The following is a 54,473-nucleotide window of genomic DNA, read 5'->3' as shown; positions in this document are numbered from 1 at the left end:
ACATGACAGCGGGCGCCGACTCCTTCGCCTCGGGGCTGTTCACCCGGTTCGACCTGACGTTCCTCGTCGCGGAGCCGACCAGGCAGGGCGTGAGCGTCTACCGCCAGTACCGCGAGTACGCCGCCGCGTACGACGTCGCGCTGGCCGTCGTCGGCAACAAGGTCCACGGCCCGTCCGACGTCGACTTCCTGCGCGAGCACGTGGGCGACGACCTGCTCACCTGGATGGAGCACTCCGCCGCCGTCCGCGCCATGGAGCAGGGCCGCCACTTCACGCTCGACGACCTGGAGCCGGTCAACGCCGACGCGCTGGCCGTGCTCCGCAAGACCCTCGACGAGCAGGAGAAGGACTGGGCGCGCTTCGGCCGCCAGACCGTGGACTTCCACCTGCGCAACGCCCACGCGTGGGGCAACGACCGGACCGGGTCCGACCTGGCCTCACAGATAGACCCGGATTTCGTGTTCGGCCCCTGAGTGCCCCCCTCCAGGCATCTGGAGCGATCACGAATCCCCACCTAGCGTCAGATTGATCCCATTCGAGAGGAGACAGCATGTCGCTGACCGTTCCGAACGAACTGCTCGACCAGGCCAGAGCCGGTGAGGTGGACGACGCGGCCTTCATCGCGTGCGTCCGCGACTCGCTGCCGTACGCGTGGTCGCTGATCAGCGGGCTGGCCGAACAGCGCGAGCAGACCGGAGCCGAGTTCGCCGACAACCAGGTGCCACCGCCGTCCGAGGAAGCCCGCGGCCAGCTCCTGCGCTGCCTGGCGAGCGACGCGATGCGCGGAGCGCTGGAGCGCCACTTCGGAGTACGGCTGGCCTTCCAGAACTGCCACCGGGTCGCCGTCTTCGACCCGACGGCGACCAAGGCCCTGCACGAGTTCGTCACCCCGAGGGCCCAGATCCTCAACCAGAAGCCGGAGCTGGTCGACTGCTGACCGGCCGGCCCGGTGACCCGGCGCAGTGACCCGGCCCAGTGATCCGGCCCGGTGACCCGGCACTGCCCGGGTCACCGGGCCCGCAGCAGCGGCAGCACCTCCGCCCCGAACCGCCGCACGTTCTCCACCGTCCGCCGATGCTCGCCGAGCCCCTCGACCAGCAGGATGAACCGCTCGATCCCGGTGTTCTCGGCGGTACGCAGGATCGTCGCGGCACAATGCTCGGCCGACCCGACCGGATGAATCCGGGCCAACAAATCCACATATGCCGGGATGTTTCGCATGGGTCGGGGGCGATCGTCCACCGGCACGTACCCCGCCAGCCCCGGCTCCAGCCACCGGGGCAGCGACTCCTTGATCTCCCGCACCGCCTCCGCCGTGGAGTCGGCCACGTAGGCCACCCCCGCCGCCACATGATCGGTGGCGGTCCCGCCCCGGGCGACGTAGTCCTCGACCAGGGCGGCCTTCTCGGCGTCCCCGATGTGCATCCCGAGCAGCATCGGCAGCCCCCGCTCCGCCGCCACCCCCACGGTCGCCTCGGAGGTGCACGCGACCACCGGCCGCATGCTCGCGCCCGGCACCACCCGGACCTCCCTGAACCGGAAGAACTCCCCGTCACCGGCGACGGGACCGCCGGAGAGCCCGTTGAGCAGGAGGTCGAGCGACTCCCCGAACCCCCGCTCGAACCGCTCGGCCCCCGTCCCGAACACCTCCAGATCCACCCACGGCCCGCCCCTGCCGACCCCCAGCGTGAACCGCCCGCCGGACAGGTGGTGCAGCATGGCCGCCTGCTCGGCCAGCGCCACGGGATGCTGCGTGGACAGCACGCTGACGGCCGTGCCGAGCCCGATCCGCGAGGTCCTGCCGAGCGCGACCGCGGCCAGGGTGGTCGCGGAGGGGCACACGCCGTAGGACATGAAGTGATGCTCGGCGACCCACGCGTCGTCGAACCCCGCCTGCTCGGCGGCCACGATCACTTCGACGGCATCGGCCAGCACCTGCCCGGCCTCCTGGCCGGGGAACTGCGCCGCGATGACGAAGACGCCGATCCGCATCCATCCGATGATGCCCGATGGCCCCCGTTCAGCCGAACAGGCTGGCCTGGCCCTCTCCCACGAGCGGGTCCCGGTGGTGCTTGAGGTGCCGCCATCGAGGGAGGTCGTCCAGGTAGGACCACGAGAGCCGGTGGTGGGGTGTGGGGCCGAGCCGGGCCAGGGTCTCCTGGTGGAGGGGTGAGGGGTAGCCGGCGTTGTCGGCGAAGCCGTACTCCTCGCAGCCGATCGTCCCCATGTACGCGTCGCGCCGGACCTTGGCCAGGACGGACGCCGCCGCGACCGAGATGCTGGCCGCGTCGCCCTTGACCTCCAGGCGTACCGGCCAGGGCGGGCCGATGTAGTCGTGCTTGCCGTCGAGGATCACCGCGTCCGGGCGCACCGGCAGCGCCTCCAGCGCCCGCCTGGCGGCCCGGCGCAGGGCCTCGGTCATGCCCAGCTCGTCGATCTCCGTGTGGGTGGCCTCGCCAAAGCCGATGCCGGCCGCCCACGCGGTCAGCTCCTCGGCGAGCGGGGTGCGCCTGGCCGCCGAAACCTGCTTGGAGTCCGTGAGGCCGGACGGCGGCTCGGACAGGTCGGTGACGACGGCGCAGACCGTTACCGGCCCCGCCCACGCGCCACGGCCCACCTCGTCGATGCCCGCGACCGTGCGGGTGCTCGGCTGGGAGAGCAGGAGGTGCTCGATGTCGTACGTCGGCGCCATAACGGCAGACGCTATCGCCTCACCGAGCCGTTCACCGAGCCGTTCACCGAGCCGCTCACTGGGCCGCCTCGTCATCTTCCAGCGGATCGCCGGGCGGGCGGCGGTCCGCCGGGCGTACCGGATCCAGGTCGGCGGCGAGGTAGCGGGCGGCCACGTGGATCGCGCGGAGCGTCACCGACACCGACGGCCGGTTGACGCTCGAGTTGCGGGCGACCGCGTGCACGTCGCGCCCCACCGGGTTTCCCGGGAACTGGCGCACCGCCAGCCCCCGCACCCCTGCCGCCAGCGCGAGCGCGGGCACGGCGGCGATGCCGATCCCCTTCGCCACCAGAGAAAGGATCGTTCCCAGCCCCTCGAACTCCCACGGCGTGGGCCGGGTCCCGCCCACGTCCACCAGGAGCCGATCCACCGCCAGCCGGGACGGCTCCCCGTCGGGCGTCGCCATCCACGGCTCGTCGCGCAGCTCCCGCAGGTCCACCGGCACGTCGGGGTCGGCCAGACGGTGCTTGCGCGGCACCACCAGCACCAGGGGGTCGCGCAGCAGCGGGAACACCCGCAGGCTCTCGTTGTCGCGCACCCGCCCATACCAGTCGTCCACGAGCGCGATGTCCACCTCCCCCGACTGCACCTCGCGCATGCCCCGGCCCGACCTGCTCTGCCCCAGCCGGAGCGTCAGCTCGGTGTGGCGGCGCAGCGAGCGGGCGAGCGCCGGGGCGAACGCGACCGCGGCCGTCGGGAAGGCGGTGACCACGACCCGCCCCGCGGGTGTCCCCGCATGGGCGGACAGGTCCGACTCCGCCTCCTCGACCATGGACAGGATGCGCTCCGCGTGCGCCACCAGCCGCCGCCCCGCGTCGGTCAGCTCGGCGCTGCGCGCGGTCCTGTCGATGAGGACCGTTCCGGTCTCACGTTCGAGCGCGACGAGTTGCTGCGACACGGCCGAAGGACTGTACCCCAGCGATGCCGCTGTCGCAGCGATACTTCCGCGACGAGCGAACTCGCAGATCAGGACCAAACGTCGCAATTCAAGCATCAGTCTTCCTTATGCCTACCCACGAAAAGCCTCGCTTGTGCTGATGCCTTCATCAAACCACCCTGGGAACGTGACAAACATGACGGTGACGTTGTCCGCCACATTGGCGGCAAACGAGGACATCGACCGAAGACGGCTCGCCGGGGAGCGAGTGCTTCACCTGGCCTTCGGCGAGGCAGGGCTGCCCGTCCACCCGGCACTGCGCGACAGGCTGGCCGGCGCGGCCGAACGCAACGGCTACGGGCCGGTCGCGGGAGCGTCCGAGCTCAGGACGGCGGCGGCGGGCTACTGGACACGACGCGGGCTCCCCACCGACCCCGGGCTCGTCGTCTGCGGACCTGGCAGCAAGTCCCTGCTGTACGGCCTCCTCCTGGCGATCGGCGGGGACATCGTCCTGCCCATGCCCAGCTGGGTCAGCTACGCCGCCCAGGCGGAGCTGGTCGGCTCCCGCCCCATCCTGGTGCCCGCACCGCCAGGAGGGGGCGGAGTGCCCGACCCCGACCTCGTGACCGGCGCGGTGCTCCGGGCCAGGGCCCAGGGTCGGACGGTCAACTCGCTGCTGGTGACGCTGCCCGACAACCCGACGGGCCGCCTGGCCGGTCGGGAGACCATCGCGCGGCTGGTGGAGATCGCCCGCGAGCTCGATCTGATGATCATCTCGGACGAGATCTACCGCGACGTCGTGCACGACCCTGCCCTGCCGTTCACCTCCCCCGCCGACCTCGCCCCCGAGCGCACGATCATCACCACCGGGCTGAGCAAGAGCCTGGCGCTGGGCGGCTGGCGGATCGGCGTGGCCAGGCTGCCCGCGGGCAGCCACGCGCTGCACAGGAGCCTGCTCGCGGTGGCCAGCGAGATCTGGTCGGCGCCCGCGGCCCCGGTTCAGGAGGCGGCGGCGTACGCCTTCGACGAGCCCCAGGAGTTGCTGGCCCGCATCGAGCTCGCCCGGCGGCTGCACGGCACGGTCGCCAGGGCCGTGCACGAGAGGTTCACCGAGATCGGGGCCGACGTGCCCGCCCCGCAGGGCGGCTTCTACCTCTATCCCGATCTGAGCCACCTCCGGCTCGGCGGCTCCGCCGAGATCACCAAGATCCTGCTGGAGGAACACGGCATTGGTGTCCTGCCCGGACACGCCTTCGGCGACGACCCGGCGGCGGCGAGGGTGCGGGTCGCGGTGAGCCTCCTCTACGGCGAGACCGCCGAAGAGCGACTGACCGCTCTGAACAGCCCGAACCCCCTCCAACTCCCCTGGATCGCCGACAATCTGGACTATCTTTCGAAGGGTCTGAACGAGCTGGCCTCGGTGTCGCACGAAGCGGTGCGTGAACGGCGTCCCGCGCTCGTCCCGACGCCATGTCACAGTTAGGCGAATCTTTCCCCAAGAGCGGGTTTACCATCGCTCAAAAGGGGCCGCTGACCTGCAGGAACACCCTGTCTGCAGAAAGCTGCAAAAGATCTTCCTAACTGCATGGTTACGTGCGCCCCCGCTTCCCCTCATCATGTGCTCATGCCCGCTCTTGTCACCTTGTCCGGGCGCTCCGTGCGCCTGGAACCTCTCGGCCTCGCGGCGATCGACGACCTCGTCGCCGCGGCGAGTGAAGACCGTTGCACTTACGCCTTCACTCGCGTCCCGGAAAGCCGGGACGAGATGGTCTCCTATGTGGAGGCCGCCATGGCTGAGCAGGCGGAGGGCCGCTCCATGCCCTTCGCCATCCGGTGGCTGAACACCGACCGCGTGGTCGGTGCCACCCGTCTCATGCACCTGGAGTACTGGCAGGGCCCCATGCCCTGGCCTCCGGGTACACGGGGTGCGGTGGGCGAGATCCCGTCCGTGGCGGACATCGGTTACACCTGGCTGGCCGCCAGTGCCCAGGGCACGGGTGTCAACCGTGAGAGCAAGTTCCTGATGCTCTCGCTCGCCTTCGAGACATGGAACGTCCACCGCATCACCCTCAAAGCAGATGTACGTAACACCAAGTCCCGGGCCGCCATCGAGGCCCTCGGCGCACACTTCGACGGGGTGCGGCGAGCGGATAGCCGAGGCGCCGACAACACGGTCCGAGATACCGCGTTCTACTCGATCCTGAGCTCCGAATGGCCGCTCGTACGCGAGCGGCTCGCCATGCGGCTCGGACTGGTCGAGGCGGCCTGAGAACCTGTCCACCACGGCCCCGCCCCAAGAAAGTTCGGGCGGGGCCGTATTTTTTCCTGCCTACGAGTGCTCTACATGACACGCCCCCGCGGTGTGAGTCATGCCTAGCCGACCATCAGCATCCAGGGGCACGCTCAACACCGGATCAAAGACGGATCAACGGCACATTTAACGATCAGTCCGGAGTCTAGGTGACAAAGGACGTTGGATCTATCATTTGGTAACAAAACGATCCATTGGCTGGGAGACATTCGGCATGGCTGGTCAGAGCGTCGAGGGCGGGCTGAGGTTCGCCGTGCTCGGTCCTGTCCGCGCCTGGCGTGACGGCCAGGAGCTCGATCTGGGCACTCCGCTGCAGCGTTCCATCCTGGGCATGCTGCTGCTGCGTGAAGGCCATGCGGTCACCCCCAACGAGATGATCGACGCGGTCTGGGGAGAGGACGCGCCCCCGCGGGCCCTGGGCGCCCTGCGCACCTACGTCTCCCGCCTGCGTACGGTGCTGGAGCCGGACCGGCCCGCCCGTTCCCGCCCGGAGCTGCTGACGTCCATCGGGAGGGGTTACGCGCTGCGGCTGCCCGACGGCTCGCTCGACCTGGTCCGCTTCGAACGCGGCGTCCAGGACTCCGAGAGCGCGCGCAAGAGCGGCCGGCTGCGCGAGGCCGCCGAGGGGCTGCGCGAGGCGCTGTCGCTCTTCGAGGGCGAGCCGCTGGCCGGGACCGTCGGCCCCTACTCCGAGCACCAGCGCGACCGGCTGGTCGAGCGCCGCATCAGCGTCGTCGAGACGCTCATGGACGTGGACCTGGAGCTGGGCGACCACGCGAAGGTCGTCTCCGAGCTGATCGCGCTGACCGCCGACCACCCGCTGCGCGAGAAACTGCGCGCCCAGCTCATGCTGGCCTACTACCGGTGCGGGCGGCAGGGCGACGCCCTCAACGTGTTCACCGAGACGCGCGAGGCCCTCGTCGAGGAGCTCGGCATCGAGCCGGGCCCCGAGCTGGCCGCGCTGCACCAGCGCATCCTGGCCGCCGACCCCACGCTGGCGGCCGCCGAGGTGCCCGCCGAGGATCCGGTGGAGGAGCCGGAGCAGCGCCAGGCCCCGCAGTTGCCGCGCCCCGCGCAGCTCCCCGCCGCCGTCAACGACTTCACCGGCCGCAAGGAGGTCGCCGTACGGCTCCGCACGCTGCTGTCGGCCCAGTCGTCGGCGCAGTCGTCGGCCGAGGGCGTGCCTGTGATCGCGGTCTCCGGCATCGGCGGCGTGGGCAAGACCGCGCTGGCCGTGCACGTCGCGCACCTGGCCGAGGACCTGTTCCCCGACGGCCAGCTCTATGCCGACCTGCGCGGCTACACCGACGAGGCGACCGTGCCCGAGTCGGCGCTCGGCGGGTTCCTGCGGGCGCTCGGCATCCCGCCGGACATCGTCCCGGACGGGCTGCCGGAACGCGCCGCGCTCTACCGGTCGATCCTCGCCGACCGCCGCATCCTCGTGCTGCTCGACAACGCCCGCGACGCCGAGCAGGTCAGCCAGCTGCTGCCGGGTTCGCCCGGGTGCGCGGCCATCGTGACGAGCCGCGGCAAGCTGGCCGACCTGCCCTCCGCACGGCTCATCGACCTCGACGTGATGGAGCCGGGCGAGGCGCTGTCGCTGTTCGCGTCGGTGGCCGGGGCCGAGCGCGTGTCGGCCGAGCACGGCGCGGCCATGGACGTGGTGGCCGCCTGCGGGTTCCTGCCGCTCGCGGTGCGCATCGTGGCCGCCAGGCTGGCCGCACGCCCCTCCTGGACGGTCGCCTCGCTCGTGCCCAGGCTGGCCGACGAGCAGCGCCGCCTCGACGAGCTGCGCGTGGGCAACCTGGCCGTCGAGGCCACGTTCGCGCTCGGGTACGGCCAGCTCGCACCGGCCCAGGCGCGTGCCTTCCGCCTGCTCTCGCTGTCCAAGGGGCCCGACATCTCCACGGGGGCGGCGGCCGCCGTGCTGTCGGTGAGCCAGTTCGAGGCGGAGTCCGTACTGGAGTCCCTTGTGGACGCGAGCCTGCTCGAGGCGCCCGCGCCCGGCCGCTACCGCTTCCACGACCTGCTCAAGCTGTTCGCCAGGCGCCAGCTGGACAAGACCGAGCCGCCCGAGGCCAAGGCGCGGGCGCTGCACCGGCTGCTCGGCTTCTACCTGGCCTCGGCCCAGTCCGCGCACAGCCTGGCCTACGAGGGCAGCATGATCCCGGCCAACATCGTGACGATCAGCGAGGGGCTGTCGTTCACCAGCGTGGACGAGGCCGTGGCCTGGCTGATCGCCGAGGGCGACTCGCTGTTCGCGGCCATCAACCAGGCCGCCGCGTCGGCCGTCGCCGGCGAGCAGTTGCTGCCCGCCGGCGACCTGCTGGTGGCGATGGAGCCGCTGCTGGAGGCAGGCACGCACACGCGGGAGTTCGCCCAGGGCACGCGCGCCGTGCTGAGCGCCGCACAGCGGCTCGGCGACCAGGGCAGCGAGCTGCGCAGCCGGTACGTGCTCGGCCGGGTGCTGTTCGCCGACAACCAGCTGAAGGCGGCCGAGGGCCACTTCAGGGTCGTCCACGAGCTGTCCACGGCCCGCGGCGAGAAGATCGTCACCGGCGAGGTGCTGAACGCCCTGGCCGTCGTCGTCGGCAGGCAGCGCCGCCACATCGAGGCGCTGGAGCTGTTCGACGCGGCGATGCGGTTCTACCGGGCGAACGACGTGCCGGCCGGCGAGGCGCTGGTGCTCAGCTACTCGGCCCGCGACCACCTGGGGCTCGGCCGGCCCGCGGACGCGATCGCGGCGGCGGAGAAGGGCCTGGCCCTGTTCACCGAGATCGGCAGCGGCGCCGGGACCGCCCGCGCCCGCTACCACCTCGGCATCGTGCTGTCCCGGGTCGGCCGGCTCACCGAGGCCGTCCACCACCACGCCGAGTGCCTGGCCTTCTTCCGGGCCAGCAAGCAGCGCGTCTGGGAGCAGCGGGTCTGCTCCAGGCTGGCCGAGACGTTCATAGCCGCCGGACGCCACCCCGAGGCCGTGCGCCACGCGGAGCAGGCGCTGGTGGTCTCCCGCGAGATCGGCCACCCGTACGGCGAGGCGCTGTCGCTCACGGTGCTCGGCAAGGCGCTGCGCGGTCTGGGCAGCACGACCAGGAGCCTGGAATGCCTACGGCAGGCGTTCGAGATCTTCTCCCGGCTCGGCGCCCCCGAGGCCGGGGACCTCAAGGCCCTGATCGAGGCCATCCCCGCCGAAGGGGCCGTCGTCGAGTCCTGAGTACAGCTCATCGTCCAGACGTGTCATCCACACATGGTTGATCAAGGCTGTCCTTAGGCCGTCACGAATATGTCGTGATGCAGCCCGGCCGGTCATCTGTCGCCACCACGCGTCGCTAGGGGGCCCGGTTATCCGGATGCTCCGCGTAGTGGCTAGCCGCCTCACCTTAGACGACCGGCCGGACCTGACACGGCCCTCGAACCCCCCGGGGTCCGTGTCTTGGCCATGAGCCTCCACCTCAGCGCTCAACGTCCAATTGACGGGCGATTAAAGCAGGAAGTAACCCTCCGCGATCAGCGGCCTGACCGCGTCGGAGTCGAGGATCTCGCCGTCGCCGACCAGCTCGGCGATCACGTTGAGCAGAGGACCGAGCGCCAGCTCGCCGTCGCAGACCCCGGCCAGCGCGGCCTCCACCGTGCCGACCTCCCTGCTGCGGCGCAGGCCCTGCGTCTGGCGCAGCACGATGCGGATGGGGTCCTCCGCGCCCGGCAGGCCGATGCGCTCGTCGAGCAGGCCGTCCGCGGTGCGCAGGAGCGCGGTGTCCAGCTCCTTGACACGGTGCGCGGTGGCGATGGCGTCGAGCACGGAGTCCACGTAGTCGCCGACCGGGAGCGAGACCAGGTGGTCCAGGTGCTCGACGCGGACGACCGGGTCGAGCGTGCCGGAGTTGCGCATGGTGATCCAGCCGAACCCGATGCCCTCGACCTTCCGCTCGTCGAACCAGGCCAGCCAGCGGTCGTAGTGCTCGGCGTACGCCTTCGTGCCCTGCTCGGCGGCGTCCCTGAGCCAGAGCTCGACGTACTCGGCCGGGTCCTGAACGTCGCGCTGGACCACCCAGGCGTCGCAGCCGGTCTCGCGCAACCAGCCGCCCACGCGCTCGTGCCAGTCCTCGCCCTCGACGTGCAGCCAGTTGGCCAGGAAGTGGGCCTGGCCGCCGGGGTTGAGGTGGCCGGGCGTGCGGCGTACGAGGTCGCGGCAGAAGCCGTCGCCGCCGGCCTCCCGGTAGGTCAGGCCGCCCCCCGGGCCGATGACGAACGGGGGGTTGCTCACGATCAGGTCGAACAGCTCGTCCTCGACCGGCTCGAACATCGACCCCGTACGTGCCTCCACGCCGGAGATGCCGGACAGCTCCCAGCTCAGCCTGGCCAGCTCGGCGGCCCGCGGGTTCACGTCGGTGGCCACGATGTGCTCGGCCCGCCCGGCCAGGTGCAGCACCTGCACGCCGCAGCCGGTGCCGAGGTCGAGCGCGCGCCCCACCGGGCGGCGGGTGGCGAGCTGGGCCAGGTTGGCCGAGGCGCCGCCGGCCCCGACCACGTGGTCAGGACGCAGCGCCGGGTCGCCGGGGCGCACCTTGCGGTCGGAGACGAGGTAGCCGCCGGTCTCCCAGGGCTGCAGGTGCACGGTCGCGCTCACCTGGTCGCCGTCGGCCCTGACCAGCCCCGAGTCGAGGACCTCCGGGGCGAGGGACGCGGCGGGGACGGGAACGCCCAGCCACCACAGCCTGATCGACGCCGCCAGCGGATCGAGGTCGGCGGTGGCGCGCAGGGCCGGCACCAGCTCCTCCCTCGCCAGGGCCGAGGCCGCCATGCTGCCCAGCCGCTCACGTACGCCGTCGATCGTGTAGTCGGTTTCCAGGAGGTGATGGCGCAGTCGTTCCACAAGTCCATCCTTTCACCACGGACACTCCCGCATGGCCCGATACCATCGGCGCTCGCACTGTTTCCGGATAGCGCGTCGATGGTCGCACTCGCGAGGGCTCCCCACCCCGGGCTCGCAATCGTCGCTCCCTGTGCTCATACTGTTACTTAAGCACCCAAGCGTTCTGCAAGCGGCGGACAAGTAGTGAGCGGTATCTCTAGGGAAGTCGCCACGTCGCCCCGAGGAGCGGACCCATGCTGATCCCTTGCTTGGCCTGCGAGTCCCGGTTCGGACCTGACGAATACTTCCGCGCCTGCTCCGACTACAACCGCGGCATGGACCTGGTGTCCTGGACGTGCCCGCGCTGCGGCAACCGCGACGACCTGCGGGTGCTGCCCGGCGAGCTGGGGTTCGGCTATCCGCATCGGGGCAGGTTCGACGTGCACGACCGGGTCCGCGTGCCCGGCCTGCGCAGGCACCGCGGAGACCTGCGGCTGGACATCTCGCTCGACCGGGCGAGCTGGCGCGTCCACACCCGCCTCCGCCAGCCCGCATAACGGCCCAGGCGGATCAGGCGAACGGCAGGGCGGGCACGCAGGCGTGGGCGGGCCGCTCGCCGCGCAGCAGCCGGGCGATGTCCTCCACCAGCATCCCGGCCAGCTCCTCCCGGCTCTCCCCCGTGGCCTCGCCCAGGCGGGGTGTCAGCACCACGTTCGGCAGGCGCGTCAGGGGGTGGGCCGGATCGAGCCACTCGCCCTCGAAGTGGTCGAGCCCCGCGCCGCCCACCTGGCCCTGGCGCAGCGCGTCGACCAGCGCCGTCAGGTCGTGCAGCGCGCCGCGCGAGGTGTTGAGGTAGATGGAGCCCGGCCGCATCGCGCCGAACTCGGGGTAGCCGAAGAAGCCCCGCGTCTCCCCGGTCAGCGGCACGTGCAGCGACACCACGTCCGCCTCCGCCAGCAGGGCGGGCAGGGTGTGGGTGGCCTCGGGGACGAACGGATCGCAGGTGATCACCCGCATGCCCAGGCCCTCGCAGCGCCAGCGCACGGCCCTGCCGACGCGGCCCAGGCCCACGACGCCGAGCGTCCTGCCGCTCAGCCGCCTGCCGCGGTGGCGCTGGGCGGGCGGCACCTTGCCGACGCGCCCCTGGCGCACCTCCCGGTCCGCGGCCACGATGTTGCGGCTGACGGCGAACATCAGCGCGAGCGTGAGCTCGGCCACCGACTCGGGATCGCGGTCGGCGGCGTGCAGGACGGTCACCCCGTACTCGGCTGCCAGCGCCAGGTCCACGCTGGTGGTCGGGCCCATGACGGCCACCACGTCGAGAGGCAGGGCGAGCACCGACGTGCGAACCTGGTCGCCGTCGGTGATGAGCACGGTCGCGCCGGTCTCGATGACCAGGTCGGCGAGCTGCTCGTCGGTGAAGCCGAGGCTGGGACGCGCGGGAACCTCGGCCAGGTCGGCTACCTCACCCAAGCGGGCGAGCGCGCTCTCCGGCATAGCGGGCAGTGCCAGCGCCCGAGGTCGAGTCACAAATGGACAATAACACCACAGACGGTGCCCGAGTCATCGCTCCCCGCGCTGGTCAGGCCCCTTGCGGGGGCCCGTCATTGCTGGCGGAGGCTCTGCCAGGCGGCGGCGCCCAGCCCCTTGATCTCCTCTTCCGTGGGCGTGTGGGCGCCCGCGAACCACAGGCGGCACATCTCCTGCGCGGGCCCCAGCCACAGCACGTAGCACATGGTCGGGTGGACGGTCTGGAGCAGGCCGTTCTTCATGTGCGGCCGCCACCAGTCGGAGACCTGGCGGAAGAACCCGCGCCGGGCCTCGGCCACCTCCGCGCCGCCCGGCTCGTGCTTGCGCGGCGGTCGCTCGCTGACCAGCAGCCTGGCCCTCTCCGGGTGCTCGCCGGCCCACCGCATGTGGAAGGCCACGACGGCCTCGATGCCGTCGCGGGCCTCCTCGTGGCTGACCAGCTCGGCGAGGAAGGCGGCCTGGTAGGCGGTCAGGATCTCCGCGTACAGCACGCCGAAGACATGCTCTTTGCTGGCGAAGTGGTGGTAGAAGCTGCCGACGCTGACGCCGCTCTCCTCGCGGAGGCTGGCCAGCGTGGTGGCCGAGACCCCGTCCTGACTGAAGCGGCGGAGGGCACCCTCGATGATGCGGGTACGGCCGTCGCGTCCGTTCTTGGCACTCTTCACGCTGTCAATGGTGTGCCAACAGAACCTTGTTCCGCAAATAGGCTGAGTGGATCGATCATAGCGGTCACCTCCACCGATCCGGAAGTCACCTTCATCTCGGCGTCCGGCCAGAGCCGGCGGACGAGTCTCAGGACGCGCCGGTTCTCCCCCAGCACGTCCATGCCCACGGTCCGCGCACCCCGTACGGAGGCCCTGAGCAGCAGCACGTCGATCAGCCTGGGCCCGATCCCCCGGCCCTGCCACTGGTCGGCCACGACCACGGCGACCTCCACGTCGGCGCAGTCGCCCCTGAAGCTCATGGCGTGGCCGACGATCTCGCCGCCCTCGGTGATCGCGACGAGCGCGTCGCGGCGCTCGTCCAGCGCTAGCAGCGTGCGCACCAGCCCCGCGGCAGGGGCGCTGACGCCGGTGAAGAAGCGGAGCGTCTGCGTGTGGAGCGACAGCCCCGCCAGGAAGCGTCTGATCCGTTCCTCGTCGTCCGGGCGCGCGGGGCGGATCTGGGTTCCCTGCATAGACTCAGCCTGCCCGCGAGCGCTGAGTCTGTCAAATGAACTCAGATATAATGTGGCAATGAACGTTCCCTTCCGGGTGGACAACTGCTCGATCGAGCGCACCCTGGACATCGTCGGGGAGAAGTGGACCTTCCTGGTGCTGCGCGAGGCGTTCAACGGCGTGCGGAGGTTCGCCGACATGCAGGCGATCACCGGCGCCCCCCGCCAGGTGCTCAGCGCCCGGCTCGCCCGGCTGGTCGACGAGGGCCTGCTGCGCAAGGAGCCCTACCGCGAGCCTGGCCAGCGGCAGCGCGACGAATACCGGCTCACGGACAAGGGCCGCGACCTCTATCCCCTCCTGGTCGCGCTCATGCACTGGGGTGACAAATACCTGGCGGACGAGGACGGGCCGGCGGTGCTGCTGACCCACCGCGACTGCGGGGCCCCCATCGAGCAGCATTTCCGGTGCGCGGACGGCCACGAGGTGAGCGGGCCGCGCGAGGTGACCGCGGTGCCCGGGTCGGGGGCCCAGCTCAGAAGCGCCTAGGCGCGTGAGGGGGCACCCCCTCCGGTGCCTACCCTTGAAGCGTGTACCGGTTCCTGCTGACGCCCCGATGGCTCGCGCTCCACGTGGTGGTGCTGCTGGTCATCCCCGCCTTCGTGTTCCTCGGGCGGTGGCAGTTCGGGCGCTTCGAGGAGCGCTCGGCCAACAGCGAGCGGGTCACGGCCAACATCGAGGCCGCGCCGGTGCCGCTGGAGCGGCTGGCGGTCCCTGGGCGGCAGGTCCGCGCGGACGACCGGTTCAGGAAGGTCACGGTCTCGGGCACGTACGACCCGTCCCACGCCCTCCTCGTACGCAGGCGCCCCCAGGAGGGGCAGAACGGCTTCTACGTCCTGACGCCCCTCGTCACCGGCAACGGCACCGCGGTGATCGTCAACAGGGGCTGGGTCAAGGCGGGCGCCACCGCCGACGCCACGCCCGAGGTGCCCGCTCCGCCCACAGGACAGGTAAATGTCACCGGGCGGCTACGGCTCAGCGAGACCGAGGACTCCAGCGGCATTCGGGAGCGCTCCGGGCTGCCGGCCGGGCAGGTCCTGCTGATCAACGCCGACAAGATCGGTAAGGGGCTGCCGTACCGGCTGGTGGGCGGCTACGTGGAGCTGACCGAGCAGACGCCCCCGCCCGCCACGGCGCCGGCCCCGGTGCCCGCGCCTGACGTGGGCGCGGGAGGCGGCCTCAACCTGGCCTACGGCGTCCAGTGGTGGCTGTTCATCGGCATCGCCCTGGCCGGCTGGGTCCTGCTGATCCGCCGCGAGGTGGCCGAGCGGAAGGCCGGCGATTCATCCAAGGAGTCCGTCACCACCGCCAATTAAGGTGTTGAGGGTGATCCGCCACATTGAGTTCGCCAACATCTTCAACTTCCGCGACGTAGGTGGATATGCCGCCCATGACGGGCGCACGATCCAATGGCAGCGGCTCTACCGGGCCGACGCGCTCGGCTGGCTGGCCGGAGACGATCTCAGGACCTTCCGCGAGCTGCGCGTGCGTACGGTCATCGACCTGCGGCATGCGTACGAGATCGAGAAGGGGGGCCGCGTCCCGGACGCCGAGGGGCAGTACTACCAGAACCTGCCCATCGAGGGGCGCCGCTGGGACATCACGGCCTACAGCGAGGAGAGCGGGGTCGGGCGATACCTCGCCGACCGCTACCTGGAGACGACCGAGGACGGCGTCGAGAACCTCAGGACCGCCTTGGAGACGATCGCGCGGGCCGACAACGCCCCCGTGGTGATCCACTGCGCGGCCGGCAAGGACCGCACCGGGGTGCTCGCCGCGCTCGTCCTGTCACTGGTGGGCGTGGGCGAGGACGACATCGTGGCGGACTACGCGCTCACCGGGCTGGCCACCGAGCGGTTCGTCGCCAGCTGGCGCAGCAGGCACCCCGACGCGCCCATGTGGCCGGGGTTCGGCCTGGCGCCCGCGGAGGCCATGCGCCTCTTCCTCGGCGACCTGACGGCGCGGCACGGCTCGATCGAGACGTATGTCACACAAGTCCTGAACATTTCCCCGGCCACCATTTCCGAATTACGCGGCCACCTGCTGACTGAACCGGACTCCGAGGGGTAGTGGCAGGCCGGGTCACACCTGCTGCGTCCAGGTGAGCGGCCCATCCCTGGCCTGGGACCGCCCGTCGGCCCCCCTCCTGGCGGTCCCGGGTCGAAGATCTCGGATACCCAACGGATACGTCGCAGCTTGTTCGACGTTATCCCGCCGTCGTACGGTTACCTGCGTGACTACGCCGCTGCTCCCCGACCCTGACCCGAGGCGGCGCGACTACGTGATCATCTCCGCCGACGATCACCTGATCGAGCCTCCCGACCTGTTCGAAGGGCGGCTGCCGGAGAAATATGCCGATGTCGCGCCCAAGGTCGTGGATACGGAGGCGGGCCACCAGGTCTGGCGCTACGGCGGGGCGACATACCCGTGCGCCGGCATCGACGTGGGCGCCGGGCTCCCCCGCGAGCAGCGCACGCTCGACCCCATCAGGTTCGAGAACATGCGCCCCGGCTGCCACGACATCGAGGCCCGCGTCGAGGACATGGACCTGGCGGGCATCTGGGCCGCGCTGTGCTTCCCCGGCATGCTGGCCGGGCAGTCCGGCATGCCGTTCGCCAGGACCCGTGACCAGGAGCTCGGTCTGGCCCTGGTCAAGGCGTGGAACGACTGGCACATCGACGTCTGGGCCGGCACCTACCCCGAGCGCATCATCGGCCTGCAGCTCCCGTGGCTGCCCGATCCCGACGTGGCCGCCAAGGAGATCCGCGCCAACGCCGCCCGCGGCTTCAAGGCCGTGGTCTTCCCCGAGTTCCCGACCCGGCTGCGGCTGCCGTCGATCCACTCCGGCCACTGGGACCCGTTCTTCGCCGCCTGCGAGGAGACCGGCACGGTGGTCGCCCTGCACACGGGCGACTCGTCCTGGTCCCCGGTGCCCTCGCCCGACACGCCCATCGAGGCCATCACCACGCTGATGCCGACCAGCGCGATGTTCGCCTGCGCCGACTGGCTCTGGTCGGGCGTGCCGCTGCGCTTCCCCTCGCTGCGCCTCCTCATCGTCGAGGGCGGCGTGGGCTGGCTGCCCATGCTGGCCGAGCGCGCCGACTACGCCCTCGACCACCCGGTCGCGAGCGAGGCGTCGTGGGAGGGCGGGCTCAAGCCCAGCGAGGTGCTGCGCCGCAACTTCTTCTTCGGCACGCTCGACGACCACGCGCTGTCCGGCGTGCGGCTCGCGGTCGGGCTCGACCACGTGCTGCAGGAGAGCGGCTACCCGCACTCCGACTCGACCTGGCCCGACACGCAGAAGTCCGTGGCGCGCAATCTCGGAACGCTCCCGCCCGCCGACATCGCCAGGGTCGCCTACGGCAACGCCGCCCGCCTCTTCGGCCACCCGCTGCCCTCGCGCGCCTGGCTGCGGATGGAGGAGATCTAACCCTCTTCCTCGACCAGCCTGGCCTGGATGACGTTGCGCTCGTGCTCGACGTAGCGGCCGCTCTCGCCGAGCAGCGTCGCGGCGAGCCACAGGAACACGCCGAAGTCGTCGACCACGCCGACCATCACCAGGAAGTCGGGCACCACGTCGACGGGTGACAGGATGTAGACCACGCCGAGTCCGAGCATGGCGAGCTTGCTCTTGCCCATGCCCGCGTACTGTCCGCGCATGACCGCGCCGACCATCCGTGGGATCGCCCGGACCCTGGTCATCAGGCCGGGCGAACCCGGCTTGGTCACGTCGCGGTAAGTCCGCCAGGCCGCCGCTGCCCGTGCTGCCTTCGCCATCATGAGGAACCCCCTACCCCCGGCTTCTCACGACATAACGCGTCGGGACCGCCACGAGTTCCTGGCCTGCTCCCAGAAGGGGTCAACGCAGCGCCGCGTGCTCGAACGGCCTGGCCCGCTCGATCTGCGCGGCCACCCGGACGAGCAGGTCCTCCCTCCCGGCCGCCGCCACGAGCTGCACGCCCACCGGCAGGCCGGCCGCGTTCGTGTGCAGCGGCAGCGAGATGGCGGGCTGGCCGGTCGCGTTGGTCGGCGAGGTGTAGGCCACGGCATGCGCCGTGCGGCCGAACGCGACGCTGAGGTCCTCCGGCGGGATCCAGCCCAGCGGGAACGGCGCGACGCCCAGCGAGGGCATCAGCAGCAGGTCGTGGCCCGCGCTCCACCAGGCGGCCATACGGCGGCGGTAGCCGTCGATCCACTGGGTGGCCAGGATGTGGTCGGCCGCGCTGTGCGTGCGCGCCGCGCCGAGCATGGCGGCGTTGCGCGGCTCCAGCTCCTCCGGCCGCACGGGCGCGCCGCGCAGCTCGCCCAGGCTCTCCACGTGCGCGGCGAGGTTGTTGGCCACGATGGCGCCGAAGTGCTGGGCGAAGCCGGGCTCGGCGAGCGCCCCGGGACCGCCGGGCACGACGTCGTGACCGAGCGACTCCAGCAGCACGGCGGCCCTGGTCACGGCCTCCGTCAACGCGGGCACCTCGGGCACGGACCCGTTGGGATGCCTCGTGACGAACCCGACCCGCAGCCGCCCCGGCTCCCTGCCGACCTCGTCGGCCAGCGGACCGGGCAGCGCGGGGGCGTCGTACGGGTCACCGGGCCGCAGGCCGGACACGACGTCGAGGGCCGCCGCCGTGTCGCGCACGGTCCTGGTGACGAATCCCGGGCACGAGAACCCGCTCCACCCCTCCCCCATGACCGGACCCAGGCTCACGCGCCCGCGCGTCGGCTTGAGCCCCACCAGGCCGCACAGGGACGCGGGGATGCGGATCGAGCCGCCGCCGTCGCTGGCGGTGGCCAGCGCCACCATCCGGCCGCCACCGCCACCGCGGACCCCCCGCTGGAGCCGCCCGCCGAGTACGCCGGGTCGTACGGGTTGCGCGTGGGCCCGAACGCCACCGGCTCAGTGGTGATCGTGCTGCCGAACTCCGGGGTGTTCGTCCGCCCGAGCAGGACGAACCCGGCCTCGCGCAGGCTCACCACGCCGTAGCCGTCGACGCCGGGCTCGACGCCGTCGCGTACGTTCGAGCCCCCGCTGTACGGCTCGTCCGACTCGCGCCACCCGAGGTCCTTCAGCAGGATCGGCACGCCCCGGAAGGGCGCTTCCTCGGGGATGGAGTCGATCTCCGCCAGCGCCCGCTCGAACCGGCGGTGGATGACCGCGTTCAGCTCGCCGTCGTGGGCCTCGATGCGAGCGATGGCGGCCTCGGCCAGCTCCCTCGCCGTCACCTGCCCGTCCCTGACCGCCTGCGCCTGACCGACCGCGTCCAGCCTGAGTACGTCGTCCATGCACCCTCCTACGCTCGGGGAGCTATCTCTTGGGGGCCAGCTCGCGTACGGCCTGCTCTATGGAGATCTCACCGCCCGGGACGGGCGCGAGGACAGGGGTGTCGAGGCCGTTGTCCACGTACTCCTGGATCCTGGCCCGGCAGGTGGCCGCGTCGCCGTGCACGATCAGGGCGTCGACCACCTCGTCGGGGATCGCCTTGAGCGCCGCCTGGCGGTCGCCGGCCTGCCACGCCTCGTGCATGGGCCGCAGCACCTCGCCCCGGCCCAGCCAGTCGTGGAAGGCGGCGTACACCGGGACGGTCAGGTAGGTGGCCAGCATCCACCTGGCCATCTCGCGCACGCGGTCGACGTCCTCGCTGACGCAGACGAACAGGCGGGCGATCAGCTCGGTGCCCTCGCCGATCTCGGCACGCACCTTGCGCACGTCGTCGGGCGAGAGCCAGTTGGTGATCGCGCCGTCGGCCTCCGCCGCGGCCAGGTGGAGCATCCTGGGCCGCAGCGCGGCCAGCACGATCTTCGGCGGGAGCTCGGGGGCCCGCTCCAGCTTGAACCCCTTGATCTCGAACGTCTCGTACGTCTCCGAGACCTTCTCCCCGGCCAGCGCCTTCTTCAGGAAGCGCAGCGTGTCGCGCGTGCGCGCGTAGGGCTTGTCGAACCGTCCGGCGTTCCACCGCTCGACGATCGCCGGCGACGAGGCGCCGATGCCCAGCACGAACCGCTCAGGCGCCAGGTCGGCCAGCGTGGCCGCGGACATGGCCAGCAGCCCCGGGCCGCGCGTCGAGACGGGCACGATGGCGCTGCCCAACCTGATCCCCGGCGCCCACTGCGCGGCCATCGCCAGCGGCACGAACCCGTCGGCCCCGTTGACCTCGGCGGACCACGCGTCGGTGTAACCCAGCTCGGGCAGCTCCGCGATCAGCTCCTGCGACTTCGACAGCGGGCGATCGTAGAAGGGGATGGTCATGCCCCAGTTGCGACTCATTCACGGCCTCCAAGCGCGTCCGCAGCGGCCGCTCCACCCTACCAACCGACCGGTATGGCGTCCTAGGCCCGCAACTCGTGGACCGCCGCGATGAAGTCCTTCGTGATCCCCCTCAACCCGGGCAGATGCGACAGCCCGACCAGCCGGTCCACCAGCGGCACCGTCACGTCGATCAGCCGGTACGTACGCGCGCAGCCCGGCGAGGTGTCGTGCACCCAGAACAGCACCATGCCCATGGACAGCAGCCAGAGCAGCTCGGGCAGCTCCTCACGCAGCTCGGCGTTCATGCGGTCCCGCGACCCCTCGACGACCTGGCGGTAGATCTCGATGGAGGCCTCACGGGCCGGGGACGACTGCTTGCTGAACGGGCTCAGCGGGTTGGTGGGCTCGGCCGCGTGCTTGAAGAACTTCACGGCGAACTCGTGGTAAGGCTCGGAGACGCGTACCCACTCGCGTAGCACCCCGCTCAGCCTGGCCGCGAACGACGTCTCGGTGGCCAGGAACTCCCTGCAGGCCTCCTCGTGCTCGGCCTGGGCGCGGTCGTAGTACGCCTGGATCAACGCCTCTTTGCTCTCGAAGTAGTAGTAGGCGTTGCCCACGGACACCCCGGCCTCGGCGGCGATGGCACGCATCGTGGTCGCGTCGAAACCGCGCTCCCTGAACAACCGCAATGCCGTCTCGACGATGACGTCTCGGGTGCTCTCCGATCCTCGGTTTCGGGCTTCGGACACGTTCGTCACTTTACGTCGTGATCGGGCGTCGGGCAGAAAACCCGCTCATCAGGCTGCTGTCCCTCTGTTGTGTCTGGTCAGGGCCATAGCAGCAGTCCAACCTAGCAGGTTTTGCGGTCCAAGGTCATGTAGCCGCACGGTGATCACCGCCACAAGGCAAAGTTGCACCTGCGGCATGAGTTATCTCCTGCGAATGGTGGGATTGTCGTTTCAGGCGGAAGGGCTATTTCCGCGAAAAGGCATCGACATGTGGATACGTGGAACAGTGCGCCTCGCAGTAGTCGCACTCCTCGGCATTGAGATAACCATAATCGCGCTGGCCTCGGCCGCTTCAGCCGCCACCCACCCCGAAGGGTCGGCTGCGCCGGACAGCCAAAAATCGGCCGAGTCCGAGGGCTCGGAGCAGGAGGCCGGGCCGGACTCGGGCCGGACCTGGGCGTTCGATCGGCTCATGGCGGCCGGTGAGGACATCACCGCCACGCCGGGCTGGCCCTTCAGCGACTCGGCCGACGAACAGGAGGGACCGCCCGACGACTGGACGCCGCCCCGCCTGCACGGGCCCGCGCAGCTGACGGTCATCGACCCGCCGGCGACGGCACCGCGATCTCCGGCCACCAGATCCGCCAAGAGCCGCGTACGTACCAGAGTGGCCCGGATGCCCCGGGTACGGCCGCGCGCGGCGCTCAGGCGCTCTGAAGTCGATCTGACGCGTGTCCTGCCGCGCTTCGGGGCCATGCATATGTCCCACGGCCTGGCCACCGGCTGGCTGAGGAGCGGGGGCGTGCGGATGAAGTCGACCGGCAACTGCTCCAGCAAGCACGTGCACCACTGCACGTCGCTCGACTCGGTGCGGACCGGGACCATCGCCCGGATGATCGAGCTGAAGCGCGAGAGCGGCTGCCCGATCATGGTGACGGGTGGCACGGAAGCGGGCCACGCTCCCGGGCAGTACAGCCACGGCAACGGCTACAAGCTCGACATCTCTCACAACACCTGCATCGACCGGCACATCACGCGTTACCACGCGAAGGCCGGCGTGCGCAGCGACGGCGCCCGGCTCTACCGTTCCGGCTCAGGCACCGTCTTCGCCGACGAGAGCGACCACTGGGACATCCTCTTCCGGTGACAGAGCCCGGGTGAGGGTACGCCGTGCGGGGAGCGCACGGCGTCACACCACCTGGACAGCACCGGACGGCGGACGCCGTGCGAAATGCACGGCGTCACACCATCCGGATGAGGTTACAGCTCGCCCGCGACCAGCTCGGCGATCTCCGCCGCGTTGAGCGCCGCGCCCTTGCGCAGGTTGTCACCGCACACGAACAGGTCGAGCGTGTTGGGGAAGTCGATCGCCTGACGGATGCGGCCCACGTAGGTCGGGTCGTTGCCCACCACGTCGAGAGGCGTCGGGTAGACCCCGTTGGCCGGGTCGTCCATGAGGACCACCGTCGGCGCCGCCTCCAGGACGCGGTGCGCGTCGGCGACCGTGATCTCACGCTCGAACCGCGCGTGCACGGCCAGCGAGTGAGTCGTGATCACCGGCACGCGCACGCAGGTCGAGGAGACCTTGAGGTCGGGGATGCCGAGGATCTTGCGGGACTCGTTGCGGAGCTTGAGCTCCTCGGAGGCCCAGCCGCCGTCCTTGTAGGAGCCGGCCCACGGCACCACGTTGAACGCGATGGGCGCGGGGAACGGCGAGTCGTCGGGCAGCTTGTTGGCCAGCACCTTGCGTACGTCACCGGCCGCCTGGCCGATCGTGCGGTCGCCCGCCAGCGCCTCGACCTCGTCGTAGAGCCGCGCCGAACCCGCCACGCCGGCGCCCGACACCGCCTGGTAGGAGGCGACGACCAGCTCCGTGAGCGTGAACTCGGCGTGCAGCGCCCCCATGGCCGCCATCATCGACAGCGTCGTGCAGTTGGGGGTCGAGATGATGTTGCGCGGCCGGTTGCGCGCGTCGAGCGGGTTGACCTCGGGCACGACCAGCGGCACGTCCGGCTCCATCCGGAACGTCCCCGACTTGTCGATCACGATCGCGCCGCGCTCGGCCGCGATCGGCACCCATACCGCCGACACCTCGTCCGGCACGTCGAAGATCGCGATGTCGATGCCGTCGAACACCTCGGGCGCGAGGGCCTGCACCACGACGTCCTCGCCGCGCACCTGGAGCACCTTGCCCGCTGAACGCGGCGAGGCGACGAGACGGATCTCGCCCCAGACGTCCTCACGCGACGACACGATGTCGCGCATGACGGTGCCCACGGCGCCGGTGGCGCCGATCAGGGCGAGAGTAGGCCTGCTCATCGTCCACTACCTCCGTACACCGTGGCTTCGACCTGGTCGGCGTCGAGCGAGAACGCGCGGTGGGCGGCCTGCACGGCCGTGTCGACACCGTCCTGCTCGACGACCACCGAGATGCGGATCTCCGAGGTGGAGATCATCTCGATGTTGACCCCCGCGTCGGCGAGGGCCGCGAAGAACGTCGCCGTGACGCCGGGGTGCGAGCGCATGCCCGCGCCGATCAGCGACACCTTCCCGATCTGGTCGTCGAAGAGCAGCGACTCGTAACCGATCTGACCCTGGATCTTCTTCAGCGACGCCAGCGCCGTCTGGGCGTCGGCCGTCGGCAGCGTGAAGGAGATGTCCGTGCGGCCCGTGGCCGCGGCCGAGACGTTCTGCACGATCATGTCGATGTTGATCTCGGCGTCGGCCAGCGTTTTGAAGATCGAGGCAGCCTCTCCGACCTTGTCGGGGACCCCGACAACTGTGATCTTGGCCTCGCTCCGGTCGTGTGCGACGCCGGAGATGATCGGCTGCTCCATCTCGGTTCCTTCGGTGTAAGGGTCGGAGACGACCCAGGTGCCTTCCTTGGTGCTGAACGAGCTGCGTACGTGAATCGGCAGGTCGAACCGGCGAGCGTATTCGACGCAGCGCAGATGCAGGATCTTCGCGCCGCACGCGGCCATCTCCATCATCTCGTCGTACGAGATCCTGGGGATCTGCCGCGCCGCCGGCACGATGCGGGGGTCGGCGGTGAACACGCCGTCGACGTCGGTGTAGATCTCGCACACGTCGGCCTGCAGGGCCGCCGCCAGCGCCACCGCCGTGGTGTCGGACCCGCCGCGGCCCAGCGTGGTGATGTCCTTGGTGTCCTGCGAGACGCCCTGGAAGCCGGCCACGATCGCGATGTTGCCCAGGTCGATCGCCTCACGGATGCGGCTGGGCGTCACGTCGATGATGCGCGCCTTGCCGTGGATGGAGTCGGTGATCACACCTGCCTGCGAGCCGGTGAACGAACGGGCCTCGTGGCCGAGGTTGGCGATCGCCATCGCCAGCAGGGCCATCGAGATGCGCTCGCCCGAGGTCAGCAGCATGTCGAGCTCGCGGCCCGGGGGCAGCGGCGACACCTGCTCGGCCAGGTCGAGCAGCTCGTCCGTCGTGTCGCCCATGGCGGAGACGATCACGACCACGTCGTTGCCGGCTTTTTTCGTCGCGACGATCCGCTGCGCGACCCGCTTGATGCAGGACGCGTCGGCGACGGACGAACCACCGTACTTTTGCACAACGAGCGCCACGAGAGTCTCCCGGTTTGGACTGTGAGCTGCCAGTCTACTGGGGGCTTCTCAGGAACCCGATGGGCTGTACCACTATCTGGACGATCAGACGGTCGTCTCCTCGGCGACGTCCAGACGCGAGTGCGCGGCCAGGGCCTGGAGGGCACGCATCGCGGCGCCCGCGTGGTTGCCCCAGGTGTTGAAGTAGGAGTACTGCCACCACCAGAGCGCCTCGTGGGGCCGACCCGCGTGGTAGTGGCGCAGGCCGTGGATGAGATCGGCGGCGACCGCGGTCAGGTCGTCCGAGAGCCGGTAGGGCGTGACACCGGTGTCCTTGTACGGGTCGAACACCTCGGCGTAGTCGTCGACCGGCCGCAGCCGCTCGGCCAGCGAGGTGCGGACGCCGTCGATGTCGGGGTCCTCGCTCATGGCCGGCTCGTAGTTGCCCGCGAGGATCACGTCGCGGTTGGCCCCGAGCTTGGCGCCGGCCAGGCTGACCTGCGCGACCTCCACCAGCAGCAGCGACCAGATGGCGTCGCCGCCCTCGCCGCCGGCGACCCTGGTCAGGCCGTCGACGTAGTCCTGCGCGTGCCCGGAGATCTCTTCGGCCAGCGCATTCCACTGGTCAGACATCCAGCAGCCTCCGTCCTTCGAAAGCGCGGCCCAAGGTCACCTCGTCGGCGTACTCGAGGTCACCGCCCACAGGCAGACCGCTGGCCAGTCGTGTCACTTTGATGCCCATCGGCTTGACCAGACGGGCGAGGTAGGTAGCCGTCGCCTCGCCCTCGAGGTTGGGATCGGTGGCGAGGATGAGCTCGGTGACCCGACCATCCGCCAGACGTGTCATGAGCTCGCGGATGCGCAGGTCGTCGGGGCCGACTCCGTCGATCGGGCTGATCGCGCCGCCGAGCACGTGGTACGTGCCACGGAACTCGCGCGTCTTCTCGATCGCGACGACGTCCTTCGACTCCTCCACCACACATATCACGTGGGTGTCGCGGCGCGGGTCACGACAGATCCGACACTCCTCTTCGGAGGCCACGTTTCCGCAGACGCGGCAGAAACGGACCTTCTCCTTGACCTCCAGCAGCGCGTGCGCGAGCCGCTTGACGTCGGCCGGATCGGCCGCCAGCAGGTGGAACGCGATCCGCTGCGCGCTCTTGGGACCGACGCCGGGCAGCTGGCCCAGCTCGTCGATCAAGTTCTGGACGACCCCCTCGTACATGCCTAGAACCCTGGCAACTGTCCGAGGCCGCCGCCACCCAGCCCCTGGGCCAGCGGGCCGAGCTTCTCCTGCTGCAGATCGGCCGCGGCGCGGACGGCGTCGCGGACGGCCGCGATCACCAGGTCGGCGATCGTGTCCGCGGTGTCCTGCGCGTCCCCGGCGTCGATCACGCTCGGGTCGATCCTGAGCTCCAGCAGCTCACCTGAGCCGTTGACCACGGCCGTGACAAGGCCACCGCCCGATGAGCCCTCGATCTGCGCGTCGTTGAGCTCCTGCTGGGCGCTCACAAGCTGCTGCTGCATGAGCTGGGCCTGCTCCAGCAGCTGCTGCAGGTTGACATCCCCTGGGTTCACCGTCGTGCGCTCCTCGTGGCTCCGGTTCTTGACTGCCACGAGCCTACGGGGTTTGGGCGTCGTCCTGTACTGGTGCAGCCCTACCTGGGATGTTTTTTGGCCGGATCTCGGCCCCCCTCCAGCGTCCGAGACCCGGCCACCACGTCGGCGGAGCGGCCGCACCACGCCGACGCGTTGCCACAAGAAGTTAGCGACCCTGACGTTGCACACACGTTGCGTTCATTCAATCACCCTGTGCAATCCCCCCTTAGGGGTTGCGCGGATTGCCCGCAGGACGGATGCTCTTTGTTGACTACTTGGAGTGACCGATGAGTTACGCAGACCTCGACGCGTACTCGCGCCTGCTACGCGGAGCGCACGAAGCGGCGGCGGCCGGCCGCGTGCCTCCGGAGCTGCCCCGCCGCCTGATCACCGCCTCCTGGGAGCGGTCGCTGGAGGCCGGGATCGACCCGGAGGGCAAGAGCGCGCCCCTGATCTACGACCTTTCCCACATCAAGGACGTCCGCCAGGCGCACCCGTTGCAGCCGTTGCTGCCCCTCATCGCCCAGACGCTGTCCAGCCTGGCCGACGAGGTCCTGATCATCACCGACGGCGGCGGACGGGTGCTGTGGCGCGAGGGCAACCACGCGATCATGCGCCGGGCAGACCAGATCGGTCTGGCCGACGGGCACCAGTGGGCCGAGGGCACGGTCGGCACCAACGGCATCGGCACCGCGCTCGAAGCGGGCCGGCCCGTGCACGTCTACTCCGAGGAGCACCTCATGCGGGTGCTGCACATCTGGTCGTGCAGCGCCGCCCCGATCACCGACCCGGACTCGGGCCAGATCGTCGGCTGCGTCGACGTCAGCGGCACCTCGCGCAGCCTGCACCCCGCGACCGTCGCGCTGGTCGCCGCCACGGCCAAGCTCACCGAGACCCAGCTCGCGCTGCGCATGCACGAACGCGACGAGCGCCTGCGCCGCCGCTTCGAGTCCCTGCGCGGGCGGCCCGGGGTCCTGCTGTCGGCCACCGGCCGCGTGCTCTCCGGCGACCCGGCCGGCTCCCTGGGCGAGCGCATCCGCCTGTCCGGCCGGCGGGTGATACTCCAGGACGGTTCCGCCGCCGTGCTGGAGCCGTTCTCCGACGGCTTCCTCCTGCGTCTCACATCCTCCGCGGCGCCTCCCACGCTCGCCCTGTCCTTCCTCGGCGAGGGGCAGCCGGTGGCCACGTTCGGCGAGCTCGACCGGCCGCTCTCGCTCCGGCACGCCGAGATCCTGGCCCTGCTCGCATTGCATCCGCACGGGCTGACGGCCGAGCAGCTCTCGTTCCACCTCTACGGCGACGACGGCAACCCGGTGACCATCAGGGCGGAGATCCACCGGCTGCGGGCCCAGCTCGGGGAGGCCATCGCGGCCAAGCCGTACCGGCTGACCTGCCCGCTGGAGGCCGACTTCCTGGAGGTACGCCACCATCTGTCGGCCAGCGACTCCCGCGCGCTGGCCCGCGCGTACCGGGGCCCGCTGCTGCTCCGCTCGGAGTCGCCGGAGATCCGCCGCGAGCGGGACGAGCTGGAGGCGCAGGTACGCGTGTGCCTGCTGCGGCACGGGTCGCCGGACGAGCTGTGGACGTACGCGCAGACCTGCAGCGGCCGGAACGACTACGAGGTCCTGGAGCGCCTGGCCGCCCTTCCCTCCACCGACCCCCGCTCCGCGGCCGCCCGCTCCCGACTCTGCCCCTGACGCTCAGGCGCTGCCTCAGGCGCGGTCTTCCAGCGCGATCTCAGGCACGGCCTTCAGTGCGGCCTCCGGCACGATCTCCGGCACGGCCTTCGGTGTGGTCTCAGGTGCGGCCTTCGGTGCGGCCCTCAGGCGTGATCGATCTCGCCGATCACCCGGGCGCCGAGCTCGCGCTCCAGCAAAGCCATGCCGGAGACCGCGTCCACGTCGGCGTCGACGTCGTTCAGGGGGTCGACGTCGTCCGACTCCGGGCCCTTGTCGCGGCTGGGGACGCTCTCCGGCCAGGCCGCGGCGCTGCCACGGGCGGCCGGAACGCGCGGACCCGCCTGGGCCGCGGCCCGCGCCGCCGACTTCGCGGCGGCCATCCCGCTGCCGACCGCGACGACGGAGACGGTGTTCGTGGGGTCGGGGGCCGGCGGTGAGCCGGGGCTGAGGTCGTCAGGAGCGTCGGGCCAGGACTCGTCCGTGGTCTGACGTCCGGTGGACCCGGCCGCGGGGTGGCCTGGGCCGGCCTCCTGGGAGTCCCCGTCCTCGTGGGACCCGCCGTGGGAGGCCGTACGCCCCTGGGAAACGTGAGCCCCCGGCTGGGCGCCCGCCCCACCCTGGGCACCGGCAGGTCCAGGCACGCCGGAGGGGGCGGAAGGCGGACCGGCCGAGCCGGAGGCGGCGTGCGGACCGGTCGAGCCGGAGGAGGCAGCGTGCGGGCCGGCCGAGCCGGGCGCCGCGCCATGACCTCCCGCCGCCGCGCCATGACCTCCCGCCGCGCCCTGACCGCCCGCCGGGCCGCCGTGCGCGGGCGGGCGGGGAGCGCCCCGGGACGCGGAGCCGCCGCCGGGGGCCGGGGAGCCGCCGACGACCGCCTCGACGCGCCACGTGCCGCCGAGCACGTCGCCGAGCGCACCGGCCACGACGGCGTCCTTGCCACCGCCCGTGAAGTTCTTCATCGCGCCGACCTGGGTGAAGCCCAGTGTGACGAGGTTGCCTTCCACGCCCACGACCTGGGCGTTGGTGCTCACGTTCGCCCAGACGACGATGCTGCGCTGCTTGAGCGAGGCCAGCACGGCGGCCCACTGCGCCTGCAGGGCCCCCGCCCCGCTCCCGGTGGGAGCGCCGCCACTGGGCTGTCCGCCGCTGGCTGCCTGGGGCGCGCCGCCTGCCGCTGGGGCCGCCTGTGTCACGGAAGGCGAACCGGGACGAGCCGGCTCAGGCCAGTCGTCACCCCCCGCCGCCCCGGAACCGGCGGCAGCCGGACCCTGGCCACCCGCCGCCGCTTCACCCGCGCTCCCAGCACCCGCCGGGGCCGGCGCGCCACCCTGGCCGGACGAGACACCCGGTCGAGGAATGGACACCGAAGCGGGACCGGCCGTACCGGCTGGACCGGAAACGGGCGGGGCGGAGACAGGCGGGACAGAAGCCACGGAAGGGACGGGCGGGGCCGCGACCCTGGCGGCGGCCATCTGAGCGACAGCCCCACCACGCTCCAGCCGCTCTATACGGGCGAGCAACGCCTCCTCACCCTGCGCGGCACCCGGAAGCAGGACGCGCGCGCACATCAGCTCCAGCAGCAGCCGAGGCGAGGTGGCCCCGCGCATCTCGGTGAGACCGGCGTTGAAGACCTCGGCCGCGCGCGTGAGCTCCGCCGGGCCCATCGAAGCGGCCTGCTGAACCAGGCGCTCCAACTCATCGGCGGGCCGGTCGAGCAGCCCGCTCGACGCCGCCTCGGGGACGTTCGCCAGGATGACCAGGTCACGGAAGCGTTCGAGCAGGTCGGAGGCGAAGCGGCGGGGGTCGTGGCCGCCCTCGATGACCCGGTTGACCGCGTGGAACACCTGCCCGCCGGCACGCGCCGCGAACGCGTTGACGACCTCGTCGAGCAGGTCGCCGTCGGTGTAGCCGAGCAGGGAGACGGCCTTGGCATAGGTGATGCCGTCCTCCTCGGCCCCGGCGAGGAGCTGGTCGAGGATCGACAGCGAGTCACGCGCCGAGCCCGCGCCCGCCCGTACGACGAGGGGCAGCGCGGTGGGCTCGAAGGGCACGCTCTCGGAGGTGAGGATCTCCTCCAGCAGCGCGCGGAGCGTCGCGGGCGGCATCAGCCTGAACGGGTAGTGGTGGGTACGCGACTTGATCGTGCCGATGACCTTTTCCGGCTCGGTCGTCGCGAAGATGAACTTCAGGTGCGGCGGGGGCTCCTCGACGAGCTTGAGCAGCGCGTTGAAACCCTCCCGGGTCACCATGTGCGCCTCGTCGATGATGTAGATCTTGTAGCGCGCGGAGACGGGGGCGAAGAACGCCCGCTCACGCAGGTCGCGCGCGTCGTCCACGCCACCGTGCGAGGCGGCGTCGATCTCGATGACGTCGAGGTGGCCAGGACCGGTGGGGGCGAGCGCGACACACGACTCGCAGACACCGCACGGGTCGGGCGTCGGCCCCTTCTCGCAGTTGAGAGAGCGCGCCAGGATGCGCGCGCTGGAGGTCTTGCCACACCCGCGGGGGCCGCTGAACAGGTAGGCGTGGTTGATCCGCCCCGTACGCAACGCCTGCCGCAGCGGGTCTGTGACGTGCTCCTGACCCTTGACCTCGGCGAACGTCCCGGGCCGGTACTTGCGGTAAAGCGCAAGGCTCATGCGACCATCCCGCCTGCGAGGGGGCTCTCAACGAAGAGACCCCTCGCACACCCGCCAGAGCCCGCTTATCCTTGCTGCCTTCCGGCCCTGGGGAGGTTCACAGGATGACGCCGCGCGAGGGGTCCCTGCACAGTCTAGCGGGATGACGCAGTGCTCGCTCCACACCGGAAAAGGTGGTCTGCACACGCCCAGAAGTCCGGTAAGCTCGTCGGCGGAGGATTCGCCTAGTGGCCGAGGGCGCACGCTTGGAAAGCGTGTATAGGGCAACCTATCAGGGGTTCAAATCCCCTATCCTCCGCGCCTGGTTGAGGCAGTAAACGCGAAGGGGCCGACCCCATCCAAGTCGGCCCCTTTCGCTATTCCAGTCTCAGTTTTAGTCTCAGTTGACCTCTTCGGAGGGTTCCTCCCCCTCCTCACCCGCTTCCCAGAGCAGGCCGTCAACCTGCTTGGCCACCGTGTTCCGGATGCCGTCGGTCACGTGCTGATACCGGCGTGCCATGCCGCTACTGGACCATCCCATGATCGCCATAACGGTTCGCTCGGGAACCCCCAAGATCAGCAGCACGGTGGCGGCGGTGTGCCGGGCGTCGTGGAGCCGACCGTCCCTCAGTCCGGCAGATGCCAGGAGATCTTTCCACTCGTGGTAGTCGCTGTAAGGGCTGACGGGGCGACCGGTTGCAGTGGTGAAGACCCAGTCCCCCTCCTCCCAGAGCTGGCGCGCCTTGGCGCGCCCCGCTTGCTGTTCCTCTCGATGCTTGCGCAGTAGAGCGGTGAGCTGAGCCGGGAGTCCGATAGTGCGGCGGCCAGCGCGGGACTTGGTAGCAGCGGTCTCGGCTCTTACCTGCTTGCGCTTGGGGCAGAAGCCCGGCTTGCGACCGCAGTTCTCCTGGCAGCCGTGTTCGTACTTCGGACGCTGGCGCCCCCGGCGTACTCGCAGCTTGCCCTTGTCGAGGTCCACGTCCGCCCACTTGAGCCCCAGCGCTTCGCCTTGGCGAAGTCCCAGCGCCAGCGCCACCGCCCACCGGGCGCTGTTGCGCGGCAGTTCACCAGCCGCCTTGAGCAGCCGCTTCACCTCGTCGATCTCGTACGGCTCCACCTCCTCCTCGGTGAGCGTCGGGGCCTTGGCCAGGGTTGCTGGGTTGGTGGTGATGTGCCCGCGCCGCACCGCGACGTTGAGCGCCGTTCGAACCGTCCGGTGGACGTGATGTGCGGTGCCGGCTGATTTCCCCGACGCCTGGATCTTGGCGTACAGCTTCTCCAGGTGTTCTGGCGTCAGCTTGTCGAGACGATGCGCCCCAATGCCGGGGATCAAGTGGGTGTTGACGTCCACCTTGTAGCCAGAGTGTGTGCTCTCTCTGATGGAGGGCGGGACCGCGATGGTCTCGATCCAGTGAGTGAGCCATTTCGCGACCGTCCAGGTCTGCCCAGCCTTACGAACCTTGCCGCCGTCGCGCTCCTTCTCCAGCGCGCGGACTCGGCGGATGGCCTCTGCCTGCGACTTGACCATGACGTGCCGCCTGTCGGGCTTTCCGTCGTCCTTGACGCCTACGGTGACCCGCCCGTGCCAGTAGCCGTCCTTGCCGAGATAGACGCTCGATGCGCCGTTGGGCTTGCGTCCCATGTCAGCGGCTCCCTTCGAGGAGGTTGTTCACGTAGGCGGCCAGGCACTCGATGGGGACGCGGCGGAGTCGGCCGATGCAGACGGACTCCACTTCGCCGGTCTTCACGAGCTGGTACATCTGCGTCCGCCCGATCCTGAGCCGGTGCGCGGCCTCTTCGACGGTGAGCAGCAAGGGCATGTCCTCCTGGGTGACGGTGTCGGTCGTGTCGAGCCGGACGCTGTCCGGCACGGTGATGGTCATGACGGCGTGTCCTCCTCGTGCACAGGGACAGCAGGGACAGTGGGCAGGGACGTCTGTCCCTGCTGGCTGGCCGCGTTCGTACTGCTCACAGCAAGTTCAGGGACACCAGGGACGACGGGGACACTTTCTTGGGCCGATGTTCCTGGCACCCGGTAGCGGCTGCTGGCGTCCACGCAGAGCTGTCCGTCGCTGGCCATGCGCGGGCAGGTCTTGCGGACGTTCTCGTAGGACAGGCCGGTGCCGTCGGCGATGGCCTTGGGTGTGCTGTTCGGGTTCGCGCGGACGTAGCGGACGATGGTCGCGCGGGTCTCTCCCAGCGTGTGATCCTCAGGCGGGCCGTCCAGCAGGTGCCACACCCCGGCGGCGGGCTGGAAGGCCATGGCGTACTCGGCCTCTTCGACGTCGCGGCCGGTGACGTGCAGCACCCCGTCGGCGGTGCCGCGCTGGCGCTTCAGCACCAGGGTGGCGTCAGCGGCACCGGCCAGGCCGTTGGTGCCGGAGACCTGCTCCAGGAAGTCGTCAGAGCCCATCTTGCGGACGTGATGGACCAGGACGACGGCCACGCCGTAGGTGTCGGCCAAGTTCTTGGCGCGGCTCATGGCGGCGTAGTCGGCGTCGTAGGCGGACAGACCGGGCGGAGTGGTGCCCCGTACCTTGGCGAACACGTCGATGATGACCATGCGCGCGCCGGGGTTGCGTTCCAGCCATCGGGCGATGGCCTGGTCTCCGCCTCTTGGAAGGGTCTCGCACGCGGTGGCCAGGGTCAGGCCGCGTGGTGCGGGGTTGTCTCCCAAGATCTTGCCCATGCGGGACTGGAGGCGGCGCGGCGTGTCCTCCAGCGCCAGGTACAGCACCGGGCCGGGCTCGACCTCTATGGCCTCCAACGCCTTCCCTCCCCCGGCTACGGCGACGGCCGTAGCCAGTGACAACCAGGACTTGCCGACCTTGGGCGGACCGGCCAGCAGGTTGAGCCCTTCGGCGATCACTCCCGGCACGGCCCACTTCGTCGGTGGGAAGGTCACGGACATCAGCTCGTCAGCGGTCCACGAGGTGCGGAACGGCGTCGGCGCGGCTCCTTGGTCACCACCAGGCACGTGGACCACATCACCCGCGACCAGGCGTAGATGAGATGGGCGCTCGCTCGTCATGCGGCCACCGTTCGCGGGCGGCGCGCACCTGCCCGAAGTCCGCTGGCGATGGTGCGCATGGCCGCGCCGTAGGGCTGACCGATCTGCTGGGCAGCGTTGGCCAGCCAGCCTGTGACGTCGGCCTCGGGCAACTCGCCGCCGGCCACGAGCTGTCCGAGCGCTACGGACGCGCGATAGAGCGCGATGTTGTGCCCATGCGGCGGGGAGCTGGTCACGCGTTCCAACTCGCCGGTGATCGCTGCACGTAGGTAAGAGCCGTGTCGGTCAGCGGCCAGAGTGACCAAGACGGGTCTCTGCACGGGCAGTGGCTTGGGTCGAAGCAGCTCTGCCAGCCAGGAAGGCAGCGGGGCGACAGGCGAGGAGTGAAGGACCTCGTACGAGCCATGACCGTCACTGGCGTGAACGCGGCTTCCAGGTCCGACGACGTAACCGCCGACTGCGCGCGTGTCGATCAGCCAGCCCAGCGTGCCTTGGGTGTTGGCCAGAGGCACGTCGGCCGGGGCGCTGAAGTAGAGGTGCAGGCCGCCGCGCCGGGTCCGCACCTGGAAGGTCTCCAGGGGCAGTACCTGCCCCTGCGCGGCGCACAGGGCCGCGAACACGTCGGCACCGTCGTGGATGCCGGGACGATCCCATTCCTGCGGCGGCGTTTGGTCGGGCTTCGGCATGTCGAGGTCGATGACCACGAGTCCCGAAGGGCCGCAAGCCACCCCGACGTTGTACGGCTTGCGCCAGGTGGCCTGGATGATGTCGGGCCGTACGGTGGCGCGCTCTTCCCAGCGGGTGAATCCGCGGGGCGGCTCCTTGCCGCCCGGCGCGAGTGGGAAGACGTGCCAGCCACGAGCGGCGGCGGCCAGGGCGTAGCGGATCGGGTCAGCGGTCATGGCGCTCTCCTGTTCGTGGGTGGTCATCGGGTGCCGTCGGTGTAGAGGCGGCGGGCGAAGTTGTAGGCGTGGCGGCCCCAGCGGAGCCGCAGGCCGGTGCCCTGGCAGCGGCGGCACTCATGGGTGCCACGGCCGATGCGGTTGGGCAGATGGCGCTTGCCGTGGCACTTGCGGCAGGTGCCGAACGGGTGGATCCAGCAGGCGACGATGTAACGGAAGGTGACGAACGCGACCGGGGTCGCGGTGGTGATAGCGAGGAAGGCGACGGGGTCCAAGACAGCCTCCAGGGCCAGTTTCTGGGTGTCGTCAACCAGGGCCGCTAGCGCGCTAGCGGCCTGATCAGGCCAGGTTTTTGGGTGCTAGCGGAGGTGCTAGCGCTAGCAGGGTGAGCAGCTAGCGCTAGCACCCTCCGGACGGTCAGCCGGAGCCGTTCCGGCGGTTACGCTCCGCGATTACGTCGGCCAGATCGTCGAAGCGAATGCCACGCCGGGTGACGGGCTTGCCGTCGATCCGTCGGCCGATGGAGGCGACCGTCACGCCGTGCGGCTTGAGCGCGGTCGTGAGCTGTTCGGAGGCCCAGCCGTTGTAGACGTCGGGCCGCAGCTCGCTGAGGTAGCCGCACAGGGTTTCGTTCCAAGCGCCGTTCTCTCCTGCGGGCCAGACCTTCGCCAGGTCGGCCAGCAGGTCGTACGTGGGCGCGTCCTGGCGGGTCTGGGTGTCGGCTTCGGGCAGTGTTCCGGCGGCGGTACGGAGCGCGATGGCGCGGGTGACGACCTTCTGGGCGTCGTCAGAGTTCACCTCGTACGAGCGGCGGGCGGCCGGGGTGCCCAGGCCGGCCAGGATGCCCCATCCGGCCTCGACGACCGGCTGGAAGACGGTGGCGCGGTAGCCGTTCTTGTACATCGAGGTGCCCAGGATCATGTCGTTGGCGACCTGGTCGGCCACCGACATGCAGTAGCGCGTGTTGACGTTGCGGGTGATGCCGGTCGGCAGGCTGTCCTTGTCCGGGATCTGGGTGCCGATCAGCAGGATCACGCCCAGGGCGCGGCCCAGCTTGATGACCTTCTCGCAGACGTCCCCGGCTTCCTTGCCGTGCTTGGGGTCGAGGAACAGTTCCTGGATCTCGTCGATGGCGACGATCAGAGGGTGCAGCCCTGAGCCCTTGAGGCTGGCCAGTTCCGGAGTGACCTTGTTCTCTGGGGCCTTGCCGAGCGCGGCGTAGTGCGCGATGCGCTTCGACCGGCGCTCGCACTCCGTGTACAGCCAGCGGATCATGCCCGCACAGCGCGCCTTGGTCTCGTCGTCGAAGCCGTTGCCGTACTCGGTGCAGACCGGCTCCAGGACCTTGAAGTCGCCGACGCCCTTGAGTTCGTAGATGCGCAGCTCGGCACGTGGGTCGAGGGCGGCGGCGAGCGTGGCCAGGCGCAACGCGAAGGTCTTGCCGGAGCCAGGCTGGCCACCCACGAGCCAGTTGCGGAACATCAGGGAGGCGTTGACGGTCTCCATGCGCGGCGTGGTGGCGAACGGGAAGGGCTTGAAGACGTCCACCTTGCCGTCACGCAGCAGCGGCCAGGCGGGCTGCTTCGTCTCGGACGCGGGCTGGTAGCCGACCCAGAGCGCCAGACGGCCGGGGTGGCCGGCGCCGGGTTCAGGCCAGACTTGATCCATCGGCAGGCGCATGGCGGACGCCAGGCGACCGCGCCTGGCCACCACATCGGCGGCTTCGACCCCATAGGGCAGGTCGATGATGGCCAGGTGGCCAGGGCCGTCGCGGTGGATCTCGGTCGGGAAGCTGATGGCGTTCGGGTCCTTGCTCACGGCCTGGTTGATGCCGGAGATGCCGCAGTGCAGCAGCGCGCGGCGGACCAACTCGGCGGTGAGCTTGCGGTAGCGCGGTCCCTCGGAGACGCGGTCCGTGATGGGCGCGTCCGCCGGGCGACCGGCCCGTGCGAGCGCGGGCAGCATGGCGGCCAGGGCCATCCACCGCACCCACGTCGGCAGGTCAGCCAGGGCGAACACGATCAGCCCGACAGCGGCCACGATGCTGCCTCCGGCGAGCACGAACCAGCGCCACCGGGACTGACGCTGGCGCTGCTTGTCGAGCTTCAGCCAGGTCTCGGGGTCGTTCCGGTCGGCGGCGTACTGGCGCAGAGCCCAGTTGCCCTCTTCGGCCGTGGCCCAGTGCAGCAGGCGCCCAAGGGTGCCGAACAGGCCGGGGACGGCGTACCAGAGCGTCTTGACCGCGTACTTCGGCGAACGCACGGCGTGGTAGCCGATCACGTAACCGGCGTCTCTGGCCTGCCAAGCGAGCATCGCGCGGATGCCTCGCCAAGTACGAAGCGTGGCAGGGACGATGGGCGCCCGACGCTGGACCTTCCGGGTCACGTACGTCGCATCGTCGTCCGGCGGGTCTACCGGCCCGCCAAGGGTCCGGTCTTCGGTGGCGACGGTCTCGCGATCGAAGAACTCGTCCTCCTCGGCAGGCACGGTGTCGTCGTCGGACGAGCGCACCTTGCGGCGGCTGTCCAGCGGCACGACCTGGCCGCCGTTGTCTTCGGCCTCCGGGTCGGGCAGGTCCGCGAAGCGGAAGTCGTTCAGACCGGTCACCGGAGCGTCGCTGGGCTGGTTTTCCGGTTCGTGCGGGTTCTGGGTCATGATGAGTGCACCTCGTGGCCGTTGCTAGGGGCGGGGTTGCGGGGCGCGACCGGAGTCTTGGCGGATGAGGTCGCGCCCTGCGTGTTGGTGGAAAGGGTCTGGAAGGCCATGTGGATCTGAGCCCGCGTGCGCGGGCCGGTCACCAACATGCGGATGAAGGTGGCCACCGGGATGGCCAGGCAGATGGCCGTTACGATGACGGCGATGTTCAGCACGGATTTCCTCCTTTCAGATGGGGTTGCTGCGCAGGGCATCGCGGACGGCTCGGGCGGTGTCCATCCCGCACCCCAGGGCGCGGCGGAACTTGTCTGCCCCGGAGTCGACGGAGAGCTGTCCCGTGCTGATCAGGCGGCGAGCCTGGATGGTCAGCTTGTCGAGCGTCGCGGCGTTCACCCTGTACGAAGGGCTGGTAGGGGTACCAGACGAGCCGTGATCAAGGCCGGAGAACGCGGCCAGGATGAGGGGCAGTGCGGTGACGACCGCCACCGCGACGATCGGCCCCAGGACGTGCAGGACGAGCCGGGACAGCGAGAAGTCGGCGGCCACCAGCGGCAGGTACGGCCAGGCGTTCATGGCGAGTGTGAGCGCCAGGAACAGCCACTCGATCCGTACGAGCTTGGGGTCGTCGAGCGGTTGGCCTCGCGTGCCGAGATAGGCGCGTGCGCCCACCACGACCAGCAGGGCCAGGGACAGGAATGGTTCGACCAGCCAGGCGAAGATCCAGGCCGGGGACCAGGGCGCGGCACCGTCGGCCGCGAAGTGCTGTACGCCCGCGGTTGACCAGGCCAGCGCGAGCGTGAGCGAGACGAGAGCGGCGGTGACCAGCAGGCGCCGCATCCGGGCGGCCTGCCAGGCGCGCATTTCAGGGTCTTGAGCCAGTGCGTGCAGTCGCGAGGCCTGCTGGGCGGCCTTGCGACGCTTGCGCACCTTGGGCGTGTCCAGCAACAGCGGGGCATCGTCGTCCTGGAGGTCGGCCAGCAGATGTGCTTCGGCCACCTCAGCGCGTAGCTTCCGCACGCGCTTGGTCTCACCGGTCGTCGGCGGCCGGGGCGGCGAGACGGTGACCGAGCTCTGGTTGGCGAGCGCTTCCAGATCGGCCAGCGCGCTGGCCATCTCCTCAGGAGTCGGCTCGTGGGACGGGTCGGGACTGCCGATGGTGCTCATGACGGGTCGTTCCTTTCAGCGGCCGGACTGGGAACGGGCGAGAGTGCGGCAGACCAGGCAGCCGCCGTGCGTGCGCGGGCCGTGGGTACGGCAGAGCTGCACCTGAAGGGCAGCAGCGGTGCCGCAGTGGCGGCAGCCGTACGGACTCTGGGAACGGCGGGTGCAGTCGGAGCACTGGAAGCGGCCGGCCATCACGCCACCGCCTCAGCGGTGATGCCGTTGCGGTCCTCGGGGCTCAGCCCGGCCCAGACGCCGTCGCTCGGGTCGAGCACCAGCGAATAGGTCAGGCACTCCCCCAGCGCCGGGCAACGGCGGCAGATGGCCTTGGCGCGCTGCTCGCGCTCCTGGCGCTCGTCGAAGGTCTCTTCGTCGATGCCGGTGAACAGGTCAGCGGTGTCCGGGCCGCATGCGGGACCGGCGGCCAACACCGCGCCCAGCGGGTCAGCGAAGCGATTCATGCCCGCACCCCCAGACCGTTCAGGAGGTCGGCGAGCGTCAGCCGAGCGCAGGTAGGACAGACAGGCGGGGTGGGAGGTTCAGCGCCGGACAGGCACTCCTCCACTCCCTCGCAGACGATGCAGATGAACTGCACGTCGTGGGTCATGATGAGAACACCTCTCTTGAGGAGGAACCGGGGCGGCTCGTGTCTTGGCGGATGAGGGCCGCCCCGGTGCTTGATGGATCAGCGGATGTGCAGCAGGGCAGATATCCCTGCGTGGGCCGCCTTTTTCGGTGGGAGGCGGTAGCCCGGATTCAGTTCTCAAATGCGCGAGTGCTCCAGCCCGTCGGCGTGCGCCGATGTCGGCGCCTTCCCAGGTCTTCCGGCTGTGCAATGGAGCGATTTGGCCAGGTAGAGCACCAAGTCGCCCGCCATACTCCCTACCTGACCAGGTTGGCTAGGCAGGTTGTACAAGCATCATGTTGGATGGGCTGGCTAGTCATGTCAAGCGTCATGCCTAACTTGCCTAGCAAAGTTGTTCAGGTGCCGCTACGATCGGGGCATGAGACTCGATCCGGACGACCCTCGTCCGCCCTTTCAGCAGGTCGCGACGCAGCTCAGAGCGGCCATCCTTACCAGGAAGTTCGCGCCGGGAGAGAAGCTCCCCTCCGGGCCGGAACTTGCCAAGACCTTCGGCGTGGCGCGCCAGACGATCCAGCAAGCCATCCGCCTACTCCGGGAAGAGGGCCTGATCGTTTCCCGGCAGGGAAGCGGCGTGTTCGTCCGCGAGAAGACCGCCCGCCCCGTCGGCCTGCGACCTCACATCGAGGAAGCGTTCAAACGGCCGGAAGTCTCCATCGACTTCGCCGGATTCTCCGGCGAGACGCTGCACGGGGCGGTGATGGAAGCGCTCGACAACATCCGGGCGGGCCGCCTTACCCCGGAGCGCATCTCCATCCGGCTCCTCCTCCCGGACACCGACCGGCCGTGGTCTCTCCCCTGCCGGGTGGACAACGGGCAGGATGAGCCGCTGTTCAGGCAACGCGCCGAAAAGATCATCTCCAGGCACGCCCAGGCCATCGTGGACTCGGTCCACGAGCTGAGGGATCTCGGCCTGGTGCCGCATGCGTCCGCCGACGTCCGGATCAGCGGAGAACCGCCCCGGTTCAAGATGTACGTGATCAACGGGGAAGAGGCGTTCTTCGGCTACTACGCCGTGGCGGAGCACACCGTGGCGTTGGGCGGGGCGCCGGTCGCGATGTACGACCTGATGGGCAAGGACACCGAGCTGTTCCACTTCGCGCTGAGCGACGGTCCCGATTCGACGTCGGCCCAGTACGTGCAGCAGTCCTCAGTGTGGTTCGACACGGTGTGGAACAGCGTCGGGCGAGAGGTGTCGTGATGGCACTCTCGGGCCCTGACGCCGTACGGGCCGTCATGGGTGAGGCGCGGTGCCTCCTGCTCGACTTCGACGGGCCGGTCTGCGACATCTTCGCGGGACTGCCGGCGTCCACCGTCGCGGCCAGCCTCCGCGCCACGCTGGAGGAGGCCGGCGCGAAGCTCCCAGCGCAGGCCCGCGCCACGGATGACCCTCTGGAGGTCTTCCGGCTCAGCGCCTCCCTCGGCGATGAGCTGAATCAGCTTGCCCTGAGGGCGCTCATGGACCTGGAAGTGAAGGCGGCCGGGACGGCTCGCCTTACTCCAGGCGCGGCGGTTCTGATGGAGCGGGCGCATGACAAGGGCCTGCCCGTGGCCATCGTCAGCAACAACTCGGTGGCCGCGGTGACGACCTTTCTGGACCGCGAGGGACTTGGCGGCCTGGTGCAGTACGTCTCGGCGCGAGCGGCGGCGGATCCCTCGCTCATGAAGCCGAGCCCTTACCTGCTCCAACAGGCCCTCAGGCACCTCGATGCGGAGCCGTCGTCCGCCTTGCTCGTCGGGGACTCGGTGACCGACGTCGAGGCGTCCAAGCTGGCCGGTGTGGTCGCCGTCGGCTTCGCCAACCGGGCGGAAAAACTCGACCGTCTTGGCGATGCAGGGGCCGATCTCCTCGTGACCAGCATGGAGGAGCTGGCGGACGCGCTGACCAAGCCTGAGCGCGCATGAGAGCCCTTCTGGTGAGGTCCCTCATAGACGTCGGGGCAACCTCAATCCTGCCTCTCAAGGCAGCTCAGGGCTCAGTCGTCGCCTTGATCGCTCATGGCCGGACCAGCATCGATCGCCGACCGCGCAAGGATCGTGGTGCGGCCGTCGGTGTAGGTGACGACCAGTACAGGTTCCCCTTCGGGAAGGCCCAGGGTCGTGCGCTCCGCGGCAGTCGGCATCCGGGCCGTGATCCGCGCGGGCTTCTCCAGGCTCACCACCGTGAGCACCGGCGGCGTCCGTACGGTGCTTCCCCGCCGGTTCTCCGTGTCGATGAGCCCTTCGGCACGCAGCAACCGCAACGCCTGGCGAACGGTGGCCTTGCCGGTGCCGAACTCCTCGGCCAGGGCGTCTTCGTTCTTGAGCTTGTCTCCAGGCTGTAGCGCGCCTCCTTCGATCTGGGCGCGCAGAAGGTCAGCCACCTGCCGGTAGAGCGGCGTGAATGAGTTCGGATCAACCTGCACCGTCCCCATGATTCTCGCGCTATAGCGCTTCTGCACCTTTAGGCTATTACGTAATAGCGCAACTATGAGCGCTCGGTGACCAACTCCACACGGAGAAGTTCAGCCATGACCGGGTACACGACCATCCCGTACACGATCGCCTTCGCCAACGAACTAGTGAAAGATCCGATCGCCTTCGAGCCCTGCGCGGGCCGACTGCGCCTGGCCTACCAGCCATCCCAACCTGGCGACTGGATCAAGCCTCCTGGCGCCGAGTCCTGGGAGCTGGGCATCCTCCGCGCCAGGGTGCGCGACTTGCGGAACAAGCCCGACCAGCGCGGATCCGAGCGTATGAGGAAGCTCAACGCGCGGCGGCAGTGGCGATGCATGGACAAGCTGCTGTGTCAGGTGTGCGGCAGCCCAGCAATGGACCCCAAGACGCGCCTGATCCCGTGGCCACTGACCAAGACCGTGTTCGAGCGCACCGGCCTCGACAGCGGCCGCACCAACGCTCCGCCGACGTGTTGGAGTTGCATCCCCAAAGCTCTTGAGGAATGCCCCATGCTTCGAGCGGACTTCACTCTGTACACCGTGCGGGCGGTCGAGAGCGCTGGCGTGCTGGCCGACCTCTACCGGCCAGGGATCTTTCATGAACCTGTCCTGACCGCGCACAACGCTTTCGTCTCGTGGGACGCGCCCCAATACCACCCCCGCACACTGGCCGTCGCCAAGGTGCTGGAGTTGCACGGCATGAAACAGGTGGGTCCGTAGAAGGGCTCTCAGCGTCCCAACTGTCCCAGGCGTCCCCACTCTTGCCATGACCAGGCCAAATGCACTCTCCAGGCTAGGGACAGGTCACCCGGACGCCTGTCCCTCCTGTCCCTGGACCGCCGCGACGTGCCGGAACACGCGAAGATCAAAATAGTGCTTCGCACGTCCCCCATGGCTCTACGCGCCAAGAGCGGCTGTAACACCCAGGGGGCACCTCTAAGGGCGCGTTTGAGAAGATTGTTTATGTTTGGCGTGACGGCGTGACGAGAGGCGTTGATGTGTCAAGTAGGAGGTGCATCCGTGGTACGGGCTTGAGGCCTGCAAACCCCCGAACAGCTCCGCTATCACACGCCCGTCTCGCAGAGCCGTTCCTGCGCAGGCTGCGGTAAAGCGTCAGCTCTTCCGGAACAAGGATCCCGGCCGCTACAGTGACGCCTGCCGGTGATCACGATCATGACTCCAGGGCAGAACGCCTGGAAGGACGAGGAGATGGCGCGACGTGCAGTAAGGATGGGTGCCGGAACGCTGGCGGTCGCGCTGGGTCTCCTGGTATCAGGCACGTGCTGGCATACGCCCGTGGTGATGGCGACGCCGATCGCCCTCGCTGGCCAACCTGCCAGGTCTGCATCCCCTCCAGACGCTCCGCCCTTTGGAAGTGAGCTGCGCGGACCGTTGAAGGGTCACACACGCGGCATCAGCGCGCTCGCGGTCGGCGAGCGCAGCGACGGCACCCGAGTCATCGTCTCTGCCGGCTTCGACAAGACGCTGCGGGTGTGGAACCTCGACACAGGCAAGCCGCTCGGCAGGCCCATCACCGGCCATCACCGGCCGGCGTACGACGTGGCGATCGGTAAGCGCAGCAACGGCACTCCTGTCATCGTCTCCGGCGGTGAGGACGGCACCGTACGGATGTGGAACCTCGACACCGGCAAGCCCTTGGGCAAACCGCTCAGAACCGGGCACGCGCTCGTCCACGCGGTCGCCGTCGGGAAGCGCAGTGACGGCACGCCGGTCATCATCTCCAGCGGCGAGGGCCGCAAAACGGTGGCGCTCCACATGTGGAACCTGAACACCGGCAAGCTCATCGGCAAGCCTTGGTGGGGTCACTTTTCCGGCGTCATGGACATCGAGGTCACCAAGCGCGCCGATGGGTCGCCAGTCTTTGTGACCGGCAGCACCGACGCAAGGATGCGGATCTGGAACCTCGACACGCGTAAACCCATCGGCAAGCCTCTCAACACCTGCTTCACCTGCATGGTGTACGGGATGGCGATCGCGGAGCGCAGCGATGGACAGCGTGTCGTGATCTCGGCGGAGGTCCCGAACTTCCCCCTGGACGAGGGAAGCCCACCAGCGACGCTGCGCATGTGGAGCCTGGAGTCGGGCCGGCCCCTCGGGGAGCCCCTGACGCATGAAGGTAATGCCCACCATCCTGTCGTCGTGGCGACCAAGGACGGTGACGGCACCCCGGTCATCGTCTCGGGTGGCAACGACCGCAACGTGGTGGTACGCAACCTCGACACCGGCCAACCTCTTAGCGGCCCCTTCACCGGCCACACCGACAACGTCAGCGCTCTGGCTGCGGGCACACGCGAGGACGGCACCCCCGTCGTCGTCTCCGGCAGCCTCGACACCACGATCCGGATATGGAGTCTCGCCTGAGCAATCCATCACTGACGCATGCTTTCCGGGAAGTGCCATTTTCTAAGTGTGTGTGCTTGAGATGGACGATCAGCCTCAGTCGCAGACGTAGCGGGTCCCCTGATGTTACAGCCAAATCGTGCACCAGAGCAGTCTCATTTCCAGTCTCAGTTCACCCCCGTACGGAGGCGTTCACCGAGGTCAGCGCAGCCACCAGCGCCGCAGTTAGAGACCCCAATGACCGGCGGTGAACGAGGGTCCTCAGACTTGGAAAGCGTGTATAGGGCAACCTATCAGGGGTTCAAATCCCCTATCCTCCGCGCCTGGTTGAGGCAGTAAACGCGAAGGGGCCGACCCCATCCAAGTCGGCCCCTTTCGCTATTTCGGGCCTTTCCGCCTCCCAGATGAGACTCCCGACCTTTGCTTGGCCACGGTCTGCCGGATGTCGTCGGTGACGTGCTGGTACCGCGCCACGCGGTGTACGGACTCACAGTCTGGCCGGCCGCCATCAGGTGTGACGTCGGAGGCGGTTTTGTCGAGATTCTGTGCACTGAGCGGTTGACGGCATCGCGGCGCTGTCATGATCTCGGAGGCGCCTCACCGATGGGATCCGCGATGCCTACTCGCTCGCTCGTACTGCTGGCCGCCTCGCTCCTCACGGGCTGCCTCGCAGTTCTGGTGCTCGTCCAGGACTCCGACCTGCTGCTCCTGAGGGAGCACCTGAACCATCCGTTCGCGCTCGGCGTGCTGGCCTGCGCGTTGATGACGTTGGGCGCCCTCGGGCTGCGGTGGAGGTGGGTACGGACCACGATCATCATCCTCGCCGGGCTGGGTGCGAGTGCCGCGCTGTTCGTGGGGTTGATCGCCACCGCACTCACCGCTACCGAGGAGGTCGGCTTCGTCGACGGACCGGCGCCGTACCGGGTCCGGCTTCAGCAGTCGGCAGCCGGACTCGGACCGGACGCGATCATGCGGCTCAGCATCCGCAAGGACGACGGGCTCCACAGCAGGGAGTGGTATCTCGGCTGTTTCAGTGGCGACGACCCCGCTGACGCCTTCGACTCGGTCAGGTGGACAGGGCCGAGTTCGGTCGAGATCCGGGTAGTCGACGGGCGAACGTTCCCCGTGGCCTTGGACCCCGTCTCAGGCCGGCCCCGGACCACCGCCTCCGTCGACTGCTGACAGGTGTCCCGTCCGTGGAGGATCTGTTCGGCGGGGCTGCGCCGTACTACGCGAGATACCGTCCGGGCTACGGCCGGGCGGCGATGGAGCACCTGGCGGAGACGTTCGGTGAGGCCAGCCGGGTGCTGGATCTCGGCTGTGGTCCCGGGACGATCGCGATCCCGCTGGCCCGGCGGGTGAGGGCGGTGCTCGCGGTGGATCCGGCGCGGGAGATGCTCGCCGAAGGGAGGCGGCTGGCCGGGGGTGTCGCCAACATCACCTGGGTGCGGGGCGACTCGACCGTTCTGCGGGGGTTGCCGCCGTTCGAGCAGGTGGTGATGGGTCGGTCGTTCCACTGGATGGATCGTAGGTTCGTGCTGACGGAGCTGGACGAGCTGCTGCCGGCCGGCGGCGCGGTGGCGCTGGTCGGTCCGGCGAGGCAGCGGGGAGAGCCGTGGCAGCCGGACTCGCAACCGTGGCAGCCGGTCGAGAGGCGGGTGTGCGAGGAGTTCGGCCTCGACATCCGCACGGCCGCCAACTCCTTCCACGCGACCGGCGAGCACCACCACGAGGTGCTGGCCGCCTCGGCCTTCAGCAGGGTGGAATCCAGGGTGTTCAGCCGGCGGCTGGTCTGGGACGTGGATGGACTGGTCGGGCTTCAGCTCTCCTATTCCTACAGCTCGCCCGCCAGGCTGGGCGACCGTCTGCCCGCGTTCGTCGAGACGCTGCGACGGGCGTTGCTCGCCGACAACCCGGCAGGCCGGTGGGAGCAGGAGCTGGCGAGCGAGGTGCTGGTCGCCAGGCGGCCCTGAGGCGCATGCGAAATCTAGGGTTTCACCCGGCCGGCCCGGGACTCCAGGTACCGCTGCTCGGCGAGGCTGGCTGTGGACTTCGCGGCGCGCCGGTAGTGCTCGTACGCCCCGGCCGTGTCGCCGGTCTTCTCCAGCAGATGCGCCCGTACGGACAGCAGCCGGTGATGCCCGGCCATCCGCTCGTCGCTGTCCAACGTGGACAGCAGGGCCAGGCCGGCCGACGGGCCCTCGGTCTCGGCGAGCGCGATCGCGCGGTTGAGGGTGACCATCGGGTTGGGCGCGATCCGTTCGAGGATCAGGTAGAGGGCGTGCACCTGCGGCCAGTCGGTCTCCTCGGCCGTGGCCGCGTCGGCGTGCGTGGCGGCGATGGCGGCCTGCAACTGGTAGGGCCCCAGCGCCGGGCCGGCCAGCGACGCCTTGACCAGCTCGATGCCCTCGTCGATCAGGCCCCGGTCCCACTTCGTACGGTCCTGCTCGTCCAGCGGTATCAGGTCGCCCCCCGCCGTCGTACGTGCCTGCCGGCGAGCGTCGGTCAGCAGCATCAGCGCGAGCAGCCCGGTCACCTCGCCGTCCTCGGGCAGTTGCGCGTGCACCATCCTGGCCAGCCGGATCGCCTCGTGCGCGAGGTCGGAGCGGTGCAACTCGCTGCCCGAGGAGGCGGTGTAGCCCTCGTTGAAGATCAGGTAGAGCACGTGCAGGACGACCTGCAGCCGCTCCTCGCGCTCCGGGCCCTCCGGCAGGCCGAACGAGCTGCCGGCGGCCTTGATGCGCTGCTTGGCCCGGCTGATCCTGGCCGCCATCGTGGCCTCCGGCACCAGGAACGCGCGGGCGATCTCAGCAGTGGTCAGGCCGCCGACCGCCCGCAGCGTCAGGGCGGTCTGGGAGGCCGCGGTCAGGGTCGGATGGCAGCACAGGAACAGCAGGACGAGCGTGTCGTCGGTGTCCGGCACGTCCTCGGGCTTCACCTCGGTGGCCGTGGCCGACTCGCGCTCGCGGCGCGCATGGTCGCTGCGCATCTGGTCGATGAGCCGCCGGGAAGCGACTGTGACCAGCCAGCCACGCGGGTTGTCCGGCAGTCCCTCGGCCGGCCACTGCACGGTGGCGGCGAGGACGGCCTCCTGCACGGCGTCCTCACACTCCTCGAACTGGCCGTGCCGGCGTACCAACGCGCCGAGGACCTGCGGCGTGAGCTCACGCAGCAGGTCCTCGATGGCTGATGTCGTCATGCCTCCAATTGTCCGTCAGCGAACATCACCTGCCGTACCTCCACCCCCAGCCCCTGGATCGCGGTGTCCGGGATCTGCGTCGCCAGCTCGATCGCCCGCTCCTTGTTCTCGCAGTCGATCAGGTAGAAGCCGCCCAGGTACTCCTTCGCCTCCAGGAAAGGGCCGTCGGTCACCACCGGCTGGCCGTTGCGTACGGACACCACAGCCGCCTGTGACGGGTCGACCAGCGCCTGCGTGGTGATCAGCTCGCCGGATTCCTTCAGCGCCTCGATGAACCTGCCGTGGCCATCGCCGATCGCCGCCTTCTCCTCGTCGGTCAGCGCGTCCAGCACGGCCGGATTGATGTGCAGGCTGATCAGGAACTTCATCGTGTCCTCCTTGTGGTTCGCGAGCCCCGGCCGGGGCCTTCGACCGGTTGGTCGGAGCCGCTGCCGCCGTCTTGACATCCCCGGCAGAACATTCGCACGAGTTTTTCGCCGCCCCACCGTGGCGGCAGTCGCGCGAGGTCTCCCCCGTGTCGATGTCAAGAAACTCTCGCCCGCTCCGACCAACCGGCGAAACGTCGAGAGAACAGGGAGTTTCGGATATGAGAGTCAACCGGGCATGGCTGGGACTGGCCGTCCTCATGCTGCCGACATTGCTCGTCGCGATGGACATGACGGCGTTGCTCCTCGCGCTTCCCCAGCTGAGCGCCGACCTGGGTGCCACCAACGTCGAGCAGCTGTGGATCAGTGACAGCTACGGGTTCATGGTGGCCGGCATGGTCATCACGATGGGGACGCTCGGCGACCGGATCGGCCGCCGGCGGCTGCTGATGATCGGCGCGGCGGCGTTCGCGGTGCTGTCGGTCGTGGCCGCCTTCGCGGCCGGCCCGCTGCTGCTGATCGTCGCACGGGCGCTCCTGGGCATCGCCGGCGCGACCCTGGCGCCGTCCACACTGGCCTTGATCACCAACATGTTCCGTGACGAACGGCAGCGGGGGCAGGCCATCGCGATCTGGGCGACCTGCCAGTTCACCGGCGGCGCGCTCGGACCCGTGCTCGCCGGATTCCTGCTCCAGCACTTCTGGTGGGGATCGGTGTTCCTGGTCGCCGTGCCGGCGATGGCGCTGCTGCTGCTCACCGGGCCGGTCCTGCTGCCGGAGTTCCGCAGCGACCAGGCCGGCCGGCTGGACCTGGCCAGCGTCGGGCTGTCGCTCGTGGCGGTGCTTCTGATGGTCTACGGCCTCAAGCAGCTGACCGTCGAGAGCGTGCCGGTCGTGCCGGCGGTGGCCCTCGTCGTCGGCGCGGTCGTCGGATCGCTGTTCGTACGCCGGCAGCTGCGGCTGGAGACGCCGCTGCTGGACCTGCGGCTGCTCCGTAACCGGCCGCTCACGGCCGTGATCGTCGCGCTGGTCTTCGCCGGCATCGCCATGGCCGGCACGGGCCTGCTGGTGACCCAGTACCTGCAGAGCGTGCTGGGCTTCTCGCCGGTCGCGTCGGCGGTGCTTTTCGCGCCCATGGGCCTCGGCGTGGCGGTCGGCACCATGGCCGCGCCGGCGCTGGCCCGGCGGATGAAGCAGACGACCGCGATCGCCGGCGGGCTGGTGGGGTCGGCGCTGGGCAGCCTGCTCCTGGTCGCCGTCGACGGTCCGAGCGCGCTGCCGCTGGTGATGATCGGCATCACCGTACTGGCGCTGGGCACCGGCCCGCTGTTCGCGCTGGGCACCGGCCTGGTCGTCGGGTCCGTGCCGCCGGAGCGCGCCGGTTCGGCGGCGTCGATGTCGGAGACCGGCAACTACTTCGGCGGTTCGCTCGGCTTCGCGCTGCTCGGTGTGGTGGCGGCGGTGGTCTACCGCAGCCGGATGGGCGGCACGTCCGACTCGCTGGCCGGCGCGGTCGCCGCCGGCCGGCATCTTCCCGCCAGTCAGGGCGCGGAACTGCTGCACGCCGCGCGGGAGGCCTTCACGGCCGGCCTGCACGTCACGGGCGGTGTCGCCGTGGTCATCTTCGCCGGGATGGCCGTGCTGGTCCTGGCCATGCGCCCGGCAACCCGGGCCGCCTCGGCCCCGCTCCCCGAGGGCGCTCGCTCATGAGCCGGTGGTCGCCGCTGTCAGCCGCGCCGACGCTAGGCGGGCACCAGGGCCTTCGATCGGTCGGTGGCCATGTGGATGGCGAAGGCGCCGAGGATCGTGCCGGTGACGTAGCGCTGGACGCGGAGCCAGAGGGGGCGGCTGCCCAGGAAGGCGGCCAGCGCGCCGGCCGAGATGGCGATCAGGCCGTTGACCGTGGTGGCGACGACGATCTGGACCGAGCCGAGCGCCAGGCTCTGCAGCAGTACGTGGCCCATCGAAGGGTCGATGAACTGCGGGAGCAGCGACAGGTACAGGATGGCGATCTTGGGGTTGAGCAGGCAGGTCAGCAGGCCCATGCCGAACAGCTTGCGCGGGGGTTCGGGGGTGAGCGTGCGCGGCTGGAAGGCCGAGGCGCCGCCCGGCTTGACGGCGTTCCAGGCCAGCCAGAGCAGGTACGCGGCGCCGGCGAGCTTGAGTGCCGTGTAGGCGGCCGGTACGTACGCGAAGACCGCCGTCAGCCCCAGGCACGTCGCGGTCAGGTAGAGCGTGAAGCCGAGGAAGACGCCAGTGAGGGAGATCAGGCCGGCCCGGCGGCCCTGGGAGATCGATCGTGAGATCAGATAGACCATGTTCGGCCCGGGCGTGAGAACCATGCCCAGCGATACCAGCGCGATTCCGATCAAGCCAGCCGTCATATCGGCAGATTAGCGGACATATACGGTCGCGCGCATCCCAGTTTGTCGCGCTGCGTATTCGACCCGTTGCTGGGGAGTAGGGAGGCATGCAGTTCGACGACGACGCGCAACTCGATCCGTCGCAGGTCGAGGACGTACGGGCCGCCGGTCCGCAGCCGGGCGGAGGCGGGATGCCGGGCGGGTGCATGCTGCCCATCGGCGGCCGAGGAGGCTGCGGCGGCTGCCTGCTGCTCATCCTGGCGGCGGCCGGGCTGTTCCTGTTCGGGGTCATCCCCTCGCCGTTCAGCGGCCAGGGAGGCGGGCCGCAGGGCGGCGGGCGGCAGCCGAGCGCCCCAGCCATGCCCGCCCAGACCGGCAACCTGGCGGCGCGGTGCCGGACCGGCGCCGATGCGGAGCAGTCCGAGGACTGCCGCGTCGTCGGCACGGTCAACAGCATCCAGACGTACTGGCGGCAGGCGTTCCAGGAGCGCGGGCGCACGTACAAGCCCGCCAGGACCGTGCTGTTCTCCAACGCGGTCAACACCGGCTGCGGCACGGCCGACGCCGCCGTGGGCCCGTTCTACTGCCCCGTCGATCGCAAGGTCTATCTCGACCTGTCGTTCTTCAACACGCTCCAGCGCGACTTCGGCGCCGAAGGCGGTCCGTTCGCGCAGGCGTACGTGGTCGCCCACGAGTACGGCCACCACGTCCAGAACCTGCTCGGCACCATGAACAGGGTCGGCCCCGACAGCAGGCCCGGCGCAGGCAGCCCGTCGGTGCGACTGGAGCTGCAGGCCGACTGCTACGCGGGCGTCTGGGCGCACAACGCGGTCAAGACCGGCTTCTTCCGGGAGCCGTTCTCCCAGACGGACATCGACCAGGCGCTCAGCGCGGCCGCGGCGGTCGGCGACGACAGCATCCAGCGCCGCACGCAGGGCCGGGTGACCCCCGACGCCTTCACCCACGGCACGTCGCGGCAGCGGGAGAGCTGGTTCAGCGTCGGGTACGACAGCGGGGACCCCAAGCGATGCGACACGTTCTCCGGAGGTATTTGATACGGCTCTGTGGGGAAGCTGTCATGCGGGCGGCACCCCCAGAAGGGACGTCAGCATGGACTTCAGGGACGACGTCGAGCTCGACTCCTCGCAGGTCGAGGATGCCGGCGGCGGTTATTCGGGCGGTGGTGGCGGCGGCTTCCCCGGCGGCATGATCATCGGCGGTGGCGGCATCGTCAGCCTGATCGTGCTCGTGCTGGTCGTCGTGCTGAACAACGTGGGCGGTGGCGGCGGCGCCGAGCCCGCCCAGCGGCGGTCCCCGTCCAACCTGTCCGGGCAGTGCCGGACGGGCAAGGACGCCGACCAGTCGGAGCGGTGCCGGGTGGTGGGCGTGGTCAACAGCATCCAGGACTACTGGAAGCAGGAAATTTCGGGATATCGGGCGGCGAAAACCATCCTCTACTCCGGTCGCTTACGTACGGGCTGCGGCACGGCCAGCTCGGCGGTGGGCCCCTTCTACTGCCCCGGCGACCAGCGCGTCTACCTCGACCTGAGCTTCTTCGACCAGCTCCACACCCAGTTCGGCGCCAAGGGCGGGCCGTTCGCGCAGGCGTACGTGATCGCCCACGAGTACGGCCACCACGTGCAGGACCTGCTCGGCGCCCTCGACACGGGCGGCTCCTCCGTCTCCACCGAACTCCAGGCGGACTGCTACGCCGGCGTCTGGGCGCACAACGCGGTCAAGACCGGCTTCTACGAGAAGCCGTTCACCCGGACGGATATCTCCGAGGCCCTGGACGCCGCCGCGGCGGTCGGCGACGACAGAATCCAGCAACGCACCCAAGGCAGAATCGATCCTGAATCGTTCACGCACGGCAGCTCCAAGCAACGCGTCAACGCCTTCCAACGCGGCTACGAAAAGGGCACGGCCGACTCCTGCGAACCGGGCGACCTGCGCTGAGGCTCCCGGACAACGCAAGGAATCGGATTCTCTCCTAAAATCGGGGGGGTGATCTTCAAGCTTGTCGGCGACGGACGCCCTTATCCCGACCACGGTCTCTCTAACCGAGAGTGGGCGCAGATCCCTCCACGGCAGGTCCGGCTCGACTCGTTGATCACCACGAAGGCCGTACTGGACCTGCATTCGCTGCTCGCCGCCGACTCCACCTTCTACGGCGACCTTTTCCCGCACGTGGTGCAGTGGCAGGGCGAGCTCTATCTGGAGGACGGTCTGCACCGCGCGTTGCGCGCGGCCCTGCACCAAAGATCGATCCTGCACGCCAGGGTCCTCGAGCTGCCCAACTGAGAAAGGGAAAAGGGAGCCGCGGGATTCGCGGCTCCCTTTTCGCATGCGCTCCATAAATGATGTTGGAAAGGCTCGGGAGCGCCCCCGCCTCATGACGAAGGGCCCGCCGACCCGTAGGTCGGAGGCCCTCCTCGTGGCGGTGGTGGTGGGATTTGAACCCGTCCGCCCACCCCATTGGGCCTGTGATGATCCTCACACACCTGGTGGGGCCACCCCCGCCATTCGATCCCACCGTCGCCGCGGTGCCGGCCGCGCTCGAGGGAGCCATGCCGGCGCTGTGGGCGCGCCGCTCGTCGTGGTTCATGGCCACGTCGGTCAGGTTCCGGTGCCGTTCGCCGTCGGCGCTCAGCGGGGGAGGGATTCGGTGGTGCGCAGGTATTCCCTCAATCCCCGTTCGGTGCTGCTGACGTGCAGCAGTGCAGCGGCCTGGCTGAGAGCGGCGTCACGGGTGGACAGGGCCGTGAAGATCGCCTCGTGCTCGGCGAGGGTGCGGCCCGCAGCCTCGGCGTCAACGTGGCCACGCCAGATGCGGGCGCGCAACGTACGGCCGGAGATGGCCTCCAGGAGGGTGAGCAGCGTGTCGTTGCCCGTGGCCGAGACGACGGCACGGTGGAAGGCCGCGTCGTGGGCGTTGAGCCGTTCGACGTCGTCGCGGGCCTCACGCATGGCGTCCAAGTGCTGTTGCACCTCGGCGAGTTGTTCGTCGGAGATCCGGATCGCGGCCAGTGCCGTGGCGACCGGTTCGAGGAGCCGACGTACCTCCATCAGATCCTGCAGGGCGGCCGAGTCGCCCTGCAGCAGCTCCACAGCCCCGCCGAGACCCTCGAAGAGCAGGCTCGGCTGCAGGCTGGTCACGTACGTGCCGTCGCCCCGCCGGATCTCCAGGACTCGCGCGACGGCCAGTGCCTTGACCGCTTCCCGTGCGAGGTTGCGGGACAGGCCCAGTTGAGCGGCCAGATCCGGTTCCGGTGGAAGCTTCGAACCCGGCGGCAGGGCTCCGGTGCGGATCAGCTCACGGATCTGCTCAATGGCCCTGTCGGTCAAAGACAATGCGAACTCCTCTGGTACCCCTTCTCGGCGGGCACGTCCGATCTGATCAATCCTTGGGCACGAAGATCCTCCCAAAGGCCTTCGGGGATGTGCCGACGGTGGAGTTCCGCGTTCCGCGCGACCTGCTCAGCATTCCGCATGCCCAGGGTGACGTTGATGATATGGGGATGGGTGTACGGAAAGGCAATCGCCGCTGCCGGGAGGGTCGTGCCGTGCGCCACGCAGACCTCGGCGATCGCCAGGGCACGGGCGACCAGGGCAGGCGGCGCGTCCCGGTAGTCGTACTTCATGCCCTCGGCGGGCCGGTCGAGGGAGAGCAGTCCCGAATTGAACACACCGACCGCCACCACACTTTTGTCCAGTTCCTGAGCGGCGGGCAGGACGTCGTCCAATGCCGACTGGTCGAGGAGCGTGTAGCGGCCGGCGAGCATCACCACGTCGGCGGCGGTGTCACGCAGGAAGCGGGCGAGCATGGCTGACTGGTTCATGCCGGCGCCGATGGCGCCGATCACCCCTTGGTCGCGTAGTTCCGCCAGGACGGGCATGGCCTCCTCGGCGGCCTGCCTCCAGTGGTCGTCGGGGTCGTGCAGGTAGACGACGTCCAGACGGTCGAGGCCCGTGCGCTCCAGTGTCGCCTCGATGGAGCGCAGTACCCCGTCCCGGCTGAAGTCCCACTGCCTGCGCAGGTCGTCCCGGACGACGAAACCCTCGTCGTCGACCCCGCGCGGCCGCTCGTTGGGCACCAGCAGACGGCCCACTTTGGAGGATATGACGTACTCGTTCCGCGGACGGTCCCGCAACGCGGCGCCCAGGCGGTGCTCGGACAGGCCCAGGCCGTAGTGGGGTGCTGTGTCGAAGTACCGGATGCCTGCGTCCCAGGCCGCTTCGACCGCGGCTGCCGCGTCAAGTGCCGGTGTGACGCGGTGGAGATTGCCTATGACGGAGGCCCCGAAGCCGAGTTCGCTGAGCTCGACCGAGGTGTTCGTGATCTTCCGGTGTCGCAAGGTGTGCTCCTTGGGAGTGGGAGTCGGGGCGGCCGCCGGCTGGCGCATCGGCGTCCGACCGCGGCCGAGACGCCCGCCATGAGCGCCTCGACCTCGGCGAGCGACGCCATGGAGATGTCACCGGGGGGTGGTCATGGTGTGGGTGCCACGGCCCGCTCCACCTGCTCGGGGAAGAGCACGGTGCCGGCGCCGACGGTCATCGGCCCAGCCATCCGCCGTCGACGGGGAGGACGGTGCCGTGCACGTAGGCGGCGGCGTCGGAGGCCAGGAACACGGTGGCGCCCGCGAGATCGTCGGCGGTGCCCCACCGCCCGGCCGGGATGCGGTCCAGGATCGCCCGGCTGCGCGCCGGATCGTCCTGGAGAGCCTGAGTGTTGTCGGTGGCGATGTAGCCGGGCGCGATGGCGTTGACGTTGACGCCGTGCGGGGCCCACTCGTTGGCCAGCGCCTTGGTCAGGCCGGCGACACCGTGCTTGGCGGCGGTGTAGCCGGGCACATTGATGCCGCCCTGGAAGCTGAGCAGCGACGCCGTGAAAAGGATCTTCCCGTAGCCTCGGGACACCATCGCCGCGCCCACCGCCCTGGCCAGCGTGAACTGGGCGCTGAGGTTGACCTGGAGGACCAGCTCCCAGTCGGCGTCGGCGTGTTCGGCCGTCGGGGCGCGGCGGATGGTGCCAGCATTGTTGACCAGGATGTCCACCGGTCGCTCACGTCCAGCGAGGTCCGTGGCCAGGGACCGGACTGCCTCGGTGTCGGCGAAGTCGGTGCGGATCGCCTCGAAGGTACGGCCTGCGGCAAGGACGTCCTTCTCGACGGCGCTGCCGGACTCCTCCAGGTTGGCGCTGACGCCGATGACGTCGGCGCCGGCCTCGGCCAGCGCCCGGGCCATGGCCCGGCCGATGCCGCGCCGGGCGCCGGTGACAACGGCAAGTCTTCCCGTGAGGTCGAAGGCAGTCATACGGCTGCTCCCTGTGCGTCGTCGGTGCAGTCCACGAGGATCTTCATGACGTCGCCACCCGCCTCGAGCGCTTCGAACGCGGCGGGCGCCTGGGTGAGTGGCACCACCTTGCTGATCA

General features: G+C 69.8%; 55 protein-coding genes, 1 tRNA gene, 1 other RNA gene and 1 pseudogene (2 of these 58 cut by a window edge). 23 read left to right on the top strand and 35 right to left on the bottom strand.

What is annotated here, in order from left to right; translation table 11 throughout:
* Positions 1 to 473, top strand: partial view of an ATP-binding protein gene (locus ABZX61_RS09625; protein WP_355193040.1) — the 3' portion only. 457 nt of this gene lie to the left of the window's left edge; 473 of the gene's 930 nt are visible here — the last part of the coding sequence; its start codon lies off the left edge, out of view; its stop codon occupies positions 471 to 473.
* A 77-nt stretch (positions 474 to 550) separates the two neighbouring features.
* A complete protein-coding gene (locus ABZX61_RS09620; RefSeq protein WP_350724043.1) occupies positions 551 to 937 on the top strand; it encodes an SCO5389 family protein in 387 nt (128 codons plus the stop codon).
* A 71-nt stretch (positions 938 to 1,008) separates the two neighbouring features.
* Here ABZX61_RS09620 and ABZX61_RS09615 read toward each other — a convergent pair whose 3' ends face one another.
* Genes ABZX61_RS09615 through ABZX61_RS09605 form a run of 3 tightly spaced genes read right to left on the bottom strand, consistent with a single transcriptional unit; the run spans position 1,009 to position 3,725 of the window.
* The gene (locus ABZX61_RS09615; protein WP_355193038.1) at positions 1,009 to 1,992 is read right to left on the bottom strand and encodes an LLM class flavin-dependent oxidoreductase; all 984 of its coding nucleotides are present in this window, start codon (positions 1,990 to 1,992) and stop codon (positions 1,009 to 1,011) included.
* Between the two features lie 28 nt (positions 1,993 to 2,020).
* Positions 2,021 to 2,692, bottom strand: coding sequence for a ribonuclease HII (locus ABZX61_RS09610; RefSeq protein ID WP_350724047.1), 672 nt, complete (start codon positions 2,690 to 2,692; stop codon positions 2,021 to 2,023).
* 55 nt (positions 2,693 to 2,747) lie between these two features.
* The gene (locus tag ABZX61_RS09605) at positions 2,748 to 3,725 is read right to left on the bottom strand and encodes a LysR family transcriptional regulator (RefSeq protein WP_350724049.1); all 978 of its coding nucleotides are present in this window, start codon (positions 3,723 to 3,725) and stop codon (positions 2,748 to 2,750) included.
* Positions 3,726 to 3,804: 79 nt separating this feature from the next.
* Between ABZX61_RS09605 and ABZX61_RS09600 the strand changes: the two genes are divergently transcribed.
* The 3 genes from ABZX61_RS09600 (at position 3,805) to ABZX61_RS09590 (ending at position 9,133) form a co-directional block, all read left to right on the top strand.
* A complete protein-coding gene (locus ABZX61_RS09600) occupies positions 3,805 to 5,091 on the top strand; it encodes a pyridoxal phosphate-dependent aminotransferase (RefSeq protein ID WP_355194043.1) in 1,287 nt (428 codons plus the stop codon).
* Positions 5,092 to 5,232: 141 nt separating this feature from the next.
* Positions 5,233 to 5,877, top strand: coding sequence for a GNAT family protein (locus ABZX61_RS09595; RefSeq protein ID WP_355193035.1), 645 nt, complete (start codon positions 5,233 to 5,235; stop codon positions 5,875 to 5,877).
* Between the two features lie 256 nt (positions 5,878 to 6,133).
* Positions 6,134 to 9,133 (top strand): BTAD domain-containing putative transcriptional regulator, encoded by a 3,000-nt coding sequence (locus ABZX61_RS09590; RefSeq protein WP_355193033.1) that lies wholly within the window; start codon positions 6,134 to 6,136, stop codon positions 9,131 to 9,133.
* 267 nt (positions 9,134 to 9,400) lie between these two features.
* Here ABZX61_RS09590 and ABZX61_RS09585 read toward each other — a convergent pair whose 3' ends face one another.
* Positions 9,401 to 10,792: a methyltransferase gene (locus ABZX61_RS09585; RefSeq protein ID WP_350724055.1), complete on the bottom strand. Its 1,392-nt coding sequence runs from the start codon at positions 10,790 to 10,792 to the stop codon at positions 9,401 to 9,403.
* 233 nt (positions 10,793 to 11,025) lie between these two features.
* Between ABZX61_RS09585 and ABZX61_RS09580 the strand changes: the two genes are divergently transcribed.
* Positions 11,026 to 11,328, top strand: coding sequence for a hypothetical protein (locus ABZX61_RS09580; protein WP_192788942.1), 303 nt, complete (start codon positions 11,026 to 11,028; stop codon positions 11,326 to 11,328).
* A 13-nt stretch (positions 11,329 to 11,341) separates the two neighbouring features.
* On the opposite strand, the gene ABZX61_RS09575 is transcribed toward ABZX61_RS09580, so the two are convergent.
* The 3 genes from ABZX61_RS09575 to ABZX61_RS09565 all read right to left on the bottom strand — a co-directional run bounded on the left by ABZX61_RS09575 (position 11,342) and on the right by ABZX61_RS09565 (position 13,478).
* Complete coding sequence (locus tag ABZX61_RS09575; protein WP_355193030.1) at positions 11,342 to 12,301, bottom strand: NAD(P)-dependent oxidoreductase; 960 nt, start codon at positions 12,299 to 12,301, stop codon at positions 11,342 to 11,344.
* A 74-nt stretch (positions 12,302 to 12,375) separates the two neighbouring features.
* On the bottom strand, positions 12,376 to 12,966 hold the full coding sequence (locus tag ABZX61_RS09570; RefSeq protein WP_350724059.1) for a TetR/AcrR family transcriptional regulator: 591 nt from the start codon (positions 12,964 to 12,966) through the stop codon (positions 12,376 to 12,378).
* On the bottom strand, positions 12,963 to 13,478 hold the full coding sequence (locus ABZX61_RS09565) for a GNAT family N-acetyltransferase (RefSeq protein ID WP_355193028.1): 516 nt from the start codon (positions 13,476 to 13,478) through the stop codon (positions 12,963 to 12,965). Before ABZX61_RS09565 ends, ABZX61_RS09570 begins: the two co-directional genes overlap by 4 nt.
* Positions 13,479 to 13,536: 58 nt before the next feature.
* On the opposite strand from ABZX61_RS09565, the gene ABZX61_RS09560 reads away from it, so the two are divergent.
* From ABZX61_RS09560 to ABZX61_RS09545, 4 genes are all read left to right on the top strand, one after another.
* Complete coding sequence (locus tag ABZX61_RS09560) at positions 13,537 to 14,004, top strand: helix-turn-helix domain-containing protein (protein WP_350724063.1); 468 nt, start codon at positions 13,537 to 13,539, stop codon at positions 14,002 to 14,004.
* Positions 14,005 to 14,045: 41 nt separating this feature from the next.
* Positions 14,046 to 14,831 carry an SURF1 family protein gene (locus tag ABZX61_RS09555; RefSeq protein WP_355193026.1) on the top strand — a complete coding sequence of 262 codons (786 nt, stop codon included), beginning with the start codon at positions 14,046 to 14,048 and terminating at the stop codon, positions 14,829 to 14,831.
* A 10-nt stretch (positions 14,832 to 14,841) separates the two neighbouring features.
* A complete protein-coding gene (locus ABZX61_RS09550) occupies positions 14,842 to 15,585 on the top strand; it encodes a tyrosine-protein phosphatase (protein WP_355193024.1) in 744 nt (247 codons plus the stop codon).
* A 163-nt stretch (positions 15,586 to 15,748) separates the two neighbouring features.
* A complete protein-coding gene (locus ABZX61_RS09545) occupies positions 15,749 to 16,945 on the top strand; it encodes an amidohydrolase family protein (RefSeq protein WP_350724068.1) in 1,197 nt (398 codons plus the stop codon).
* Here the strand turns inward: ABZX61_RS09545 and ABZX61_RS09540 are convergent.
* The 4 genes and pseudogenes from ABZX61_RS09540 to ABZX61_RS09525 all read right to left on the bottom strand — a co-directional run bounded on the left by ABZX61_RS09540 (position 16,942) and on the right by ABZX61_RS09525 (position 20,505).
* Positions 16,942 to 17,295: a YkvA family protein gene (locus ABZX61_RS09540; protein WP_350724070.1), complete on the bottom strand. Its 354-nt coding sequence runs from the start codon at positions 17,293 to 17,295 to the stop codon at positions 16,942 to 16,944. The two genes, ABZX61_RS09545 and ABZX61_RS09540, sit on opposite strands and share 4 nt — an antisense overlap.
* Before the next feature lie 79 nt (positions 17,296 to 17,374).
* Positions 17,375 to 18,792 (bottom strand): annotated as a pseudogene (locus ABZX61_RS09535) (amidase).
* Positions 18,793 to 18,814: 22 nt separating this feature from the next.
* The gene (locus tag ABZX61_RS09530) at positions 18,815 to 19,774 is read right to left on the bottom strand and encodes an LLM class F420-dependent oxidoreductase (protein ID WP_355193022.1); all 960 of its coding nucleotides are present in this window, start codon (positions 19,772 to 19,774) and stop codon (positions 18,815 to 18,817) included.
* Between the two features lie 62 nt (positions 19,775 to 19,836).
* Positions 19,837 to 20,505: a TetR family transcriptional regulator gene (locus ABZX61_RS09525; protein WP_355193020.1), complete on the bottom strand. Its 669-nt coding sequence runs from the start codon at positions 20,503 to 20,505 to the stop codon at positions 19,837 to 19,839.
* Between the two features lie 265 nt (positions 20,506 to 20,770).
* Between ABZX61_RS09525 and ABZX61_RS09520 the strand changes: the two genes are divergently transcribed.
* Positions 20,771 to 21,631, top strand: a complete 861-nt coding sequence (locus ABZX61_RS09520; protein ID WP_355193018.1) for a hypothetical protein — start codon at positions 20,771 to 20,773, stop codon at positions 21,629 to 21,631.
* A gap of 113 nt (positions 21,632 to 21,744) precedes the next feature.
* Here the strand turns inward: ABZX61_RS09520 and ABZX61_RS09515 are convergent, their stop codons facing one another.
* From ABZX61_RS09515 to ABZX61_RS09495, 5 genes are all read right to left on the bottom strand, one after another.
* The gene (locus tag ABZX61_RS09515) at positions 21,745 to 22,803 is read right to left on the bottom strand and encodes an aspartate-semialdehyde dehydrogenase (protein ID WP_355193016.1); all 1,059 of its coding nucleotides are present in this window, start codon (positions 22,801 to 22,803) and stop codon (positions 21,745 to 21,747) included.
* Positions 22,800 to 24,074: an aspartate kinase gene (locus ABZX61_RS09510; protein WP_350724080.1), complete on the bottom strand. Its 1,275-nt coding sequence runs from the start codon at positions 24,072 to 24,074 to the stop codon at positions 22,800 to 22,802. Before ABZX61_RS09510 ends, ABZX61_RS09515 begins: the two co-directional genes overlap by 4 nt.
* 84 nt (positions 24,075 to 24,158) lie before the next feature.
* Positions 24,159 to 24,686, bottom strand: coding sequence for a DUF5063 domain-containing protein (locus tag ABZX61_RS09505; protein ID WP_355193014.1), 528 nt, complete (start codon positions 24,684 to 24,686; stop codon positions 24,159 to 24,161).
* Positions 24,679 to 25,278, bottom strand: coding sequence for a recombination mediator RecR (recR, locus tag ABZX61_RS09500; protein ID WP_355193012.1), 600 nt, complete (start codon positions 25,276 to 25,278; stop codon positions 24,679 to 24,681). Before recR ends, ABZX61_RS09505 begins: the two co-directional genes overlap by 8 nt.
* A 2-nt stretch (positions 25,279 to 25,280) precedes the next feature.
* Positions 25,281 to 25,631, bottom strand: coding sequence for a YbaB/EbfC family nucleoid-associated protein (locus ABZX61_RS09495; RefSeq protein WP_350724084.1), 351 nt, complete (start codon positions 25,629 to 25,631; stop codon positions 25,281 to 25,283).
* Positions 25,632 to 25,939: 308 nt separating this feature from the next.
* On the opposite strand from ABZX61_RS09495, the gene ABZX61_RS09490 reads away from it, so the two are divergent.
* Complete coding sequence (locus ABZX61_RS09490; RefSeq protein ID WP_355193010.1) at positions 25,940 to 27,349, top strand: GAF domain-containing protein; 1,410 nt, start codon at positions 25,940 to 25,942, stop codon at positions 27,347 to 27,349.
* 125 nt (positions 27,350 to 27,474) lie between these two features.
* Here ABZX61_RS09490 and ABZX61_RS09485 read toward each other — a convergent pair whose 3' ends face one another.
* Together ABZX61_RS09485 and ffs are read right to left on the bottom strand one after the other, a co-directional pair.
* A complete protein-coding gene (locus ABZX61_RS09485; protein WP_355193008.1) occupies positions 27,475 to 29,970 on the bottom strand; it encodes a DNA polymerase III subunit gamma and tau in 2,496 nt (831 codons plus the stop codon).
* Between the two features lie 31 nt (positions 29,971 to 30,001).
* Positions 30,002 to 30,097: signal recognition particle sRNA small type (gene ffs / locus ABZX61_RS09480), an RNA gene on the bottom strand.
* 86 nt (positions 30,098 to 30,183) lie between these two features.
* On the opposite strand from ffs, the gene ABZX61_RS09475 reads away from it, so the two are divergent.
* Positions 30,184 to 30,268: transfer RNA gene (locus ABZX61_RS09475), tRNA-Ser, on the top strand.
* Positions 30,269 to 30,349: 81 nt separating this feature from the next.
* Here ABZX61_RS09475 and ABZX61_RS09470 read toward each other — a convergent pair.
* The 9 genes from ABZX61_RS09470 to ABZX61_RS09430 form a co-directional block, all read right to left on the bottom strand.
* Positions 30,350 to 31,591: a site-specific integrase gene (locus ABZX61_RS09470; protein WP_355193006.1), complete on the bottom strand. Its 1,242-nt coding sequence runs from the start codon at positions 31,589 to 31,591 to the stop codon at positions 30,350 to 30,352.
* Position 31,592: 1 nt separating this feature from the next.
* The gene (locus ABZX61_RS09465) at positions 31,593 to 31,832 is read right to left on the bottom strand and encodes a helix-turn-helix domain-containing protein (protein WP_355193004.1); all 240 of its coding nucleotides are present in this window, start codon (positions 31,830 to 31,832) and stop codon (positions 31,593 to 31,595) included.
* Positions 31,829 to 32,980 (bottom strand): AAA family ATPase, encoded by a 1,152-nt coding sequence (locus tag ABZX61_RS09460; RefSeq protein ID WP_355193002.1) that lies wholly within the window; start codon positions 32,978 to 32,980, stop codon positions 31,829 to 31,831. The genes ABZX61_RS09465 and ABZX61_RS09460 overlap by 4 nt, the downstream gene beginning before the upstream one ends.
* Positions 32,977 to 33,861: a bifunctional DNA primase/polymerase gene (locus ABZX61_RS09455; RefSeq protein ID WP_355193000.1), complete on the bottom strand. Its 885-nt coding sequence runs from the start codon at positions 33,859 to 33,861 to the stop codon at positions 32,977 to 32,979. The genes ABZX61_RS09460 and ABZX61_RS09455 overlap by 4 nt, the downstream gene beginning before the upstream one ends.
* Before the next feature lie 23 nt (positions 33,862 to 33,884).
* The gene (locus ABZX61_RS09450) at positions 33,885 to 34,136 is read right to left on the bottom strand and encodes a hypothetical protein (RefSeq protein WP_355192998.1); all 252 of its coding nucleotides are present in this window, start codon (positions 34,134 to 34,136) and stop codon (positions 33,885 to 33,887) included.
* Positions 34,137 to 34,278: 142 nt separating this feature from the next.
* Positions 34,279 to 36,516 carry a cell division protein FtsK gene (locus ABZX61_RS09445; RefSeq protein ID WP_355192996.1) on the bottom strand — a complete coding sequence of 746 codons (2,238 nt, stop codon included), beginning with the start codon at positions 36,514 to 36,516 and terminating at the stop codon, positions 34,279 to 34,281.
* Entirely contained in the window at positions 36,513 to 36,731 is a 219-nt protein-coding gene (locus ABZX61_RS09440) for a hypothetical protein (RefSeq protein WP_355192994.1), read from the bottom strand. Before ABZX61_RS09440 ends, ABZX61_RS09445 begins: the two co-directional genes overlap by 4 nt.
* A 13-nt stretch (positions 36,732 to 36,744) precedes the next feature.
* Entirely contained in the window at positions 36,745 to 37,680 is a 936-nt protein-coding gene (locus tag ABZX61_RS09435) for a hypothetical protein (protein ID WP_355192992.1), read from the bottom strand.
* Between the two features lie 191 nt (positions 37,681 to 37,871).
* Positions 37,872 to 38,138, bottom strand: coding sequence for a WhiB family transcriptional regulator (locus ABZX61_RS09430; RefSeq protein ID WP_355192990.1), 267 nt, complete (start codon positions 38,136 to 38,138; stop codon positions 37,872 to 37,874).
* Between the two features lie 543 nt (positions 38,139 to 38,681).
* Between ABZX61_RS09430 and ABZX61_RS09425 the strand changes: the two genes are divergently transcribed.
* Positions 38,682 to 39,521: a GntR family transcriptional regulator gene (locus ABZX61_RS09425; protein ID WP_355192988.1), complete on the top strand. Its 840-nt coding sequence runs from the start codon at positions 38,682 to 38,684 to the stop codon at positions 39,519 to 39,521.
* On the top strand, positions 39,521 to 40,225 hold the full coding sequence (locus ABZX61_RS09420) for an HAD family hydrolase (protein ID WP_355192986.1): 705 nt from the start codon (positions 39,521 to 39,523) through the stop codon (positions 40,223 to 40,225). The genes ABZX61_RS09425 and ABZX61_RS09420 overlap by 1 nt, the downstream gene beginning before the upstream one ends.
* 71 nt (positions 40,226 to 40,296) lie before the next feature.
* On the opposite strand, the gene ABZX61_RS09415 is transcribed toward ABZX61_RS09420, so the two are convergent.
* A complete protein-coding gene (locus ABZX61_RS09415) occupies positions 40,297 to 40,734 on the bottom strand; it encodes a GntR family transcriptional regulator (RefSeq protein ID WP_355192984.1) in 438 nt (145 codons plus the stop codon).
* Between the two features lie 96 nt (positions 40,735 to 40,830).
* Between ABZX61_RS09415 and ABZX61_RS09410 the strand changes: the two genes are divergently transcribed.
* From ABZX61_RS09410 to ABZX61_RS09395, 4 genes are all read left to right on the top strand, one after another.
* Positions 40,831 to 41,475, top strand: coding sequence for a hypothetical protein (locus ABZX61_RS09410; protein ID WP_355192982.1), 645 nt, complete (start codon positions 40,831 to 40,833; stop codon positions 41,473 to 41,475).
* Positions 41,476 to 41,916: 441 nt separating this feature from the next.
* Positions 41,917 to 43,137 carry a hypothetical protein gene (locus ABZX61_RS09405; protein WP_355192980.1) on the top strand — a complete coding sequence of 407 codons (1,221 nt, stop codon included), beginning with the start codon at positions 41,917 to 41,919 and terminating at the stop codon, positions 43,135 to 43,137.
* Positions 43,138 to 43,731: 594 nt separating this feature from the next.
* Positions 43,732 to 44,298 carry a hypothetical protein gene (locus ABZX61_RS09400; RefSeq protein ID WP_355192978.1) on the top strand — a complete coding sequence of 189 codons (567 nt, stop codon included), beginning with the start codon at positions 43,732 to 43,734 and terminating at the stop codon, positions 44,296 to 44,298.
* Positions 44,299 to 44,312: 14 nt separating this feature from the next.
* Positions 44,313 to 45,089: a class I SAM-dependent methyltransferase gene (locus ABZX61_RS09395; RefSeq protein WP_355192976.1), complete on the top strand. Its 777-nt coding sequence runs from the start codon at positions 44,313 to 44,315 to the stop codon at positions 45,087 to 45,089.
* 14 nt (positions 45,090 to 45,103) lie between these two features.
* Here the strand turns inward: ABZX61_RS09395 and ABZX61_RS09390 are convergent, their stop codons facing one another.
* Together ABZX61_RS09390 and ABZX61_RS09385 are read right to left on the bottom strand one after the other, a co-directional pair.
* Complete coding sequence (locus ABZX61_RS09390) at positions 45,104 to 46,315, bottom strand: sigma-70 family RNA polymerase sigma factor (RefSeq protein ID WP_355192974.1); 1,212 nt, start codon at positions 46,313 to 46,315, stop codon at positions 45,104 to 45,106.
* Complete coding sequence (locus ABZX61_RS09385; RefSeq protein WP_350724098.1) at positions 46,312 to 46,683, bottom strand: YciI family protein; 372 nt, start codon at positions 46,681 to 46,683, stop codon at positions 46,312 to 46,314. The genes ABZX61_RS09390 and ABZX61_RS09385 overlap by 4 nt, the downstream gene beginning before the upstream one ends.
* A gap of 218 nt (positions 46,684 to 46,901) precedes the next feature.
* On the opposite strand from ABZX61_RS09385, the gene ABZX61_RS09380 reads away from it, so the two are divergent.
* Positions 46,902 to 48,389, top strand: coding sequence for an MFS transporter (locus tag ABZX61_RS09380; protein ID WP_355192972.1), 1,488 nt, complete (start codon positions 46,902 to 46,904; stop codon positions 48,387 to 48,389).
* Positions 48,390 to 48,421: 32 nt separating this feature from the next.
* Here the strand turns inward: ABZX61_RS09380 and ABZX61_RS09375 are convergent, their stop codons facing one another.
* The gene (locus tag ABZX61_RS09375) at positions 48,422 to 49,063 is read right to left on the bottom strand and encodes a LysE family translocator (protein ID WP_355192970.1); all 642 of its coding nucleotides are present in this window, start codon (positions 49,061 to 49,063) and stop codon (positions 48,422 to 48,424) included.
* An 86-nt stretch (positions 49,064 to 49,149) separates the two neighbouring features.
* Here ABZX61_RS09375 and ABZX61_RS09370 point away from each other — a divergent pair, with 86 nt between their 5' ends.
* From ABZX61_RS09370 to ABZX61_RS09360, 3 genes are read left to right on the top strand one after another with little or no spacing between them, the layout of a single operon-like run.
* Entirely contained in the window at positions 49,150 to 50,097 is a 948-nt protein-coding gene (locus ABZX61_RS09370) for a neutral zinc metallopeptidase (RefSeq protein ID WP_355192968.1), read from the top strand.
* Between the two features lie 55 nt (positions 50,098 to 50,152).
* Positions 50,153 to 50,998, top strand: a complete 846-nt coding sequence (locus tag ABZX61_RS09365; RefSeq protein WP_355192966.1) for a neutral zinc metallopeptidase — start codon at positions 50,153 to 50,155, stop codon at positions 50,996 to 50,998.
* Positions 50,999 to 51,046: 48 nt separating this feature from the next.
* On the top strand, positions 51,047 to 51,343 hold the full coding sequence (locus ABZX61_RS09360) for a type II toxin-antitoxin system VapB family antitoxin (RefSeq protein WP_185069514.1): 297 nt from the start codon (positions 51,047 to 51,049) through the stop codon (positions 51,341 to 51,343).
* Positions 51,344 to 51,688: 345 nt separating this feature from the next.
* Here ABZX61_RS09360 and ABZX61_RS09355 read toward each other — a convergent pair whose 3' ends face one another.
* The 4 genes from ABZX61_RS09355 to ABZX61_RS09340 all read right to left on the bottom strand — a co-directional run.
* Entirely contained in the window at positions 51,689 to 52,393 is a 705-nt protein-coding gene (locus ABZX61_RS09355; RefSeq protein WP_355192964.1) for a FadR/GntR family transcriptional regulator, read from the bottom strand.
* Entirely contained in the window at positions 52,384 to 53,445 is a 1,062-nt protein-coding gene (locus ABZX61_RS09350) for an aldo/keto reductase (protein WP_355192962.1), read from the bottom strand. The genes ABZX61_RS09355 and ABZX61_RS09350 overlap by 10 nt, the downstream gene beginning before the upstream one ends.
* Positions 53,446 to 53,593: 148 nt before the next feature.
* Complete coding sequence (locus ABZX61_RS09345; protein ID WP_355192960.1) at positions 53,594 to 54,355, bottom strand: SDR family oxidoreductase; 762 nt, start codon at positions 54,353 to 54,355, stop codon at positions 53,594 to 53,596.
* Positions 54,352 to 54,473: the 3' portion of an alcohol dehydrogenase catalytic domain-containing protein gene (locus ABZX61_RS09340; RefSeq protein ID WP_355192958.1), read on the bottom strand. It continues 922 nt past the right edge of the window; 122 of the gene's 1,044 nt are visible here — the last part of the coding sequence; its start codon lies off the right edge, out of view — the gene reads right to left on this strand; the stop codon is at positions 54,352 to 54,354. The genes ABZX61_RS09345 and ABZX61_RS09340 overlap by 4 nt, the downstream gene beginning before the upstream one ends.

The organism is Nonomuraea sp. NPDC003709 (assembly GCF_040610775.1).
Taxonomy (GTDB): Bacteria; Actinomycetota; Actinomycetes; order Streptosporangiales; family Streptosporangiaceae; genus Nonomuraea; species Nonomuraea angiospora_A.
Note: the sequence above shows the minus strand (reverse complement) of the source record. Positions and strands in the feature narration are given on the sequence as shown.

Bases quoted from the DNA above. Each gene is read 5' to 3' on its own strand.
- ABZX61_RS09415 (WP_355192984.1), bottom strand. From the start codon at position 40,734: ATGGGGACGGTGCAGGTTGATCCGAACTCATTCACGCCGCTCTACCGG.
- ABZX61_RS09565 (WP_355193028.1), bottom strand. From the start codon at position 13,478: ATGCAGGGAACCCAGATCCGCCCCGCGCGCCCGGACGACGAGGAACGG.
- ABZX61_RS09430 (WP_355192990.1), bottom strand. From the start codon at position 38,138: ATGAATCGCTTCGCTGACCCGCTGGGCGCGGTGTTGGCCGCCGGTCCC.
- ABZX61_RS09350 (WP_355192962.1), bottom strand. From the start codon at position 53,445: ATGCGCCAGCCGGCGGCCGCCCCGACTCCCACTCCCAAGGAGCACACC.
- ABZX61_RS09610 (WP_350724047.1), bottom strand. From the start codon at position 2,692: ATGGCGCCGACGTACGACATCGAGCACCTCCTGCTCTCCCAGCCGAGC.
- ABZX61_RS09595 (WP_355193035.1), top strand. From the start codon at position 5,233: ATGCCCGCTCTTGTCACCTTGTCCGGGCGCTCCGTGCGCCTGGAACCT.
- ABZX61_RS09425 (WP_355192988.1), top strand. From the start codon at position 38,682: ATGAGACTCGATCCGGACGACCCTCGTCCGCCCTTTCAGCAGGTCGCG.
- ABZX61_RS09435 (WP_355192992.1), bottom strand. From the start codon at position 37,680: ATGAGCACCATCGGCAGTCCCGACCCGTCCCACGAGCCGACTCCTGAG.
- ABZX61_RS09560 (WP_350724063.1), top strand. From the start codon at position 13,537: ATGAACGTTCCCTTCCGGGTGGACAACTGCTCGATCGAGCGCACCCTG.
- ABZX61_RS09370 (WP_355192968.1), top strand. From the start codon at position 49,150: ATGCAGTTCGACGACGACGCGCAACTCGATCCGTCGCAGGTCGAGGAC.
- ABZX61_RS09515 (WP_355193016.1), bottom strand. From the start codon at position 22,803: ATGAGCAGGCCTACTCTCGCCCTGATCGGCGCCACCGGCGCCGTGGGC.
- ABZX61_RS09590 (WP_355193033.1), top strand. From the start codon at position 6,134: ATGGCTGGTCAGAGCGTCGAGGGCGGGCTGAGGTTCGCCGTGCTCGGT.
- ABZX61_RS09600 (WP_355194043.1), top strand. From the start codon at position 3,805: ATGACGGTGACGTTGTCCGCCACATTGGCGGCAAACGAGGACATCGAC.
- ABZX61_RS09390 (WP_355192974.1), bottom strand. From the start codon at position 46,315: ATGACGACATCAGCCATCGAGGACCTGCTGCGTGAGCTCACGCCGCAG.
- ABZX61_RS09620 (WP_350724043.1), top strand. From the start codon at position 551: ATGTCGCTGACCGTTCCGAACGAACTGCTCGACCAGGCCAGAGCCGGT.
- ABZX61_RS09580 (WP_192788942.1), top strand. From the start codon at position 11,026: ATGCTGATCCCTTGCTTGGCCTGCGAGTCCCGGTTCGGACCTGACGAA.
- ABZX61_RS09410 (WP_355192982.1), top strand. From the start codon at position 40,831: ATGACCGGGTACACGACCATCCCGTACACGATCGCCTTCGCCAACGAA.
- ABZX61_RS09460 (WP_355193002.1), bottom strand. From the start codon at position 32,980: ATGACGAGCGAGCGCCCATCTCATCTACGCCTGGTCGCGGGTGATGTG.
- ABZX61_RS09445 (WP_355192996.1), bottom strand. From the start codon at position 36,516: ATGACCCAGAACCCGCACGAACCGGAAAACCAGCCCAGCGACGCTCCG.
- recR (WP_355193012.1), bottom strand. From the start codon at position 25,278: ATGTACGAGGGGGTCGTCCAGAACTTGATCGACGAGCTGGGCCAGCTG.
- ABZX61_RS09345 (WP_355192960.1), bottom strand. From the start codon at position 54,355: ATGACTGCCTTCGACCTCACGGGAAGACTTGCCGTTGTCACCGGCGCC.
- ABZX61_RS09490 (WP_355193010.1), top strand. From the start codon at position 25,940: ATGAGTTACGCAGACCTCGACGCGTACTCGCGCCTGCTACGCGGAGCG.
- ABZX61_RS09380 (WP_355192972.1), top strand. From the start codon at position 46,902: ATGAGAGTCAACCGGGCATGGCTGGGACTGGCCGTCCTCATGCTGCCG.
- ABZX61_RS09420 (WP_355192986.1), top strand. From the start codon at position 39,521: ATGGCACTCTCGGGCCCTGACGCCGTACGGGCCGTCATGGGTGAGGCG.
- ABZX61_RS09505 (WP_355193014.1), bottom strand. From the start codon at position 24,686: ATGTCTGACCAGTGGAATGCGCTGGCCGAAGAGATCTCCGGGCACGCG.
- ABZX61_RS09470 (WP_355193006.1), bottom strand. From the start codon at position 31,591: ATGGGACGCAAGCCCAACGGCGCATCGAGCGTCTATCTCGGCAAGGAC.
- ABZX61_RS09530 (WP_355193022.1), bottom strand. From the start codon at position 19,774: ATGAGTCGCAACTGGGGCATGACCATCCCCTTCTACGATCGCCCGCTG.
- ABZX61_RS09375 (WP_355192970.1), bottom strand. From the start codon at position 49,063: ATGACGGCTGGCTTGATCGGAATCGCGCTGGTATCGCTGGGCATGGTT.
- ABZX61_RS09540 (WP_350724070.1), bottom strand. From the start codon at position 17,295: ATGATGGCGAAGGCAGCACGGGCAGCGGCGGCCTGGCGGACTTACCGC.
- ABZX61_RS09615 (WP_355193038.1), bottom strand. From the start codon at position 1,992: ATGCGGATCGGCGTCTTCGTCATCGCGGCGCAGTTCCCCGGCCAGGAG.
- ABZX61_RS09605 (WP_350724049.1), bottom strand. From the start codon at position 3,725: ATGCTTGAATTGCGACGTTTGGTCCTGATCTGCGAGTTCGCTCGTCGC.
- ABZX61_RS09485 (WP_355193008.1), bottom strand. From the start codon at position 29,970: ATGAGCCTTGCGCTTTACCGCAAGTACCGGCCCGGGACGTTCGCCGAG.
- ABZX61_RS09385 (WP_350724098.1), bottom strand. From the start codon at position 46,683: ATGAAGTTCCTGATCAGCCTGCACATCAATCCGGCCGTGCTGGACGCG.
- ABZX61_RS09365 (WP_355192966.1), top strand. From the start codon at position 50,153: ATGGACTTCAGGGACGACGTCGAGCTCGACTCCTCGCAGGTCGAGGAT.
- ABZX61_RS09465 (WP_355193004.1), bottom strand. From the start codon at position 31,832: ATGACCATCACCGTGCCGGACAGCGTCCGGCTCGACACGACCGACACC.
- ABZX61_RS09400 (WP_355192978.1), top strand. From the start codon at position 43,732: ATGCCTACTCGCTCGCTCGTACTGCTGGCCGCCTCGCTCCTCACGGGC.
- ABZX61_RS09455 (WP_355193000.1), bottom strand. From the start codon at position 33,861: ATGACCGCTGACCCGATCCGCTACGCCCTGGCCGCCGCCGCTCGTGGC.